The organism is Pseudomonas sp. GQ91 (assembly GCF_059758795.1).
This window is the reverse complement of the sequence record NZ_JCAXED010000005.1, coordinates 113,692-171,362: the sequence shown is the minus strand read 5'-3', so window position 1 is coordinate 171,362 and position 57,671 is coordinate 113,692. Positions and strand designations below refer to the sequence as shown.

At 60.3% G+C, this 57,671-nt stretch carries 49 protein-coding genes, 2 tRNA genes and 1 pseudogene (2 of these 52 only partly in view); 42 read left to right on the top strand and 10 right to left on the bottom strand.

What is annotated here, in order from left to right; translation table 11 throughout:
- Nucleotides 1–496, bottom strand: the start of a protein-coding gene (gene rsgA / locus AC6CIA_RS09360) for a small ribosomal subunit biogenesis GTPase RsgA (RefSeq protein WP_498311629.1). The gene continues 536 nt to the left of window position 1, outside the view; only the first 496 of its 1,032 coding nucleotides appear in the window; the start codon lies at nucleotides 494–496; its stop codon lies off the left edge, out of view.
- 106 nt (nucleotides 497–602) lie between these two features.
- Between rsgA and orn the strand changes: the two genes are divergently transcribed.
- Nucleotides 603–1,145 (top strand): oligoribonuclease, encoded by a 543-nt coding sequence (gene orn / locus AC6CIA_RS09355; protein ID WP_339532268.1) that lies wholly within the window; start codon nucleotides 603–605, stop codon nucleotides 1,143–1,145.
- Nucleotides 1,146–1,326: 181 nt separating this feature from the next.
- Nucleotides 1,327–1,941, top strand: a complete 615-nt coding sequence (locus tag AC6CIA_RS09350) for a trimeric intracellular cation channel family protein (RefSeq protein ID WP_339532290.1) — start codon at nucleotides 1,327–1,329, stop codon at nucleotides 1,939–1,941.
- On the opposite strand, the gene queG is transcribed toward AC6CIA_RS09350, so the two are convergent.
- Nucleotides 1,923–3,002: a tRNA epoxyqueuosine(34) reductase QueG gene (gene queG / locus AC6CIA_RS09345; protein WP_498311628.1), complete on the bottom strand. Its 1,080-nt coding sequence runs from the start codon at nucleotides 3,000–3,002 to the stop codon at nucleotides 1,923–1,925. The genes AC6CIA_RS09350 and queG overlap by 19 nt on opposite strands.
- A 63-nt stretch (nucleotides 3,003–3,065) precedes the next feature.
- On the opposite strand from queG, the gene AC6CIA_RS09340 reads away from it, so the two are divergent.
- The 12 genes from AC6CIA_RS09340 to AC6CIA_RS09285 all read left to right on the top strand — a co-directional run bounded on the left by AC6CIA_RS09340 (nucleotide 3,066) and on the right by AC6CIA_RS09285 (nucleotide 17,416).
- Nucleotides 3,066–3,926, top strand: a complete 861-nt coding sequence (locus AC6CIA_RS09340) for an NAD(P)H-hydrate dehydratase (protein ID WP_498311627.1) — start codon at nucleotides 3,066–3,068, stop codon at nucleotides 3,924–3,926.
- Nucleotides 3,914–4,384 (top strand): tRNA (adenosine(37)-N6)-threonylcarbamoyltransferase complex ATPase subunit type 1 TsaE, encoded by a 471-nt coding sequence (gene tsaE, locus AC6CIA_RS09335; protein ID WP_498311626.1) that lies wholly within the window; start codon nucleotides 3,914–3,916, stop codon nucleotides 4,382–4,384. Before AC6CIA_RS09340 ends, tsaE begins: the two co-directional genes overlap by 13 nt.
- A 15-nt stretch (nucleotides 4,385–4,399) precedes the next feature.
- On the top strand, nucleotides 4,400–5,821 hold the full coding sequence (locus AC6CIA_RS09330) for an N-acetylmuramoyl-L-alanine amidase (RefSeq protein WP_498311625.1): 1,422 nt from the start codon (nucleotides 4,400–4,402) through the stop codon (nucleotides 5,819–5,821).
- Nucleotides 5,821–7,734, top strand: coding sequence for a DNA mismatch repair endonuclease MutL (mutL, locus tag AC6CIA_RS09325; RefSeq protein ID WP_498311624.1), 1,914 nt, complete (start codon nucleotides 5,821–5,823; stop codon nucleotides 7,732–7,734). Before AC6CIA_RS09330 ends, mutL begins: the two co-directional genes overlap by 1 nt.
- Complete coding sequence (gene miaA / locus AC6CIA_RS09320; RefSeq protein WP_498311623.1) at nucleotides 7,734–8,705, top strand: tRNA (adenosine(37)-N6)-dimethylallyltransferase MiaA; 972 nt, start codon at nucleotides 7,734–7,736, stop codon at nucleotides 8,703–8,705. Before mutL ends, miaA begins: the two co-directional genes overlap by 1 nt.
- 96 nt (nucleotides 8,706–8,801) lie before the next feature.
- Complete coding sequence (hfq, locus tag AC6CIA_RS09315) at nucleotides 8,802–9,062, top strand: RNA chaperone Hfq (RefSeq protein ID WP_040063849.1); 261 nt, start codon at nucleotides 8,802–8,804, stop codon at nucleotides 9,060–9,062.
- A gap of 12 nt (nucleotides 9,063–9,074) precedes the next feature.
- Nucleotides 9,075–10,376, top strand: a complete 1,302-nt coding sequence (gene hflX / locus AC6CIA_RS09310; RefSeq protein ID WP_339532274.1) for a ribosome rescue GTPase HflX — start codon at nucleotides 9,075–9,077, stop codon at nucleotides 10,374–10,376.
- Between the two features lie 96 nt (nucleotides 10,377–10,472).
- Nucleotides 10,473–11,648 (top strand): FtsH protease activity modulator HflK, encoded by a 1,176-nt coding sequence (gene hflK, locus AC6CIA_RS09305; RefSeq protein WP_498311622.1) that lies wholly within the window; start codon nucleotides 10,473–10,475, stop codon nucleotides 11,646–11,648.
- Entirely contained in the window at nucleotides 11,648–12,514 is an 867-nt protein-coding gene (gene hflC, locus AC6CIA_RS09300) for a protease modulator HflC (protein WP_498311621.1), read from the top strand. Before hflK ends, hflC begins: the two co-directional genes overlap by 1 nt.
- 296 nt (nucleotides 12,515–12,810) lie before the next feature.
- Nucleotides 12,811–13,998, top strand: coding sequence for an ATP phosphoribosyltransferase regulatory subunit (locus AC6CIA_RS09295; protein WP_498311620.1), 1,188 nt, complete (start codon nucleotides 12,811–12,813; stop codon nucleotides 13,996–13,998).
- 54 nt (nucleotides 13,999–14,052) lie between these two features.
- Nucleotides 14,053–15,342 carry an adenylosuccinate synthase gene (locus tag AC6CIA_RS09290; protein ID WP_498311619.1) on the top strand — a complete coding sequence of 430 codons (1,290 nt, stop codon included), beginning with the start codon at nucleotides 14,053–14,055 and terminating at the stop codon, nucleotides 15,340–15,342.
- A gap of 139 nt (nucleotides 15,343–15,481) precedes the next feature.
- On the top strand, nucleotides 15,482–17,416 hold the full coding sequence (locus tag AC6CIA_RS09285; RefSeq protein WP_498311618.1) for a methyl-accepting chemotaxis protein: 1,935 nt from the start codon (nucleotides 15,482–15,484) through the stop codon (nucleotides 17,414–17,416).
- A 109-nt stretch (nucleotides 17,417–17,525) separates the two neighbouring features.
- Here AC6CIA_RS09285 and AC6CIA_RS09280 read toward each other — a convergent pair whose 3' ends face one another.
- The 4 genes from AC6CIA_RS09280 to AC6CIA_RS09265 all read right to left on the bottom strand — a co-directional run bounded on the left by AC6CIA_RS09280 (nucleotide 17,526) and on the right by AC6CIA_RS09265 (nucleotide 20,661).
- The gene (locus tag AC6CIA_RS09280) at nucleotides 17,526–19,076 is read right to left on the bottom strand and encodes an ABC transporter permease (protein WP_498311781.1); all 1,551 of its coding nucleotides are present in this window, start codon (nucleotides 19,074–19,076) and stop codon (nucleotides 17,526–17,528) included.
- Nucleotides 19,077–19,089: 13 nt separating this feature from the next.
- Complete coding sequence (locus AC6CIA_RS09275) at nucleotides 19,090–20,115, bottom strand: extracellular solute-binding protein (RefSeq protein WP_498311617.1); 1,026 nt, start codon at nucleotides 20,113–20,115, stop codon at nucleotides 19,090–19,092.
- A gap of 194 nt (nucleotides 20,116–20,309) precedes the next feature.
- Nucleotides 20,310–20,396, bottom strand: a tRNA-Leu gene (locus tag AC6CIA_RS09270).
- A 178-nt stretch (nucleotides 20,397–20,574) separates the two neighbouring features.
- Nucleotides 20,575–20,661 (bottom strand) — tRNA-Leu (locus tag AC6CIA_RS09265).
- 224 nt (nucleotides 20,662–20,885) lie between these two features.
- Here AC6CIA_RS09265 and rnr point away from each other — a divergent pair.
- The 18 genes and pseudogenes from rnr to AC6CIA_RS09175 all read left to right on the top strand — a co-directional run bounded on the left by rnr (nucleotide 20,886) and on the right by AC6CIA_RS09175 (nucleotide 42,567).
- The gene (gene rnr / locus AC6CIA_RS09260; protein ID WP_498311616.1) at nucleotides 20,886–23,516 is read left to right on the top strand and encodes a ribonuclease R; all 2,631 of its coding nucleotides are present in this window, start codon (nucleotides 20,886–20,888) and stop codon (nucleotides 23,514–23,516) included.
- Entirely contained in the window at nucleotides 23,513–24,268 is a 756-nt protein-coding gene (gene rlmB / locus AC6CIA_RS09255; RefSeq protein ID WP_084379643.1) for a 23S rRNA (guanosine(2251)-2'-O)-methyltransferase RlmB, read from the top strand. Before rnr ends, rlmB begins: the two co-directional genes overlap by 4 nt.
- Nucleotides 24,269–24,577: 309 nt before the next feature.
- Nucleotides 24,578–25,000 (top strand): 30S ribosomal protein S6, encoded by a 423-nt coding sequence (gene rpsF, locus AC6CIA_RS09250; protein ID WP_003217491.1) that lies wholly within the window; start codon nucleotides 24,578–24,580, stop codon nucleotides 24,998–25,000.
- Nucleotides 25,001–25,028: 28 nt separating this feature from the next.
- Nucleotides 25,029–25,259: a 30S ribosomal protein S18 gene (gene rpsR, locus AC6CIA_RS09245; RefSeq protein ID WP_002551829.1), complete on the top strand. Its 231-nt coding sequence runs from the start codon at nucleotides 25,029–25,031 to the stop codon at nucleotides 25,257–25,259.
- 36 nt (nucleotides 25,260–25,295) lie between these two features.
- On the top strand, nucleotides 25,296–26,189 hold the full coding sequence (locus AC6CIA_RS09240; protein WP_339532284.1) for a YybS family protein: 894 nt from the start codon (nucleotides 25,296–25,298) through the stop codon (nucleotides 26,187–26,189).
- An 18-nt stretch (nucleotides 26,190–26,207) separates the two neighbouring features.
- Nucleotides 26,208–26,654, top strand: coding sequence for a 50S ribosomal protein L9 (rplI, locus tag AC6CIA_RS09235; protein ID WP_003171376.1), 447 nt, complete (start codon nucleotides 26,208–26,210; stop codon nucleotides 26,652–26,654).
- Between the two features lie 109 nt (nucleotides 26,655–26,763).
- Entirely contained in the window at nucleotides 26,764–28,161 is a 1,398-nt protein-coding gene (gene dnaB / locus AC6CIA_RS09230) for a replicative DNA helicase (protein WP_084379641.1), read from the top strand.
- Between the two features lie 96 nt (nucleotides 28,162–28,257).
- Nucleotides 28,258–30,561 (top strand): YgiQ family radical SAM protein, encoded by a 2,304-nt coding sequence (locus AC6CIA_RS09225; RefSeq protein ID WP_339532286.1) that lies wholly within the window; start codon nucleotides 28,258–28,260, stop codon nucleotides 30,559–30,561.
- A gap of 234 nt (nucleotides 30,562–30,795) precedes the next feature.
- Nucleotides 30,796–31,722, top strand: coding sequence for an Ssp4 family T6SS effector (ssp4, locus tag AC6CIA_RS09220; RefSeq protein WP_498311615.1), 927 nt, complete (start codon nucleotides 30,796–30,798; stop codon nucleotides 31,720–31,722).
- Nucleotides 31,722–32,195, top strand: a complete 474-nt coding sequence (locus AC6CIA_RS09215; RefSeq protein ID WP_339532287.1) for a hypothetical protein — start codon at nucleotides 31,722–31,724, stop codon at nucleotides 32,193–32,195. Before ssp4 (AC6CIA_RS09220) ends, AC6CIA_RS09215 begins: the two co-directional genes overlap by 1 nt.
- A 230-nt stretch (nucleotides 32,196–32,425) precedes the next feature.
- Nucleotides 32,426–33,346: pseudogene (gene ssp4 / locus AC6CIA_RS09210) on the top strand (Ssp4 family T6SS effector).
- A complete protein-coding gene (locus AC6CIA_RS09205; RefSeq protein ID WP_498311614.1) occupies nucleotides 33,347–33,808 on the top strand; it encodes a hypothetical protein in 462 nt (153 codons plus the stop codon).
- Between the two features lie 30 nt (nucleotides 33,809–33,838).
- Nucleotides 33,839–34,600: an Ssp4 family T6SS effector gene (gene ssp4, locus AC6CIA_RS09200; protein WP_498311613.1), complete on the top strand. Its 762-nt coding sequence runs from the start codon at nucleotides 33,839–33,841 to the stop codon at nucleotides 34,598–34,600.
- Entirely contained in the window at nucleotides 34,600–35,058 is a 459-nt protein-coding gene (locus tag AC6CIA_RS09195) for a hypothetical protein (protein ID WP_498311612.1), read from the top strand. The genes ssp4 (AC6CIA_RS09200) and AC6CIA_RS09195 overlap by 1 nt, the downstream gene beginning before the upstream one ends.
- 83 nt (nucleotides 35,059–35,141) lie before the next feature.
- Nucleotides 35,142–35,591: a hypothetical protein gene (locus AC6CIA_RS09190; RefSeq protein ID WP_498311611.1), complete on the top strand. Its 450-nt coding sequence runs from the start codon at nucleotides 35,142–35,144 to the stop codon at nucleotides 35,589–35,591.
- Nucleotides 35,592–35,788: 197 nt separating this feature from the next.
- On the top strand, nucleotides 35,789–39,079 hold the full coding sequence (locus tag AC6CIA_RS09185) for a transglutaminase family protein (RefSeq protein ID WP_498311610.1): 3,291 nt from the start codon (nucleotides 35,789–35,791) through the stop codon (nucleotides 39,077–39,079).
- A gap of 111 nt (nucleotides 39,080–39,190) precedes the next feature.
- Nucleotides 39,191–41,677 carry a circularly permuted type 2 ATP-grasp protein gene (locus AC6CIA_RS09180; protein ID WP_498311609.1) on the top strand — a complete coding sequence of 829 codons (2,487 nt, stop codon included), beginning with the start codon at nucleotides 39,191–39,193 and terminating at the stop codon, nucleotides 41,675–41,677.
- Nucleotides 41,677–42,567: a transglutaminase family protein gene (locus tag AC6CIA_RS09175; RefSeq protein WP_498311608.1), complete on the top strand. Its 891-nt coding sequence runs from the start codon at nucleotides 41,677–41,679 to the stop codon at nucleotides 42,565–42,567. Before AC6CIA_RS09180 ends, AC6CIA_RS09175 begins: the two co-directional genes overlap by 1 nt.
- Nucleotides 42,568–42,761: 194 nt before the next feature.
- Here the strand turns inward: AC6CIA_RS09175 and AC6CIA_RS09170 are convergent, their stop codons facing one another.
- Nucleotides 42,762–42,950 carry a hypothetical protein gene (locus AC6CIA_RS09170; protein WP_339531823.1) on the bottom strand — a complete coding sequence of 63 codons (189 nt, stop codon included), beginning with the start codon at nucleotides 42,948–42,950 and terminating at the stop codon, nucleotides 42,762–42,764.
- A gap of 383 nt (nucleotides 42,951–43,333) precedes the next feature.
- Here AC6CIA_RS09170 and azu point away from each other — a divergent pair, with 383 nt between their 5' ends.
- The gene (azu, locus tag AC6CIA_RS09165; RefSeq protein ID WP_339531822.1) at nucleotides 43,334–43,780 is read left to right on the top strand and encodes an azurin; all 447 of its coding nucleotides are present in this window, start codon (nucleotides 43,334–43,336) and stop codon (nucleotides 43,778–43,780) included.
- A gap of 136 nt (nucleotides 43,781–43,916) precedes the next feature.
- On the opposite strand, the gene nadE is transcribed toward azu, so the two are convergent.
- The 3 genes from nadE to AC6CIA_RS09150 form a co-directional block, all read right to left on the bottom strand.
- Nucleotides 43,917–44,744, bottom strand: coding sequence for an NAD(+) synthase (gene nadE / locus AC6CIA_RS09160; RefSeq protein ID WP_498311607.1), 828 nt, complete (start codon nucleotides 44,742–44,744; stop codon nucleotides 43,917–43,919).
- Nucleotides 44,745–44,747: 3 nt separating this feature from the next.
- Nucleotides 44,748–45,962 carry a nicotinate phosphoribosyltransferase gene (gene pncB, locus AC6CIA_RS09155; RefSeq protein WP_498311606.1) on the bottom strand — a complete coding sequence of 405 codons (1,215 nt, stop codon included), beginning with the start codon at nucleotides 45,960–45,962 and terminating at the stop codon, nucleotides 44,748–44,750.
- 153 nt (nucleotides 45,963–46,115) lie between these two features.
- Nucleotides 46,116–47,030: a LysR family transcriptional regulator gene (locus AC6CIA_RS09150; RefSeq protein WP_498311605.1), complete on the bottom strand. Its 915-nt coding sequence runs from the start codon at nucleotides 47,028–47,030 to the stop codon at nucleotides 46,116–46,118.
- Between the two features lie 153 nt (nucleotides 47,031–47,183).
- Here AC6CIA_RS09150 and amaB point away from each other — a divergent pair, with 153 nt between their 5' ends.
- The 9 genes from amaB to AC6CIA_RS09105 all read left to right on the top strand — a co-directional run.
- Nucleotides 47,184–48,674: an L-piperidine-6-carboxylate dehydrogenase gene (gene amaB / locus AC6CIA_RS09145; RefSeq protein WP_498311604.1), complete on the top strand. Its 1,491-nt coding sequence runs from the start codon at nucleotides 47,184–47,186 to the stop codon at nucleotides 48,672–48,674.
- A gap of 171 nt (nucleotides 48,675–48,845) precedes the next feature.
- Complete coding sequence (gene amaA, locus AC6CIA_RS09140; protein ID WP_498311603.1) at nucleotides 48,846–50,129, top strand: L-pipecolate oxidase; 1,284 nt, start codon at nucleotides 48,846–48,848, stop codon at nucleotides 50,127–50,129.
- A 387-nt stretch (nucleotides 50,130–50,516) separates the two neighbouring features.
- On the top strand, nucleotides 50,517–51,653 hold the full coding sequence (locus AC6CIA_RS09135) for a branched-chain amino acid ABC transporter substrate-binding protein (RefSeq protein ID WP_498311602.1): 1,137 nt from the start codon (nucleotides 50,517–50,519) through the stop codon (nucleotides 51,651–51,653).
- 203 nt (nucleotides 51,654–51,856) lie between these two features.
- Nucleotides 51,857–52,771: an ABC transporter permease subunit gene (locus tag AC6CIA_RS09130; RefSeq protein ID WP_339531815.1), complete on the top strand. Its 915-nt coding sequence runs from the start codon at nucleotides 51,857–51,859 to the stop codon at nucleotides 52,769–52,771.
- Nucleotides 52,772–52,773: 2 nt separating this feature from the next.
- Complete coding sequence (livM, locus tag AC6CIA_RS09125) at nucleotides 52,774–54,072, top strand: high-affinity branched-chain amino acid ABC transporter permease LivM (protein ID WP_498311601.1); 1,299 nt, start codon at nucleotides 52,774–52,776, stop codon at nucleotides 54,070–54,072.
- Entirely contained in the window at nucleotides 54,065–54,940 is an 876-nt protein-coding gene (locus tag AC6CIA_RS09120; protein ID WP_339531813.1) for an ABC transporter ATP-binding protein, read from the top strand. Before livM ends, AC6CIA_RS09120 begins: the two co-directional genes overlap by 8 nt.
- Entirely contained in the window at nucleotides 54,937–55,653 is a 717-nt protein-coding gene (locus AC6CIA_RS09115) for an ABC transporter ATP-binding protein (protein ID WP_498311600.1), read from the top strand. The genes AC6CIA_RS09120 and AC6CIA_RS09115 overlap by 4 nt, the downstream gene beginning before the upstream one ends.
- Before the next feature lie 816 nt (nucleotides 55,654–56,469).
- Entirely contained in the window at nucleotides 56,470–57,237 is a 768-nt protein-coding gene (locus tag AC6CIA_RS09110; RefSeq protein WP_339531811.1) for an SDR family oxidoreductase, read from the top strand.
- A 239-nt stretch (nucleotides 57,238–57,476) separates the two neighbouring features.
- Nucleotides 57,477–57,671, top strand: the 5' portion of a protein-coding gene (locus tag AC6CIA_RS09105; RefSeq protein WP_498311599.1) for a cation diffusion facilitator family transporter. It continues 711 nt past the right edge of the window; only the first 195 of its 906 coding nucleotides appear in the window; it begins with the start codon at nucleotides 57,477–57,479; the stop codon falls past the right edge of the window.

Here is a 57,671-nt window from a genome sequence, read left to right as displayed (position 1 = left end):
CGAATTTATTCAGCAGCAGCAGCGGGCGAATACCGGCGTGTTCGGCGGCTACCAGATAGCGGTCGATCAGGTTGGCGTGAGGTTCGGGCAGCGGCGCGAAGACGATGACGATCATGTCGACGTTGGCCGCTACCGGCTTGAGCTGGCCTCGGCTGTCCGGGCGACGCAGTTCAGTGTTGCGCGGCAGTTGCGCGACGATGACGCCGATGCCCTGGTTGCCGGCACGCCAGACCACCCGGTCGCCGGTGACCAGCGCCGGCAGGTTGGCGCGCAGGTGACAACGAAAGACCTGGCCAGCCAGTTCCCCTTCCAGGGCCTCGACCTCGACCTGTACCCCAAAGTGCGCGATGACCAGGCCCGTTTGCTCGGGGCCCAGATCGCCGCCCTCCAGCGCTTCCACGGCGGATGACTCACGTTTGGCGGCGCGGGCGGCGCGCTCGCCCTGGATTTTTTCGATGCGCCAATTTTGGCGGCGATTGAGCTGGCGTTTGGCCATTGGTGTTCCGTGTCGATAATGCAAAGGATAGATGAAACGGTCGCGAGTCTAGCACGCCGCGCCTGCTAAACTGCGCAGCTACGCCAAGGTGCCAAGGAACCACGACATGCAAAACCCACAGAACCTGATTTGGATCGATCTGGAGATGACCGGTCTGAACCCTGACACCGACGTCATCATCGAAATGGCGACCATTGTCACCGACAGCAATCTCAATACCTTGGCCGAAGGTCCGGTAATCGCGATTCACCACAGCGACGCAGTGCTCGCCACGATGGACGAGTGGAATACTCGCACCCACGGCAACTCGGGCCTGACCCAGCGTGTGCGCGACAGTCGCATCAGCATGGCTGAAGCCGAAGCGCAAACGCTGGCCTTCCTGGAGCAGTGGGTGCCCAAGGGCAAATCGCCGATCTGCGGCAACAGCATCTGCCAGGACCGCCGCTTCCTCTATACCCATATGAAGGCGCTGGAAGGTTACTTCCACTACCGTAACCTGGATGTGTCGACGCTCAAGGAGCTGGCCGCGCGCTGGGCGCCGGAAGTCAAGGACAGCTTCCACAAGGGCGGCACGCACCTGGCGCTGGACGATATTCGTGAATCGATTGCCGAGTTGCAGCATTACCGCAAGCATTTCATCAAGGCCTGATTGCGGGGCGCCTGAACGGACGTCATCGAAGGCAAGCCAGCTCCCACATTTGACTGTGTGCGCACATCAACGTGTGGGAGCTGGCTTGCCTGCGATAGGGCCGACGCGGTTTATCTCCGAGCGCCCTCTTTTGGTGCCGTCAGCAAATGATTAGACTGCCGGCCTCTCTGCAAGGATCGCCATCATGCTGCTGATGCTCTACCTCATCGCCATCACCGCCGAAGCCATGACCGGAGCGTTGTCTGCCGGGCGGCGTGGGATGGATTGGTTCGGTGTGGTGCTGATTGCCTGTGTGACCGCGCTGGGTGGCGGCTCGGTGCGCGACGTGCTGCTGGGGCACTACCCGTTGACCTGGGTCAAACACCCGGAATATCTGGTGTTGACGTCGATTGCCGCGCTGGTGACGATTTTCATAGCGCCGTTGATGCGCCACCTGCGTTCGCTGTTCCTGGCGCTGGATGCCGTGGGGTTGGTGGCCTTCACCCTGATCGGTTGCATGACGGCCCTGGAAATGGGGCATGGCATGCTGGTGGCTTCGGTCAGCGGGGTGATCACCGGGGTGTTTGGCGGTATCTTGCGGGACATCTTCTGTAACGACATTCCGCTGATCTTTCGCCGTGAACTGTACGCCAGCGTGTCGTTCCTGGCCGCCTGGTTCTACCTGCTGTGCGTCTATCTGCAATTGCCCAGCGAGCAGGCGATCCTGCTTACGTTGTTCAGCGGTTTTCTACTGCGGTTGCTGGCCATCCGCTTTCACTGGGAAATGCCCAAGTTCGTCTACAACGACGAACATTGACGTTCGGCATGTTGCTTCAGCGCCCATTCCACATGTTCGCGGACCAGTTCGGAAGGGTAATCGCGGCGCGCTTTCAGGGCTTCCAGCACCACAATGCTTGAAGGTGCGTTGCCCAGGCCGACCGCCAGGTTGCGCAGCCAGCGTTCGTAACCGGCGCGGCGCAGCGGCGAGCCTTCGGTGCTGCTCAGAAATTTGTCCTCGTCCCACATAAACAGTTCGGCCAGTTCGGCGTTATCCAGATTGTGCCGGGGCTGGAAATCACCTTCGCCCGAAGGTCGGGCGAAACGATTCCACGGGCAAACGATCTGACAGTCATCACAGCCGAAAACGCGGTTGCCGATCAGTGGGCGCAGGTCCTCGGGAATCGCGCTTTTCAACTCGATGGTCAGGTAGGAAATACAGCGCCGGGCGTCCAGTACGTAAGGCCCGACAAAAGCCTTGGTCGGACAGATATCCAGGCATGCGGTGCAGCGTCCGCAGTGTTCGGAGGTGTGGGGCGGGTCGACGGGGAGCGGCAGGTCGACAAACAGCTCGCTGAGGAAAAAATAACTGCCGGCCTTGCGGTTGAGTACCAAGGTGTTTTTGCCGATCCAGCCGAGGCCGGCCTGCTCGGCAATGGCTTTCTCCAGAACCGGGGCGCTGTCGACAAAAGCGCGATAGCCGAACGGGCCAATGTGTGCCTGGATCCGCTCAGCCAGTTGCTGCACGCGCTTGCGAATCAGCTTGTGGTAGTCGCGGCCCAGGGCGTAGCGCGAGATATAGGCTTTTTCCGGTTGGGCGAGCAATTGCGCCATGTGCGTGTCGCCGGGCAAGTAATCCATGCGCAGGGACACCACGCGCAAGGTGCCGGGCACCAGTTCCTCGGGATGGGAGCGTTTGCTGCCGTGGGCGCCCATGTAGTCCATCTGGCCGTGGTAGCCGGCGTCGAGCCAGCGTTGCAGGTGCTGTTCATGCTCGGCCAGGTCCAGGCCGCTGATGCCGACTTGCTGAAAGCCCAGCTCTCGGCCCCAGTCCTTGATCGATTGGGCGAGGGCGGGCAGATCGGTGGTAATAGCAGGCATGAGACGAGAGAAACCGCAAGTTAGATGCGTATAATTCTGCCAGACATCGGAGCTTGAAGACGTATGCCGCAGACAAAACACGAAATAACCGACGTCCAGCAGTTGTTGCCTGGGCAATTACCGCGACTCGCCGGGCGTTCCCCGGACGCTCACAAGGGCCAGTTTGGCCATGTGCTGGTGATCGGCGGCGACCATGGTTTCGGTGGCGCGGCGTTGTTGAGCGCCGAAAGCGCGCTGCGCGGCGGAGCGGGCATGGTGTCCGTCGCTACCCGCAGTGAACATGTCCCGGCCGCCCTCGCGCGTTTGCCGGAGGCGATGACGCTGGGCGTGTCTTCGGCCAATCAATTGATGGGGCTGCTGGAAAAAGTCTCGGTGATCGTCATGGGGCCGGGACTCGGCGGGGCGGCCTGGGGCAAAAGTCTGCTTTCCGTGGCCGCCAATGCCCGGCAGCCGCAGGTCTGGGACGCCGATGCGCTGAACCTGTTGGCGGCAGGCCATGTGCGTTTGCCGGCCAACTGCGTGATCACTCCACATCCCGCAGAAGCCGCGCGACTGATGGGGATCTCGACAGCCGAGGTTCAGGTTGACCGCCTTAAGGTGGCGCGCGCGCTGAGTCAGAAATTCAATGCGGTGACCATCCTCAAGGGCGCTGGCAGTTTGATCGCCAGCCCCGATGGTCGCGTGTCGCGCTGTGATCAGGGCCACCCGGCCATGGCTGCGGCGGGTCTGGGGGATGTGTTGGCGGGCCTGGTGGGCGCGTTGCTGGCCCAGGGGCTGGCAGCCTTTGAGGCAAGCTGCCTGGCGGTGTGGTTGCACGCTACCGCAGGCGATCGCCAGGGAACGCTTGGGCGTGGCTTGGCCGCCAGCGATCTGATTCCCGCCATTCGTCAATTACTGGAGGAGCAGTCTCCGTGTCTGAAGTAACGGTGTTTCTGGCTGATGAAGAGGCTACGGTCGCCTTCGGTCATCGCGTCGCCCAAGTCACGGCCGGGGCTGGGTTGATCTTTCTTGAAGGTAACCTGGGAGCGGGCAAGACCACGTTGTCCCGGGGCATTATTCGCGGCCTGGGTCATGCAGGTGCGGTGAAAAGCCCGACCTTTACGTTGGTCGAACCCTACGAAATAGGAAGGGTGCGGGCCTTCCATTTCGACCTTTACCGTCTGGTAGACCCTGAGGAACTGGAGTACATGGGGATTCGCGATTACTTCGATGAGGACGTCCTGTGCCTGATCGAGTGGCCGGATAAAGGCACAGGCTTTTTGCCAAAGCCGGACCTGACCATTACCATTACCTCGCATAACAATGGACGTCAGCTGAAATTGTTGCCCCAGAGCGCGCGCGGCCAGTTGTGGTGCGCCACTCTGGCTTTGGAATTCAAATAATTGGTGGGGTTAGGTATGCGCTTTCGCGCGTTGGTTGCTGTCGTAGGGGTGTTGCTTACGGCAATGACTGTCAATGCTCTGGCTGCTTCGCAGGTTCGCAGTGTGCGCCTGTGGCGTGCGCCGGATAACACGCGACTGGTTTTCGACCTGTCTGGTCCGGTCCAGCACAGCGTCTTTACCCTGACGGCGCCTGATCGCCTGGTCATCGACATCAACGGTGCGACCCTGGCCACGCCGCTGAAGGTGTCCACCGCCAATACGCCGATTATCGCCATGCGATCAGCCCAGCGCACGCCGACCGACCTGCGCGTGGTTATCGACCTGAAAAAGGTCGTCACCCCGAAAAGTTTTTCCCTGGCGCCGAACGCCCAGTATGGCAACCGGTTGGTGGTCGATCTGTTCGACAACCCGGCCGACGCCGCCCCGGCGCCCGCCCCGACGCCAAGTGTCGCCACCGTGCCCGCGGTGCCGGTCAACCCTGCACAACCCCGGGTCAAGCTGCCGCCTCCGCCTCCCGCGCCGTCCGGCAAACGCGACATCATCGTGGTAATCGACGCCGGTCACGGGGGTGAAGATCCCGGTGCTTCGGGCTCGCGTGGGCAGCATGAAAAAGACGTGGTGCTGGCCATTGCCCGGGAGCTGCAGCGCCAGATCAACGGCATGAAAGGTTTCCGTGCCGAGTTGACGCGTACCGGCGACTACTTCATCCCGTTGCGCGGGCGTACCGAAATCGCTCGCAAGAAGGGCGCCGACCTGTTCGTTTCGATCCACGCCGACGCCGCGCCATCCAGGGCGGCCTTCGGGGCCTCGGTGTTTGCCCTGTCTGACCGCGGCGCCACGTCCGAAACCGCGCGCTGGCTGGCAGACAGTGAAAACCGTTCCGACTTGATCGGCGGTGCCGGCAATGTCTCCCTCGATGACAAGGACCGCATGCTCGCTGGCGTGTTGCTGGACCTGTCGATGACCGCCTCGCTGACGTCCAGTCTGAATGTCGGCCAAAAGGTCCTCAGCAACATCGGCCGGGTGACGCCACTGCACAAGCGACGGGTGGAACAGGCCGGGTTCATGGTGCTCAAGTCACCGGATATCCCGTCGATCCTGGTGGAGACCGGGTTTATCTCCAACGCCAACGAAGCGTCGAAGCTGGCGACCCGCAGCCACCAGCAGGCGTTGGCGCGCTCCATCAGTGCCGGCGTACGCCAGTTCTTCCAGCAAAACCCTCCGCCGGGGAGCTATATCGCCTGGTTGCGTGATTCCGGGAAAATCGCCCAGGGCCCCCGCGATCACAGGGTTCAGCCTGGCGATACGCTGGCCATGCTGGCAGTACGCTTCCAGGTTTCGACCGCAGCCTTGCGCAGTGCCAACAAGCTCACGAGCGACGAGCTGAAGGTCGGCCAGGTATTGAGTATTCCTGGCACTGAACTGGCGGCGCAGTAATGAGCGAATCGATATTGAATGACACGTCGCGGATCGAGCTGCTCAGTCCGCGCCTGGCCAACCAGATTGCCGCGGGCGAGGTCGTCGAGCGGCCGGCCTCGGTCATCAAGGAGCTGTTGGAAAACAGCCTGGATTCCGGTGCCAAGCGCATTGACGTCGATGTCGAACAGGGTGGCGTCAAGCTGCTGCGGGTGCGTGACGACGGTAGCGGTATTTCCGCCGATGACCTGCCGCTGGCCCTGGCCCGTCACGCGACCAGCAAGATTCGTGACCTGGAAGACCTTGAGCGGGTGATGAGCCTGGGCTTTCGCGGTGAAGCCCTGGCGTCCATCAGCTCCGTGGCGCGCCTGACCCTGACCTCTCGCACCCGCGGGGCCGAACAGGCCTGGCAGGTGGAAACCGAAGGTCGCGACATGGCGCCTCGGGTCCAGCCAGCCGCTCACCCGGTGGGCACCTCGGTCGAAGTGCGCGACCTGTTCTTCAATACCCCGGCGCGGCGCAAGTTCCTCAAGGCCGAAAAAACCGAATTTGATCACCTGCAAGAAGTCATCAAGCGCCTGGCCCTGGCCCGTTTCGACGTGGCCTTCCATCTGCGCCACAACGGCAAGACCATCCTCAGCCTGCACGAAGCCAATGACGACAGCGCCCGCGCACGGCGTGTCGCGGCGGTCTGCGGCTCGGGGTTCCTCGAGCAGGCGCTGCCCATCGAGGTCGAGCGTAACGGTCTGCATCTCTGGGGTTGGGTCGGGTTGCCGACGTTCTCGCGCAGCCAGGCGGACCTGCAGTACTTCTATGTCAACGGGCGCGCGGTGCGCGACAAGCTGGTGGCCCATGCGGTGCGCCAGGCGTATCGAGACGTGCTGTTCAACGGCCGGCACCCGACCTTCGTGCTGTTCTTCGAGGTCGATCCGTCGGTGGTGGACGTTAACGTGCACCCGACCAAGCATGAAGTGCGCTTCCGTGACGGACGCATGGTCCACGACTTCCTCTACGGCACCTTGCACCGCGCCCTCGGCGACGTGCGGCCGGACGATCAGGTGTCGGCGCCGATTGCCACCGCTATTGTCCGTCCAACAGGGCCGGAGGCCGGTGAGTTCGGCCCTCAAGGCGAGATGAGCCTGGCGGCCAACCTGCTGCAGTCGCCCCAGGCCCAGCCGAGTTACCCCGCGCCGGGATCCGGCGCCGGTGCCGGCTACCAGTATCAATACACCCCACGTCCGCAGTCGGCCGTGCCGGTGGCTGAGGCCCAGGCGGCTTACCGTGAGTTTTTCGCGCCGTTGCCGGGCGCCGAATCCAGCGCCGCCGCGTTGCCCGACGGTCAGGGCGATGTGCCGCCGCTGGGGTACGCGCTGGCCCAGCTCAAGGGCATCTACATTCTCGCGGAAAACGCCCATGGCCTGGTGCTGGTGGACATGCACGCGGCCCACGAGCGGATCATGTACGAGCGCCTGAAGATCGCCATGGCCAGTGAAGGCCTGAGCGGCCAGCCGCTGCTGGTGCCCGAGTCCCTGGCGGTCAGCCAGCGTGAGGCCGACTGTGCCGAAGAACACCACGCGGTGTTCCAGAAACTGGGCTTTGAATTGCAGCGCCTGGGCCCGGAAACCCTGGCTATCCGGCAGATTCCCGCACTGCTCAAGCAGGCCGAAGCCAACCGGCTGGTGGCCGATGTGCTGGCTGACCTGATGGAGTACGGCACCAGTGACCGGATCCAGGCGCACATCAATGAGCTGCTCGGCACCATGGCCTGCCACGGCGCGATACGCGCCAATCGCCGCCTGGCCTTGCCGGAAATGAACGGTTTGCTGCGCGACATGGAAAACACCGAGCGCAGCGGCCAGTGCAACCATGGCCGGCCGACCTGGACCCAGATGGGCCTGGATGACCTGGACAAATTGTTCTTGCGCGGTCGTTGATGAGCGTTCTCCCGCCCGCTATTTTCCTGATGGGGCCGACAGCCGCCGGCAAGACCGACCTGGCGATCGAGCTGACCAAGGTCCTGCCTTGCGAGTTGATCAGCGTCGACTCGGCCCTGGTTTATCGGGACATGGACATCGGCACCGCCAAGCCTTCGAAAGAACTGTTGGCGGCGCATCCACATCGGCTGATCGACATTATCGACCCCGCGCAGAGCTATTCGGCGGCGGACTTTCGCACCGATGCCCTCGCCGCCATGGCCGAAATCACTGCGCGGGGCAATATTCCGCTGTTGGTGGGCGGCACGATGCTTTACTACAAGGCGCTGCAGGAAGGTCTGGCGGACATGCCGCCGGCCGACCCCCGGGTGCGCGCCGAATTGGAGGAAGAGGCGGCGCGTCTTGGCTGGCAGGCGTTGCATGATCAGTTGGCAGCGGTTGATCCGGTGTCCGCCGCGCGCATTCACCCCAATGATCCCCAACGGTTGACGCGAGCCCTGGAAGTCTGGCGAGTGAGCGGCCAGACGATGACCGCCCACCGACTGAAACAATCTGCGCAAAGTACTGATGCAGGCGCCTCAAGGCAGGGACAATTGCCCTATACTGTCGCCAATCTGGCCATCGCTCCGGCGAATCGTCAGGTTCTGCATGAGCGAATAGCACAAAGATTCACAATTATGTTGGAACAGGGGTTCGTGGACGAGGTCGTAGCTTTGCGTTCAAGAGGTGACTTGCATCCGGGGTTGCCTTCGATACGTGCTGTAGGCTATCGCCAAGTTTGGGATCATCTGGATGGCAAGCTGACGTCAGCCGAAATGCAGGAGCGCGGCATCATTGCCACGCGCCAGTTGGCAAAACGCCAGTTCACATGGCTACGCAGTTGGACTGACTTGCATTGGCTGGACAGTCTGGATTGCGACAATCTGTCACGCGCCTTGAAATACTTGGGAACGGTCTCCATATTGAGCTGAGTCCTTGCAATTGCCGTCTATCCTTGGGGGTGTGACGGACACAAGCTATCTATTTTTCCGATTTTATTATTATTGATCCTTAAAGGAGTGCGGCACATGTCAAAAGGGCATTCGCTACAAGACCCTTACTTGAATACTTTACGTAAAGAGAAAGTTGGGGTTTCCATCTATCTGGTCAACGGTATCAAGCTGCAAGGTACGATCGAGTCTTTCGACCAGTTCGTCATCCTGCTGAAAAACACCGTCAGCCAGATGGTTTACAAGCACGCTATCTCGACAGTAGTGCCGGTTCGTCCAATTCGTCTGCCTAGCGCAACCGAAACCGAACAGGGTGACGCTGAGCCAGGTAACGCCTGATAGGAGTCTCCTTTGTTCTTTGAGCGCCACGGTGGTGGTGAGCGAGTGATCCTCGTTCACTTGGATGGACAGGACCCTGAGGCGCGCGAAGATCCGCAGGAGTTTCAGGAGCTGGCAAATTCGGCCGGCGCCGAGACCGTTGCGTTTTTTAACGTGCCGCGTCATCGGCCAACCGCCAAATTTCTGATCGGCAGCGGCAAGGTCGAGGAGTTGCGCGATCTGGTCCATGCCGAACACGCAGATCTGGTGATTTTCAATCACACCCTCACGCCCAGTCAGGAACGTAACCTCGAACGTGTTTTCGAGTGTCGCGTGATCGACCGCACGGGCCTGATTCTCGATATTTTCGCCCAGCGCGCGCGTACCCATGAAGGCAAGCTCCAGGTCGAACTGGCCCAGCTTGATCACATGAGTACCCGACTGGTGCGTGGCTGGACTCACCTTGAGCGCCAGGGTGGTGGTATCGGTATGCGAGGTCCGGGTGAGACCCAGCTGGAAACCGACCGGCGCCTGCTGCGGGTCCGCCTGCGCCAGATCAAGGGTCGCCTGGAAAAAGTCCGCAGCCAGCGCGAGCAGTCGCGACGTGGCCGGATGCGTGCGGATATTCCTACCGTGTCCCTGGTCGGCTACACCAACGCCGGCAAATCCACGCTGTTCAACAACGTGACGAAATCTGACGTGTATGCGGCCGACCAATTGTTCGCCACCCTCGATCCGACCTTGCGCCGCCTGGACCTGGACGACCTGGGGCCGATTGTCCTGGCCGACACGGTGGGTTTCATTCGTCATTTGCCGCACAAGCTGGTCGAGGCGTTTCGGTCTACGCTCGAAGAGTCGAGCAATTCCGATCTGTTGTTGCACGTGATCGATGCCGCCGAGCCTGACAGGATGTTGCAGATTGAACAGGTGATGCTGGTGCTGGGCGAGATTGGCGCCCAGGACTTGCCGATCCTCGAGGTCTATAACAAACTCGATCTGCTTGAAGGCGTTGAGCCACAAATTCAGCGCGACGAAAACGGCAAGCCCCAGCGGGTCTGGCTGTCGGCGCGAGATGGCAGTGGCCTGGAGCTGCTGGAGCAAGCCATTGCCGAACTACTCGGCAGCGATTTGTTTGTCGGCACCTTGCGCTTGCCGCAACGTTTTGCTCGACTGCGTGCACAGTTTTTTGAGCTGGGTGCGGTACAGAAAGAAGAACATGACGAAGAAGGTGTCAGCTTGCTGGCTGTTCGATTGCCCCGGACCGAGCTGAATCGGCTGGTCAGTCGAGAGGGCTTGCAGCCTGTGGAGTTCATCGAAGAACACACTTTGCAATAAAAGCCTGAGAAAGCGGTTGTGCCGCTGTGGCAGGCATTCTGTAGCATTGGTCGGCGCGCCGTGGGTGCGTCTTTGCTTTATCAGATGGAGAGCGCTATGGCTTGGAATGAGCCGGGTGGCAACTCGAATAATCAGGATCCTTGGGGTGGTAAGCGCCGCAATAATGGCGACCGCAAGGGGCCACCGGATCTCGACGAGGCCTTCCGAAAGCTGCAGGAAAGCCTGAATGGGTTGTTCGGTGGTGGAAAAAAACGTGGTGGTGACGAGGGCGGTCGCACAAGCAAGGGCGGTGGTTACGGCCTGCTTGGCCTCGCGCTTGTCGCGCTGGCGGCTGTGTGGCTGTACAGCGCGGTCTATGTCGTCGACGAGCAGGAGCAAGCCGTGGTGCTGCGCTTCGGCAAGTACTACGAGACCGTCGGCCCGGGCCTGAATATCTATTTTCCGCCGATCGACAAGAAGTACATGGAGAACGTCACGCGTGAGCGTGCCTACACCAAGCAGGGCCAGATGCTGACCGAAGACGAGAACATCGTCGAAGTGCCGCTGACCGTGCAGTACAAGATCAGCAATCTGCAGGACTTCGTGCTGAACGTCGACCAGCCGGAAATCAGCTTGCAGCATGCGACCGAAAGCGCCCTGCGCCACGTAGTGGGTTCCACCGCGATGGACCAGGTGCTGACTGAAGGTCGTGAACTGATGGCCAGCGAGATCAAGGAGCGTCTGCAACGCTTCCTCGATACTTATCGCACCGGTATCACCGTCACTCAGGTCAACGTACAGAGCGCAGCGGCACCGCGTGAAGTGCAGGACGCCTTCGATGACGTGATCCGTGCCCGTGAAGACGAGCAGCGCTCGCGCAACCAGGCAGAGACCTATGCCAACGGCGTCGTGCCGGAAGCCCGTGGTCAGGCCCAGCGCATTATTGAAGATGCCAACGGCTATCGCGATGAAGTGGTTTCCCGCGCCAAGGGTGAAGCGGATCGCTTTACCAGCCTGGTCGCCGAGTACCGCAAGGCACCGGAAGTCACGCGTGAGCGTCTGTACCTGGACACCATGCAAGAGGTCTTCACTAACACCAGCAAGGTCCTCGTGACCGGCAACAAGGATGGGCAGAACAATCTGCTTTACCTGCCGCTGGACAAGATGATTGACAGTGGTCGTGGGGGCAGCAATCCGCCGTCCAGCAGTTCGACTGCGGCTGCCAATGAAGCGAGCGCCCGTGCGGCGGCCGACTTGCAGCAACAGCAAACACGTACCAGGGAGAGTCGTTGATGAGCAATAAATCGCTGACCGCTCTGATTGTGGGCGTCGTCGTGGTCATCGCTGCCTGGAACTGCTTCTACATCGTTGCTCAGACCGAGCGCGCGGTGTTGCTGCAATTCGGTCGTGTGGTCGAGGCGGATGTCCAGCCGGGCCTGCATGTGAAGATCCCCTACGTCAACAAGGTGCGCAAGTTCGACGGCCGCCTGATGACGCTGGATGCGCCGACACAGCGCTTCCTGACCCTGGAAAAGAAAGCCGTGATGGTTGACGCCTACGCCAAGTGGCGCGTCAAGGACGCCGAGCGCTTCTACACCGCGACCTCTGGCCTCAAGCAGATTGCCGACGAGCGTTTGTCGCGTCGTCTGGAGTCGGGCCTGCGTGACCAGTTCGGCAAGCGCACCCTGCACGAGGTGGTTTCCGGTGAGCGGGATGCCTTGATGGCGGATATCACCGCTTCGCTGAACAAGATGGCTGAAAAAGAGTTGGGCATCGAAGTCGTCGATGTGCGGGTCAAGGCCATCGATTTGCCGAAGGAAGTGAACCGTAGCGTGTTCGAGCGTATGAGCACCGAGCGTGAGCGTGAAGCTCGTGAGCACCGCGCCAAGGGTAACGAACTGGCTGAAGGTATCCGTGCGGATGCCGACCGTCAGCGTCGCGTGTTGTTGGCAGAAGCCTATCGCGAGTCTCAAGAGACGCGTGGTGATGGTGATGCTCAGGCCGCGGCGATCTACGCCAAGGCATACGGTCAGGATCAGGAGTTCTACTCGTTCTATCGTAGCCTGCGTGCCTACCGTGAAAGCTTCGCGAACAAATCCGACGTCATGGTGCTGGACCCAAGCAGCGATTTCTTCCGCTACCTGGAAAAGTCCAAGTAACCTGGTTTTTATCTGAGCTCACTCCGTCGGGCGGCTAAAACGTTCGGCGGGGTGATCCTTTGAGAAAACGGGTGTATGATGCGGCAGCCGGGAAATTCCCGGCTTTTTTGCGTCTGCATGTTTGATTGTCGTTGTGTTCAGCTGGCGCGACAGGTTTTTCGAGGAAAGTGCCCGACGAGGCCGATTACAGGCCGTTCGTCACGTTGTTCTTGCGCGTGGATTAGGCGAGGGCCGGGGATTTTCTGCTTCACTCAAGGCTCGCCCAAGGGCTGGCCGGGTCATAGGGGATTGGCGTAATGGCAACGGTAGACCGCTGGCTGCTGCCAGATGGCATCGAAGAAGTACTGCCACCAGAGGCCGCGCGCATTGAAGTCGCGCGCCGCCAGGTGTTGGATCTGTTCCAGAGCTGGGGTTACGAGTTTGTCGTGACTCCGCATATCGAGTACCTGGAATCCCTGCTGACCGGCGCGGGCCAGGACCTGGATCTGCGCACCTTCAAGGTCATCGACCCTCAGTCGGGTCGGCAAATGGGCTTTCGTGCCGATATCACCCCACAAGTCGCGCGCATCGATGCGCACACCTTGCGCCGTGAAGGCCCGAGCCGCCTGTGCTACGCCGGCAGCGTGCTGCATGCTCAGCCGCGCGCCTTGTCGTCTTCGCGTAGCCCGATCCAGTTGGGTGCCGAGTTGTACGGCGATGCCAGCCCGAGCAGCGATGTGGAAGTCATCAGCTTGATGCTGGCGATGTTGCAACTGGCCGATGTGCCGGATGTCCACATGGATCTGGGGCATGTCGGTATTTATCGTGGCCTGGCCCGCGCCGCCGGTTTGTCCGGTGAAGTGGAGCAGCAATTGTTCGATGCGCTGCAGCGCAAGGCGATCGATGAAGTGATTGCCCTGACCGAAGGTGTGCCCGCGGAACTGGCTGGCATGCTGCGCGCGCTGGTAGACCTGTGTGGTGGGCGTGAGGTCCTGGCCGCCGCCCGGGAACGTCTGGCGAATGCACCTGCGCCGGTGTTGGCGGCGCTGAATGACGTGCTGGCGATTGCCGAGCAGTTGTCGGCCCGCTTCCCGCAGTTGCCGTTGTACTTTGACCTCGGTGAGCTGCGCGGCTACCACTACCATACCGGTGTGGTGTTTGCGGTGTTTGTGCCGGGTGTTGGCCAAGCCATCGCCCAGGGCGGACGGTATGACGACATCGGCGCCGACTTCGGCCGTGCGCGTCCGGCCACCGGTTTTTCCACCGATTTGAAAACCCTGGTGACCCTGGGGCGTGCTGAGGTCGAGTTACCGTCTGGCGGTATCTGGATGCCTGACAGTACGGACGCAGCACTCTGGCAGCAGGTCTGCCAGTTGCGCGGCGAGGGTCAGCGTGTCGTCCAGGCTTTGCCTGGGCAGCCATTGGCCGCCGCCCGTGAAGCGGACTGCGACCGGCAATTGATTTTGCAGAACGGGCTTTGGCAAGTATCGCCACTGGCTTCTTGAGTTTTCCTGTCGGCCGCTGCCGGCACCAAGTTTGCGCGAATGAGGACAAGTGTTATGGGTAAGAATGTCGTAGTCCTGGGCACCCAATGGGGTGATGAGGGCAAAGGCAAGATCGTTGATCTGCTGACCGAACATGCTGCCGCTGTAGTGCGTTACCAAGGTGGCCACAACGCTGGCCACACGCTGGTCATCGATGGCGAAAAAACCGTCTTGCACCTGATCCCGTCGGGCGTGCTGCGCGAAGGCGTACAGTGCCTGATCGGCAACGGCGTGGTGGTTGCACCCGACGCCCTGCTGCGCGAGATCACCAAGCTGGAAGAGAAAGGCGTGCCGGTGCGTGAGCGCCTGCGTATCAGCCCGTCCTGCCCGCTGATCCTGTCCTTCCACGTTGCGCTGGACCAGGCCCGTGAAAAGGCCCGTGGCGAACTGAAGATCGGTACCACCGGTCGCGGCATCGGCCCAGCCTACGAAGACAAGGTTGCGCGTCGGGGCTTGCGTGTGGGTGACCTGCTCAACATGCCGCGCTTTGAAGACAAACTGCGTGAACTGGTGGATTACCACAACTTCATGCTGGTGGGTTACTACAAAGAGCCAGCCATCGAGTTTGAAAAGACCCTGGCCGAGTGCAAGGAATACGCCGAGCTGCTCAAGCCGCTGATGCTGGACGTGACTGCCGAGCTGCACGACCTGCGTCGCGCGGGCAAAGACATCATGTTCGAAGGCGCCCAGGGTTCGTTGCTGGACATCGACCACGGCACCTACCCGTACGTGACCAGCTCCAACACCACCGCTGGCGGCGTGGCCACCGGTTCGGGTGTCGGCCCGATGTTCCTGGACTACATCCTGGGCATCACCAAGGCCTACACCACCCGCGTAGGGTCGGGACCATTCCCGACTGAACTGTTCGACGACGTCGGTGCGCACCTGGCCAAGCAAGGCCACGAGTTCGGCGCGACCACCGGCCGGGCTCGTCGTTGTGGTTGGTTCGACGCGGTTATCCTGCGTCGCGCTATCGATGTAAACAGCATTTCGGGTATCTGCCTGACCAAGCTGGATGTGCTCGACGGTCTGGAAACCATCAACATCTGCGTCGGCTACAAAGATGCAGAAGGTAATGATGCCGCCCCGACTGACGCTGATAGCTACGTGGGCCTGCAGCCTGTGTACGAAGAAGTGCCGGGATGGACCGAATCGACCGTGGGTGCCAAGACCCTGGAAGAACTGCCAGCTAACGCCCGTGCCTACATCAAGCGCGTTGAAGAGCTGGTAGGTGCGCCGATCGACATTATTTCGACGGGCCCGGACCGCAACGAGACCATCGTCCTGCGTCACCCGTTCGCTTAATAAGCTGTTGATGTAAAAAGCAAAGGGTCCCTTCGGGGGCCCTTTGTCGTTTCTGTCTTGCACACGGCACGACCCTTGCTATGTTTCTGTCTTTCGCGCTGCCATCAATTTAATGGCACGTTAGGTGGAGGAGTGCCCAGTGTCTGCCGTTCTCTCATTGTTACAAAGCCGACTGTTGCGGCCGGTGTTCGTTACTCTAGGTATCGCTCTTTTGGTGCAGGTGCTGGTGGCCGTCGCTCTGACGCGGAGCACAGTCACTGCGCTGGAGGCCGATTTGGGCCGCCAGTTGGGCGCGGACAGCCAACAACTCTCTGGCGAGTTGACCCAGGCGGGCCAGGAAGTGACGTCCAGTCTGGAGACGCTTTCAACCAGTACGCGCGAGCGTCTGACCGCGGGCCTTTCGGCGCGCTTGAAACAAGAGCAACAGCACTTGCGTGCAACCCTGGAAAAAGACCTGCAGGACTCCGCCAATGACATGGCGCAGTTGCTGGCGTCGGTTGCTCCCCGGGCGATGTGGGACAATGATGTGCCTGCCTTGTCGGAGTTCGCCCGGCGTGCCCAGCGCAATCCGAACGTATTGTTCGTGGTGTATGACGATCCCGCCGGCCAGCACCTGACTCGCTACCTGAACCGACAAAATCCGATCAACAAGGCGCTGCTGGAAAAGGGCCAGGGTGATCGCGCCCTGGATAAAGTGCTGAATGCTGCCAAAAACGACCCTTCGGTGTATTACCTGGAAGCGTCCATCAGCCCGAATGGCGTGGAAATCGGCAAGGTCATCATGGGGGTGTCCACCGCGTCGGTGGAGGCGGACTTGGCGGCCCTGGATCAGCGTTTTGCGGCGTTGATCGCCAGCAGTGGTCAACTGGTCGGCGACAGTCTCAAGGGGGCGGCCGCTGATAGCGCTGCCGCCATGGGCGCGCGTCTGCAGTCGGCGCAGCTTACTGCAACACAAATGGCGGCCAATACCTCTGGCGCCGTGCAAGAGGCCGCGGGCACGTTACGTTGGCGGATCGGCATGGGCCTGGCGGTGGTCGGTTTTGCGGTGCTGTTGCTGGTGGCCGTGGTGCTTGGGCGGCGGGTGGTCAATCGCCTGAAGCTGCTGATTGCCGCGATGGATGATCTGGCGGCTGGCGAGGGCGACCTGACCAAGCGTGTGCAGATCAGCAGCAAGGATGAAATTGGCGCGATGGCTTCGGCGGTCAATCGTTTTGTGGATAAATTGCAGCCGATTGTGCGTGAGGCGGGTGATGTGGCCCAGCGGACAGGCGTGGAAATCGGCGCGCTGACGCTGCGCAATGCCGGCGCCGATGCTGCCGCGGGCCTGCAGCGCGATGAGGTGGCTGAAAGCCTGCGGGCGTTGTCGCAAATGGCTGATGAGGCCCAGGCGGAAAGTCATGCCATGCAGGCCGCCCTGCAGCAGGTGGTGGATATTCGCCAGGCCACCGATGAAAACTCTCGAACCTCTGCCGAGGTGGGCAGCCTGATCGAAGCGTTGGCAGGGCAGGTGGAAGAGGGGGCGAAAGTGATCGAGCGGCTGGCCCAGCAAAGCGAGCAAATCGAAGTGGTGTTGACGGTGATTCACGGGATTGCCGAGCAGACCAATCTGCTGGCGCTGAACGCCGCGATCGAGGCGGCGCGTGCCGGTGAGACCGGGCGTGGTTTCGCGGTGGTGGCGGACGAGGTGCGTGCGCTGGCGAGCAAAACCCAGAGCTCTACCGGTGATATCCAGGCGCATATCGTTGCCTTGCAGCAAGGCGCGCGTGAGGCGGTTGCCACCATTGGCAAGGCCGGTCGCCAAGCCAATGAAGGCTTGTTGGTATTGCGTGACAGCGTGCGGTTGCAGCAGTCGGTGCAGGCCTCGGTGGAGCAGGTGCATGCGGCGATTGGCCTGGCGACGCGCGCGGCCGAGCATCAAGCGCAAGGCGCGCATGCGGTACGTGGTCGGGTCGAGGTGATTCACGCCCAGGCCGAGCGTGCCGCGCAGGCGGTCGTGGAGACGACGGCCAGCGGCAAGGTGCTGGATGGGCTGGCGGCGCAGTTGAAAGCCAGTCTGGGGCAGTTCAGGGCCTAGCGTTGCCTGATCTGGCGCTTTCGCGAGCAAGCCCGCTCCCACATTCGACCGGGTTCATCCTGAAGGAATGCGATCAAATGTGGACGCGGGCTTGCTCGCGATAGCTGTTTCAGCGGCTCAGATACATCCGTGTGGTCAGCAAATACACCGGCACCCCGGATACCAGAATCAGCAGCGCCGCATAGGGCGCTGCCGCCGCGAATTCCACATTCGAGGTATGCGCCCATACAGCGGTCGCCAATGTGTTGAGTCCTGTGGGGCTAAGCAATAAGGTCGCCGTCAGTTCCTTCATGGCGTCCAAAAACACTAACGCAAACGCCGCACCCAGCGCCGGGAAGATAATCGGCAAGGTTACCCGGCAAAACGCACTGAAAGACGATGCGCCCAGCGTTCGCGCGGCCTCTTCCAACTGCGGTGCCGCCTTGTTCAGCGCGGTACGAATCGGCGCCTGCGCCAGCGGCAGGAACAACAACGCGTAGGCGATCAGCAACAGCGTAGACGTCTGGTACAGCAGTGGCACGTAATGCAGGGCGAAATACACCAGCGTCAGCGCAATCACCAGGCCGGGCAGGGCATGCAGCAGATACGGCAGGCGCTCGGCCCACAGCGCCAGTCGGCCGCTATAGCGCACGACCAGCAGACCCACCGGCACCGCCAGTGCCAGGCACAGCGCAGCGCCGCCCAGCGACAGCGCCAGCGATGACAGCAACGCCTCGCCTATCTCGGCCACCGGAAAGGCTGCTGACGAGCCCACGGCCAGCCAGTAGCCGAGCATTCCGAGCGGAATGCCGCTGCCGATGATCGCCAGCGTCAGGCAATACAGTTGCGCCAGCGGCGTCCAACGGCCCAGACGAACCTGCTCCGCACGTCGCGCCGCGCCCTGGCCGGTACGTACGTGTCGGCCCTTGCCGCGCACCCGCAGTTCCAGCCAGAGCAGGCTCAGGCACATCACCAGCAATACCGCCGACAGCATCGCTGCGTTGGCGTTGCTGAATTCCAGCTCGAACTGTTGGTAGATTGCGGTGGTAAAGGTCTGCAGGCCGATGATCGACAGAGCGCCGAACTCCACCAGCATATGCAGCGCAATCAACAGTGCGCCGGCCAGCAGCGAAGGCCACAGCAGAGGCAAGGTGATGCGGAAAAACACGCCCCAGCGATTCAGTCCCAAGGTGCGCGCCGACTCCTCCAGCGAGGGGTCAAGGTTGCGCAGGGTCGCCGCCACCGGCAGAAACACCAGCGGGTATTTGGACAAGCTCATCACCAGGATGGCGCCGCCCAGCCCTTCGAAGCTGGCACTCAGCGAGACCCAGGTAAAGCTGCTGACGAAAGCCGGAACGGCAAACGGCAGGCACAGGATTACACCCCACAGGCGTCTTCCCGGCAGATTGCTGCGCTCCAGCAGCCAGGCCAGGGACAGGCCAATCACCGCGCAGGCGACGGTCACGCCGAGCATCAGGGCCAAGGTGTTGCGCAGCAGTCCGAAAACATAAGGCCGCCACAACAAATGCACGGCCTCGGCCCAGCCGGCCTGCCAGGCCTTGAGGCCGACATACAGCAGTGGCAACAGGCTCAAGCCCACCAGCAGCAATACGGGCAGCAGCAGCCAGATCGAAGGGCGTTTGCGCCTTCGACTAAACCCCCGCGCAAGGCGGGGGTGGATAGCGATGGGTTCATCAGTTCAAGCCAACTTCACGTTCCAGTTCCAGGGCCTCTTCAGCGTTGCCCAGGTCGGCGGGAGTGACTTTTGGCGGTTGCAGCTCATTGAATGGCTTGAGGCCGCGGCTGGACTCCATGCCCTTGCGCAGCGGGTATTCGGCGGAAGTGTTGGTGATTACCCGCTGGCCCTCTTCGCTGGCCATGAACGCCAGCAGTTGCTGGGCTTCCTTGGGATGTTTGCTGGATTTCAGTGCCGCCGCAGCCGATACGGTAATCAGGCCGCCAGCATCGCCGTCGGTGAAGTAGTGCAGTTGGGAATCCAGGTTGGTTTTTTCCTTTTTCAGGGCAAACCAGTAGTAGTTGTTCACCAGCACAGTAGCGACTTCGCCATTTTCCACGGCTTTCAGGGCCACCATGTTGTTGCTGTAGACCTTGCCGAAGGCGCGCAGGCCGGTGAGCCATTCTTCGGCGGCGTCACGCCCGTGCAGCTTGAGGATTGCCACCGCCTGTTCCTGGAAAGCGCCGCTGGTGGGCACGAAGCCGACCTTGCCTTGCCATTCGGGACCGGCGAAATCCAGCACCGACTTGGGCAGGTCTTTCTCGGCGATCAATTTCGGGTTGAAGGCGACGACGCGGGTACGTGCGGTCACGCCCATCCAGGCGCCATTGCCGGCCACGTATTCCTTGGGCAGTACTTCAAGAGTGCTGGCGTCGATGGTGGCGAGCAGGCCTTGCTCGCCGAGTTTGTTCAGGGGTGGCGATTCTTCGGTGTAGATCACGTCGGCGGGGGAGCGCCGGCCTTCTTCGACGACCTGGCTGGCCAGTTGGTTGCTGCTGCCTTTACGCACGTTGACATGAATGCCGGTCTTGGCTTCAAAGGCCTTGGCCAGTTCGTCACCGACTTCTTTGTGTTGGCCGTTGTACAGGGTCAGTTCAACCTTGTCGGCGCAATAGGCAGCGGGTGACAGCAGGGCCAGGCCGAGCAGAGTGATGGTCAAGCCACGCAGAAGGGAGGTTTTGGGGCGGGTATCGCGGATCAGCATCCGGGGTATTCCTCACTTTAAATTGCAACAAATTGTGAGAATGATAAACGATCGTAGGCGCGGATGTGGGAGCCATCGAATGAAGCCGATTCAGAGCGCGGCGAAATCAGCTTGAAATATCGAGTCCCGGAAACGCAAAAACCCGCTTTCGCGGGTTTCTGTAAGACTCAAGGCCAAAACCTTGAGCTTGAAATTGGTGCCCAGAAGAAGACTCGAACTTCCACGACCTTGCGGTCACCAGCACCTGAAGCTGGCGTGTCTACCAATTTCACCATCTGGGCAGTATCGACAACGTTGCCGCTGTTGATGAAGCGAACTATACGGAGGCCTTTTTGATCTGTAAACCCCTGATTTGATTTTATAAATCAAGTTTTCCGTTAAAAATCAAAAGGCTGAAACGCAAAAACCCGCTTTCGCGGGTTTCTGTGAGACTCAAGGCCAAAACCTCGAGCTTGAAATTGGTGCCCAGAAGAAGACTCGAACTTCCACGACCTTGCGGTCACCAGCACCTGAAGCTGGCGTGTCTACCAATTTCACCATCTGGGCAGTATCTTTGACGTTGCCGTCGTCGATGGCGCGCACTATACGGAGTGACTTTTAAGCTGTAAACCCCCGGCATAAAAAAAGCCTGGAAAATTTCGCCAGCGGTCGCTCAAGGTTGATTCTGGAGGTTGCAAAGGGCTTTTACGGGCCGGTTTTTGCTTGAGATTTCCCGTTTCAATACGCGTATGCCAAACTAACCCGTATATAGACAAGGTGAAAACTCTCTAATGGCCGATTGGCAGTCCCTCGATCCCGAGGCCGCTCGTGAAGCGGAAAAATATGAAAACCCTATTCCTAGCCGCGAACTGATCCTGGCGCACCTCGCCGATCGGGGTTCGCCTGCTAGCCGCGAGCAGTTGGTTGAAGAGTTCGGTCTGACCACCGAAGACCAGCTCGAAGCCCTGCGCCGCCGCCTGCGCGCCATGGAGCGCGATGCGCAGTTGATCTACACCCGTCGCGGCACTTACGCGCCGGTGGACAAGCTCGACTTGATCCTTGGGCGTATTGCGGGTCACCGCGATGGTTTCGGCTTCCTGATCCCCGATGACGGAAGCGACGACCTGTTCATGAGCCCGGCGCAAATGCGCCTGGTGTTCGATGGCGACCGCGCCCTGGCGCGCGTCTCAGGCCTCGATCGACGCGGTCGTCGCGAAGGCGTGATCGTCGAAGTGGTGTCCCGTGGTCACGAAACCATCGTCGGCCGCTACTTCGAAGAAGGCGGTATCGGCTTTGTGGTGCCGGATAACCCGAAGGTGCAGCAGGAAGTGCTGATTACCCCGGGCCGCAACGCGAACGCCAAGGTCGGTCAGTTCGTCGAGGTGAAAATCACCCACTGGCCAACCCCGCGCTTCCAGCCGCAGGGCGATGTGATCGAAGTGGTCGGCAACTACATGGCGCCGGGCATGGAAATCGATGTCGCGCTGCGCACTTACGATATTCCCCACGTTTGGCCGGAAGCGGTGGTCAAGGAAGCGCGCAAGCTCAAGCCGGAAGTCGAGGAAAAGGACAAAGAGAAGCGTATCGACCTGCGTCATTTGCCGTTCGTCACCATCGACGGTGAAGATGCCCGCGACTTCGACGATGCGGTCTACTGCGAAGCCAAACCCGGCAAATTGCGCCTGTTCTCCGGTGGTTGGAAGCTGTACGTCGCGATTGCCGACGTTTCCAGTTACGTGAAGATCGGTTCGGCCCTGGACAATGAAGCCCAGGTGCGCGGCAACTCGGTGTACTTCCCCGAGCGCGTGATCCCGATGCTCCCGGAAGAACTCTCCAACGGCCTGTGCTCGCTGAACCCGAAAGTCGACCGTTTGGCCATGGTGTGCGAGATGACTATCTCGAAAACCGGCGAAATGACCGATTACCAGTTCTACGAAGCGGTGATCCACTCCCAGGCGCGCCTGACCTACAACAAGGTCAGCACTATCCTGGAGCAGCCGAAAACCAGCGAAGCCAAGGCGCTGCGCGGTGAGTACGGTCATGTTGTGCCGCATCTGAAGCAATTGTATGCGTTGTACAAGGTGCTGCTGGGCGCGCGACATGTGCGTGGCGCGATCGATTTTGAAACCCAGGAAACCCGGATTATCTTCGGTTCCGAGCGCAAAATCGCTGAAATCACCCCGACTACGCGTAACGACGCGCACAAGTTGATCGAGGAGTGCATGCTGGCGGCCAACGTGGCCACCGCTGAATTCCTGAAAAAGCATGAAATTCCCGCGCTGTACCGGGTCCATGACGGTCCGCCGCCGGAGCGCCTGGAAAAACTGCGGGCATTCCTCGGCGAGCTAGGCTTGTCCCTGCACAAAGGCAAGGACGGTCCATCGCCGAAGGATTACCAGGCCTTGCTGGCCAGTATCAAGGATCGTCCGGACTTCCACCTGATCCAGACCGTAATGCTGCGTTCCCTGAGCCAGGCGGTGTACAGCGCCGACAATCAGGGCCACTTCGGCTTGAATTACGAGGCGTACACCCACTTCACCTCGCCGATCCGTCGTTACCCGGACCTGCTCACGCACCGGGCGATCCGCAGCGTGATCCACTCCAAGATGAACACCCCGCACGTCAAGCGCGCCGGTGCCATGAGCATTCCGAAGGCGCGGATCTATCCGTACGACGAAGCGACGCTGGAGCAGTTGGGCGAGCAATGCTCGATGAACGAGCGCCGCGCCGACGAGGCCACGCGTGACGTGGTGAACTGGCTCAAGTGCGAGTTCATGAAAGATCGCGTGGGCGAGTCGTTCCCGGGTGTGATCACGGCCGTGACCGGTTTTGGACTGTTCGTCGAGCTGACCGATATCTACGTCGAAGGTCTGGTCCACGTCACCGCCTTGCCGGGTGACTACTACCACTTCGACCCTGTGCATCACCGCTTGGCGGGCGAGCGCAGCGGTCGCAGCTTCCGCCTCGGCGATACCGTGGAAGTACGGGTCATGCGCGTCGACCTCGACGAGCGCAAGATCGACTTCGAGATTTCGGAAAAAGCCATCGACGCGTCGATCGGTCGCAAGAAGCGTGGCGCGGATACCACGGCACCGGCGAAAAAAGGCGCCCCTGCAAAAGCCCCGGCCGCCGAGCCAGCGCCAGCCAAGACGGGTCGTCGTTCGTCGACCAAGGAAAAGGCTGGCGACGCTTACCGACCAAGCGATGCCGCGGCGAAAAACGCCGAATTGCGCAAAAGCCGCGAGTTGAAGCAGCAGTTGCTCAATGAAGCCAAAAGCGGTGGTAAAGCGGCGTCTGGGGGAAAGTCCCAGGGCGCGGACAAGTCCTCGAGCAAACCGAGCAAGCACCGTAAAGGCCCGCCAAAAGCGGGTTCGGCTCCCGCGAAGAGCGGCGGGTCGCGCAAACCTAAGGCCAAGTCATGAGTCTGGAAAAAATCTACGGCGTACACGCCGTGGAAGCCTTGCTGCGTCACCATCCCAAACGCGTCAAGCAGGTGTGGCTGGCCGAAGGTCGCAGCGAACCGCGCGTACAGGCGCTGGTTGAGCTGGCGAATGAAAACCGCGTGGCAATCGGTCAGGCCGAGCGGCGTGAAATGGACGCCTGGGTCGAAGGTGTTCACCAGGGCGTAGTGGCGGATGTCAGTCCGAGCCAGGTCTGGGGCGAGGCAATGCTCGACGAGCTGCTCGACCGTACCGAAGGCGCGCCGCTGTTGCTGGTGTTGGACGGCGTGACCGATCCGCACAACCTGGGTGCTTGCCTGCGGTCGGCGGATGCTGCCGGGGCGTTGGCGGTGATCGTGCCCAAGGACAAGTCGGCGACGTTGACGCCGGTGGTGCGTAAAGTCGCTTGCGGCGCCGCGGAAGTGATTCCGCTGGTGGCCGTGACCAACCTGGCGCGTACCCTGGAAAAGCTCCAGCAGCGTGGCTTGTGGGTCGTCGGCACGGCGGGTGAGGCTGAGGTCAGTATTTATGACCAGGACCTGACCGGCCCGACCATCCTGATCATGGGCGCCGAAGGCAAAGGCATGCGTCGCCTGACCCGTGAACACTGCGATTACCTGGTGCATCTGCCGATGGCCGGTAGCGTCAGCAGCCTTAACGTATCGGTTGCAACCGGTGTGTGCCTGTTCGAAGCCCAGCGCCAGCGCGGCGCCAAGGCCAAGACCAAGAAGTAATCAGGCCTGGCGCAGATCCAAAATGTGGGAGGGGGCTTGCTCCCGATAGCGGCATGCCGGTCAACAAATATGTTGAATGTGCCACTGCTATCGGGAGCACGCCCCCTCCCACATTTGGTTGTGTGGTGATGGGAAGATTGTTCAAATAATCACCAATCACCTTGCGCGCTTTCTTCCCCTTCACTACAATTGCGCCCCTTGCCTTCCCGGCGGGCACCGATGTGCCTATTCGCGGCAAGATCCATAAGTGTCATTCACTCCTTGTCTGACCGTTTTTGAGCGGCAGGCTACAACCCGTAAGGAGCATTCATGCGTCATTACGAAATCATCTTTTTGGTCCACCCGGATCAAAGCGAGCAAGTCGGCGGCATGGTTGAGCGTTACACCAAGCTGATCGAAGAAGACGGCGGCAAAATCCACCGTCTGGAAGATTGGGGCCGTCGTCAACTGGCCTACGCAATCAACAATGTTCACAAGGCTCACTACGTGATGCTGAACGTTGAGTGCACTGGCAAGGCCCTGGCCGAGCTGGAAGACAACTTCCGCTACAACGATGCAGTGATCCGTAACCTGGTCATCCGTCGCGAAGAAGCCGTTACCGGCCAATCCGAGATGCTCAAGGCTGAAGAAAACCGCAGTGAGCGCCGTGAGCGTCGCGACCGTCCTGAGCACGAAGGCGCTGAAAGCGCTGATAGTGATGACAGCGACAACAGCGATAACGCTGACGAGTAATCCACGGACCTTTTAAGGAGCCTATCAAATGGCACGTTTCTTCCGTCGTCGTAAATTCTGCCGCTTCACCGCTGAAGACGTGAAAGAGATCGATTACAAAGATCTCAACACTCTGAAAGCCTACGTATCCGAGACCGGCAAAATCGTTCCAAGCCGTATCACCGGTACCAAAGCACGTTATCAGCGTCAGCTGGCCACCGCTATCAAGCGCGCCCGCTTCCTGGCCCTGCTGGCCTACACCGACAGCCACGGCCGCTGAGACCGGGCAGTCGACAAGTAGTAAGGGATTGAATGCATGCGCGCCTTAGCTGAGTTCATCATGCGCGGTCGTGTGCAGGCCACTCTGGTAGTGGCTGGTTGTGCAGCATTGCCGTTGTTGTATTGGTTGGGTGCTGCCGCGGGATGCCTTGTGCTCTTGCGGCGCGGTTTGAAGGACGCCCTTGGTGTCCTTGCCCTGGGGTTGTTGCCAGCCTTGATCTGGTGGCTGCAATTCGATGATCCGCGAGTACTTCTGGTACTGCTGGGGTCATCGGGCCTTGCGTTGGTGTTGCGCGCAAGTGAGTCCTGGACTCGCACGCTGCTGGTCAGCGTGGCATTGGGGTTGGTGTATTCAGTGGTGCTTGGCGCGGCTTTCCGCCCGCAAATCGAGGCGCTGTCGCAGGAGTTGGTCAAAATCCTGCCGCTGGCTCTCGGGGATCTCTACCAGCAATTGTCGGTAGAAGAGCGAGCGCGCATGGCCACACTGATTGCCCCGGTCCTGTCCGGTCTGATAGCGGCATTGTTGCAAATTGTCAGTGTGCTGAGCCTGATTCTTGGGCGTTACTGGCAGGCGGTGTTGTATAACCCAGGTGGTTTTGGTCGCGAGTTTCGCAGTATCAGAATCCCCGCAGGACCGGCGATGTTGCTGCTGGCGTGCATGCTTGTAGGACCGAACTTCGGTCCGCAAATGGCCATGTTGACGCCGTTGTGCAGCGTACCGCTGGTGATTGCCGGGCTGGCCCTGATGCATGGGCTGGTGGCGCGCAAGCGCCTGGCCAAGTTCTGGCTGGTGGGGTTGTACGTGACGCTGTTGCTGTTCATGCAACTGATCTATCCGTTACTCGTGGTTTTGGCCATTGTCGACGGCCTGATTGATTTTCGCGGACGTTCTGCGCCGAAAGACGCCGATAACGCGAACGGTGAAGGTTAAAAGTTAGAGGATTTTCACATGCAACTGATCCTTCTGGAAAAAGTCGCCAACCTGGGCAACCTGGGCGATAAAGTAAACGTTAAGGCCGGCTACGGTCGTAACTACCTGCTGCCATACGGCAAAGCCACCGCTGCAACCGCTGCCAACCTGGCTGCGTTTGAAGAGCGTCGCGCTGAGCTGGAAAAAGCCGCAGCAGACAAAAAAGCGTCGGCCGAAACTCGCGCTGCCCAACTGGCTGAGCTGGAAGTGACTATCACTGCCACCGCCGGTGACGAAGGCAAGCTGTTCGGTTCGATCGGTACTCACGACATCGCTGATGCACTGACCGCCTCCGGCGTTGAAGTGCAGAAGAGCGAAGTTCGTCTGCCGAACGGCACCATCCGCAACGTAGGTGAATTCGACGTAGCCGTGCACCTGCACGCTGAAGTCGAAGCCACCGTACGCGTTGTCGTGGTAGCAGCTTAAGAAGCACCTAACTGGCTGGCACCTCGCGTGTCAGGCGGTTAACATCGGGCACGATCCTGTTTACAGGTCGTGCCTTTTGTTTTTCTAAACCCCCCAATTTCAAGTGGCCATGAACGATATCTCCGCTCCTGAGCAATACGATCTGCAAACCGCTGCCCTGAAGGTGCCGCCGCATTCCATCGAGGCCGAACAGGCCGTGCTCGGTGGTTTGATGCTGGACAACAACGCCTGGGAACGCGTGCTCGATCAAGTCTCGGACGGCGACTTCTATCGGCATGACCACCGTCTGATCTTCCGCGCCATTGCCAAGTTGGCCGACCAGAACTCACCGATCGACGTGGTGACCCTGGCCGAGCAATTGGACAAGGAAGGCCAGACCTCCCAGGTCGGTGGCCTCGGCTACCTTGGCGAGCTGGCGAAAAACACGCCGTCCGTCGCCAACATCAAGGCCTATGCGCAGATCGTTCGTGAGCGGGCGACCCTGCGTCAGTTGATCGGCATCAGCACCGAAATCGCCGACAGCGCCTTCAACCCCGAAGGCCGTACCGCTGCCGAGATTCTCGACGAAGCTGAGCGCCAGATCTTCCAGATCGCCGAAGCCCGCCCGAAAACCGGCGGTCCGGTGAGCGTCAACGACCTGTTGACCAAGGCCATCGACCGTATCGATACCTTGTTCAATACGGACAACGCCATCACCGGTATTTCCACCGGCTACACCGACCTCGACGAGAAGACCAGCGGCCTGCAGCCGTCCGACCTGATCATCGTGGCCGGCCGTCCGTCCATGGGTAAGACCACCTTCGCGATGAACCTGGTGGAAAACGCCGTATTGCGCAGTGACAAGGCGGTGTTGGTGTACTCGCTGGAGATGCCAGGTGAATCGCTGATCATGCGTATGCTCTCGTCCCTGGGGCGTATCGACCAGACCAAGGTGCGTGCCGGTCGCCTCGAAGATGACGACTGGCCGCGCCTGACCTCGGCGGTCAACCTGCTCAACGACCGCAAGCTGTTCATCGATGACACCGCCGGTATCAGCCCGTCGGAGATGCGTGCGCGCACCCGGCGCCTGGTGCGTGAACACGGTGACATTGCGCTGATCATGATCGACTACCTGCAACTGATGCAGATCCCCGGTTCCAGCGGCGACAACCGGACCAACGAGATTTCCGAGATATCCCGGTCGCTGAAAGCCCTGGCCAAGGAATTCAATTGCCCGGTGGTGGCGCTGTCCCAGCTCAACCGTTCCCTGGAACAACGTCCCAACAAGCGCCCGGTGAACTCTGACTTGCGTGAATCCGGAGCGATCGAGCAGGATGCCGACGTGATCATGTTCGTCTACCGTGACGAGGTGTATCACCCGGAAACCGAGCACAAGGGCATTGCCGAAATCATCATCGGCAAGCAGCGGAACGGGCCGATCGGCTTTGTGCGCCTGGCGTTCATCGGCAAATACACGCGTTTCGAAAACCTCGCGCCGGGCAGCTATAACTTCGACGACGACGAATAATCCTTCTGCGCAATTCCGACCATCATCGTCGGAATTGGTCAAATTTTGTGCTATATTCCGCGCCCGCGATTTTTCATCTCAACACCGGTCATCGTCATGCAAACAGCCAAGCCGTTATTTGACTATCCCAAGTACTGGGCCGAATGTTTCGGCCCAGCGCCATTCCTGCCCATGAGCAGGGAGGAGATGGATCAGCTTGGCTGGGATTCCTGCGACATCATCATCGTCACCGGGGATGCCTACGTGGATCACCCGTCGTTTGGCATGGCGATCATCGGCCGGCTGCTGGAGTCCCAGGGCTTTCGCGTGGGGATCATTGCCCAGCCCAACTGGCAGTCCAAAGACGATTTCATGAAGCTCGGCGAGCCGAACCTGTTCTTCGGCGTCGCGGCCGGCAACATGGATTCGATGATCAACCGCTACACCGCCGACAAGAAAATCCGCTCCGACGACGCCTACACTCCCGGTGGCATGGCCGGCAAACGCCCGGACCGCGCGAGCCTGGTGTACAGCCAGCGTTGCAAGGAAGCCTACAAGCATGTGCCGATCGTGCTCGGTGGCATCGAAGCTTCCCTGCGCCGTATCGCTCACTATGATTACTGGCAAGATCGCGTGCGCAACTCGATCCTGATCGACGCGGCCGCCGATATCCTGCTGTACGGCAACGCCGAGCGGGCGATCGTCGAGGTTGCCCAGCGCCTGTCGTGGGGCCACAAGATCGAAGACATCACCGACGTGCGCGGCACCGCGTTCATTCGCCGCGACACGCCGCAGGGCTGGTACGAAGTCGACTCCACGCGTATCGACCGCCCAGGCAAGATCGACAAGATCATCAACCCCTACGTGAACACCCAGGACACCCAGGCCTGCGCCATCGAGCAGGAAAAAGGGCCGGTTGACGATCCGGATGAAGCCAAGGTCGTACAGATCCTGGCCAGCCCGCGCATGACCCGCGACAAAACCGTTATCCGTCTGCCGTCGGTGGAAAAGGTGCGCGGCGACGCGGTGCTCTACGCCCACGCCAACCGCGTGTTGCACCTGGAAACCAACCCAGGCAACGCCCGCGCCCTGGTGCAGAAACATGGCGAAGTGGACGTGTGGTTCAATCCACCACCGATTCCGATGACCACCGAAGAAATGGACTACGTGTTCGGCATGCCTTACGCACGTATTCCGCACCCGGCGTACGGCAAGGAAAAGATCCCGGCCTACGACATGATCCGCTTCTCGGTGAACATCATGCGTGGCTGCTTCGGTGGCTGCACCTTCTGCTCGATCACCGAGCACGAAGGCCGCATCATCCAGAACCGCTCCGAAGAATCGATCATTCGCGAAATCGAAGAAATTCGCGACAAGGTGCCGGGCTTTACCGGCGTGATCTCCGACCTCGGCGGCCCGACCGCGAACATGTACCGCATCGCCTGCAAGAGCCCGGAAATCGAATCCGCGTGCCGCAAGCCGTCCTGCGTGTTCCCCGGCATCTGCCCCAACTTGAATACCGACCATTCCTCCTTGATCCAGTTGTACCGCAGCGCCCGCGCGTTGCCGGGGGTGAAGAAGATCCTGATCGCATCCGGCCTGCGCTACGACCTCGCGGTGGAATCGCCGGAATACGTCAAGGAGCTGGTGACCCACCACGTCGGTGGCTACCTGAAGATCGCCCCGGAACACACCGAGGAAGGTCCGCTCAACCAGATGATGAAACCGGGCATCGGCAGCTATGACAAGTTCAAGCGCATGTTCGAGAAGTACACCAAGGAGGCGGGCAAGGAGCAGTACCTGATCCCGTACTTTATCGCCGCTCACCCGGGCACCACCGACGAAGACATGATGAACCTGGCCCTGTGGCTCAAGGGCAACGGTTTTCGCGCCGACCAGGTGCAGGCGTTCTACCCGTCGCCGATGGCCACCGCCACCGCGATGTACCATTCGGGCAAGAACCCGTTGCGCAAGGTCACCTACAAGAGTGACGGCGTGACCATCGTCAAGAGCGAGGAACAGCGCCGGCTGCACAAGGCGTTCTTGCGCTACCACGACCCGAAGGGCTGGCCGATGCTGCGCGAAGCCTTGACCCGCATGGGCCGCGCCGACCTGATCGGACCGGGCAAGGACCAGTTGATCCCGCTGCACCAGCCAGCTACCGACAGCTACCAGAGCGCCCGTCGCAAAAACTCGACGCCGGCCGGCAGCCACAAGGTCGCCAAGGAAACCACTACCAAGATCCTCACCCAGCACACCGGCCTGCCGCCCCGTGGCAGCGACGGCAGCAACCCATGGGACAAGCGCGAACAAGCCAAGGCCGCGGCCATGGCCCGCAACAAGCAGGCCGCCAAGGAGCGCACCGACGCAGCCAAGGGCAAAGGCAAAAAGCCTGCCCGCAAACCGGTCGTGCCGCGTTGATCGTCGCCTGAAACCACAAAACGCCAGCCTCCGTGCTGGCGTTTTGCTTTCTAGCGAGCCGACCCTCCCGTTTGTTAAGGTGACGCCCATTCGACCCCCTCTCCTTGTAGGCGCGAGCTAGCTTGCGAAAAACTCAAAGGCGCCGCATGCCCCCAGGATGCACGCGTCAGCGTTGAAGATTTTCGCGAGCAAGCTCGCTCCTACAGAGGGGCCTCATTTCAAGGAAGAGTAAACATGAGCAGCCTCCAGCTCGGTATCGGCATGGACTTCAATCGCTCCCAGTTCATGGCCCGCCAACGCATCGAAAGTGAGCTCAATCTGCCCCGGATATTTGCCGCGATCGACGCCGACCCCAGCATTGTCGGCGCAGGCGTTGTGTATATCGACGCTGACTTCAACGTGGTGACCCTGCGCGAGTTCAAGCCGATCTGCAGCATCCAGCCCAAACGCATCATCGTGCGTGAAGCGCAGAAATACGTCGCGCCGGCCCAGTTCGCTGACCAGGTTATGAACAACCCGCGAGAGTCGCGGCTGATCAGCGAAGCTTTTAACACTACATTGTCCTGTGGCGGCGCGGTCCTGGGTTGGTTGGTGATGTTAAGTGGCACCATCGCGGTGCCGTTTACCGCTGGGGTCAGTTCGGTCATCACGGTTATTGGCTACACCAGCGCTACAGCCAGTACGGCGTCCTGCCTGATGGGCGCGTTTCGCACCCGCAATGAAATCGTCAATCCTGGCATGAATGACTATCTGGATAATGAAGAGTGGTACCAGACCGCTACCAAGATTATGGATGGCGCTGCCTTGGTTGGCGTGGGCGCGTCTGCGCTGACCACGGTCAAATTGGTCAACGTCGCCCGCGCATCCACCGGCAAATCCCTACGTCAGGTGCTTAAAGGCCTCAACGGCCAGGAGCGAGAAAAACTGACCAAAGAGCTGCTGAAAATTGCCGACCCGCAGATGTCGATCAAGATGCGCAAGCTGCTGCAACTACGCGGTGACTTGCCCAAGCGTTTCACTCATGCCCAACTCAAGCATGCCACCATCGTCCAACTGGGCGATGCCTTCAGCGCGGGGCTGAGTGTCTGGGGCCTGGCGCGTTCAGATAACCCAAAACAGCTGAAGACCCTGGCGATCGGCTTGTACGAGGAACTCGAGTGATGAGTGGTGTCCCGTCGTTGAAACCGTTTTTGCTGGAACATTTCCCCTCATTCATCGGCGTGATTCTCGCTGGCTGCCTCGGCGGTTCCGGCGCAATTTCCTTGGCGGCCAGCACCTATTTCGCCGACGTGCCCATGGCCACTAACGCTACGGTTTCCTGGTTCGTGGTGATATTCGCTGCATTGTTCGTGGTCAACAGCAACTTCCTGGTCGTGCGCGGGTACGCCTGGGCGGTATGGGGGATGGTAGGTTTTTTCGTGGTGTGCCTGCTGGTGGTATTGCCGACGGTGCAATACCGCCCGCATTGGTTTATCTACAGTGAATGCCTGTTCTGGCCACTGCTGGGTTTGCTGCTGATCAATAGCAAAGGTTATCGATCGATGGTGAGGAAGCTGGTCGACGTGCGTCGGTTGCGTGAGGCAGCCAAAGGCAAAGGTAAGAAGCCTGCCAGCAAGCCGATTGTGCCGCGTTGATCACCGCCAGAAAGCAAAGCGCAGCCTCCGCGCTGCGTTTTGCTTTCTGGCGAGCCGACCCTCCCGTTTGTTAAGGTAACGCCCATTCGGCCCCCTCTCCTTGTAGGCGCGAGCTCGCTCGCGAAAAACTCAAAGGCGCCGCACTCCCCCAGGATGCACGCGTCAGCGTTGAAGATTTTCGCGAGCAAGCTCGCTCCTACAGAGGGGCCTCATTTCAAGGAAGAGTAAACATGAGCAGCCTCCAGCTCGGTATCGGCATAGACTCCAGCCCCTCCCAGTTCCTGGCCCGCCAGCGCATCGAAAGCCAGATCAACCTGCCACGCCTGTTCGCCGCCATCGACGCCGACCCCGGAATCGTCGGCGCTGGCGTGGTGTACATCGATGCCGACTTCAACGTCGTGACCCTGCGCGAGTTCAAGCCGATTTGCAGTATCAAGCCCAAGCGGATCATCTTGCACGAGGCGCAGAAATACATCGCTCCGGCGCAATTTGCCCAGCAGGTGCAGGGCAATCCCCGGTAGTCACGACTGGTCGGAGAGGCAATCAATACCACCTTATCCTGTGCCGGAGCGGTATTGGGCTGGATTGTCGTGCTCAGTGGGTCGGTTGCGATTCCCTTCAGTGCCGGGACCAGCGCGGTGGTTGTGGCTCTGGGTTATACCGCTGCGGCCGCCAGTTCGGTGCAGTGTCTTGCCGGTAGCATCCGCACGGTCGTTGAAGTGGTCAATCCGCAATTCAACGACAAGCTGGACAGTGAGGAGTGGTATCAATACGCTTCGATTGGTCTAGATGCGGCCTCTTTACTAGGCGTGGGGGCTTCCACTTTGACCACCATAAAACTTGTGAGGGTCGCCAAGGCCGCTACCGGTAAAAGCCTGCGTGAAGTCTTACGCGGGCTGACTCGCCAGGAAAGGTCGAAGTTGACCAAAGAGTTACTGAGCATTAACGACCCGAGGCTGACGCCGAAAATGCTCAAGCTCAAGCAACTGGCCGGGGAAATGCCCAAGCGCTTCACTCCGACTCAGCTCAAGCACGCTACGGTTACCCAGATCAAAGACTCCCTGGGCGCGGCAATTGGTTTCACCGGCAGCAGCTTGTCGGGGAATGTCAAAACCGTTGCCGTCGGCTTGTATGAAGAGTTGGAGGAGTAGATGGACGATCTCAGTCTTCCGCGTTTTCTGGCGCGCTACTTCCCGACATTCATGGGTGGGATTTTCGCGGCGCTGTTTTCGTTGGCCTGTGCTATCCCCTTGGTGTCTGCGTCCTATTTCGCCGGGGCTTCACTTGACGAGCAAGTGACTTGGTCGATGCTGGGGGGCGCGGCGGCCACCATGGTCGTGGTGCACTGCAATTTCATGGTGGTGCGTGGTCGGCCGCAGTGGGTTTGGGGGGTGACGGTGGTGCTGGTTGTATGCTTGCTGGGCGTATTGCCCACCATCGAGGATCGTCCGCATAAAGTCATCTATGCATTGGCTGTGTTGTTTCCGCTAGTGGGCCTTCTGTTACTCAATAGCAAGCGCCATCGCGAAATGCGCAGCAAACTCGTCGAGATTCGTCAGCAGCGCGAGTCGCTGAAGAAAGGCTCGGGGAAGGTCCCGAGAAAACGACGCTGAAGGCCTCACGTATAGGTGTCGTGTAGATCAATGCCGAACGGGCTGCCCCTGCGGGAGTTCAAGCCGATTTGCAGTATCAAGCCCAAGCGGATCATTCTGCGCGAGGCGCAGAAGTACATTTCGCCTGCGCAGTTTGCCAATCAGGTGACTGGCAACCCGCGGGAGTCCCGGTTAGTGGGGGAAGCGGTCAATACGACCTTGTCTTGTACGGGCGCAATCCTTGGTTGGATTGTGGTGTTCAGCGGTACAGTCGCCGTGCCTTTCACGGGTGGCGCGAGCCTGGTGGTGACGGGCATCGGCGCGACAGCTGCAGCGGCCAGTACTGTGCAATGTGTAGTCGGGGGCATGAGAGCTTTCAACGAACTCAATGATCCGGCGGCCAACGACGATATGGATAGCGAGGACTGGTATCGCTATGCAATGCCGGTATTGGACGCCGCTTCACTGCTGGGTGCCGGCGCCTCTACTCTAACGACTCTGCGGCTGCTGCAGGCTCGAAAGGTGACCACTGGCAGAAGTTGGTACGAGTTGTCCAAGGGGTTGACCCGTCAGCAACGCAAGGCGCTCACCAAGGAACTGCTAAGCCTGAAAGATCCAAGCCTGAGCAATAAACTCTTGAAACTGCGCCAGCGCTCCGGTGAGTTGGTCAAGCGTTATTCGGCAACCGAGCTCAAACACGCGACTGTGACGCAGATCAGAGACTCCCTCGGGGCTGCCATTGGTTTTACTGGGAGCGCCCTATCAGGCAACATTCGAACGATTGCAGTTGGCCTGTATGAGGAGCTTGAGTGATGGATCGCCAAGGTTCATTGAAAGCGTTTTTAGCCCAGTATTTTCCAGCATTCATATGTGCATTTTTCCTTGCCTGCTTCTCTCTCTCCGCCGCTATTTCATTGGCATCAAGTACATTCTTTCGCAGTGATCCAGAGCGGGCGCGTTATTCTTTTCTGGTGGCTGTTTTCTTAGGCTTACTCTTGGCGTTCAGTCATTTCGTCATGATTAGAGGGCGAGTGTGGGGCGTTTGGGCCATCGCTGCTTTCTACGTTGTATGTTTTCTGGTCGTGTTGCCGACCTATAGCTATCGGCCACATATGGCTGCGTATGTAATAGGGTTGCTGTTCCCATTGCTGGGGCTGCTGTTGCTCAATAGCAAGCGCCATCGCGAAATGCGCAGCAAACTCGTCGAGATTCGTCAGCAGCGCGAGTCGCTGAAGAAAGGCTCGGGGAAGGTCCCGAGAAAACGACGCTGAAGGCCTCGTGTAGATCGATGTCGAATTCAACGGGCGGCCTCTCTGGTGGGCATTGCTGTCGGTTTGTACGAGGAGCAGACGGAATGAATGGATTCCCTGATATGGGTAGTTTTCTCGCCCGTTATTTCCCAGTGTTCATGGGCACGATCTTCATGGCGATTTTTTCCGGCTCCGTCGCCGTTTCCTTGGCGAACGTGACTTATTTGCGTGGTGTTGACCCTTCGCTCAGGACCAACTACTCCGGGTTGGCGACTCTGGTGCTGGTAGCGGTGCTGGTATTTGGCAACGTGATGATCGCGCGCGGACGCCCGTGGGCAGCCGGGTTGGTGGCGGGATATCTGGGGTGCTGCCTGTTATTTGTGGTGCCGATGATTCAGTACCAACCTCACTTGTGGGTCTATTGCTCGGCTGTGCTCTTTCCGTTGTCAGGTTTGCTATTGCTCAACAGCAAGCGCCACCGCGAAATGCGCGCAAGACTGCTGGAAATTCGCCACCTGCGCCAAGCGCTAATGGCTAAACACACGTCTCGATAGATCGACAGGGTTGGGTAGATTCACCACCTACCCGCGGATGCCCGCCACAAATATGGGCAACCGTCGCACCACAAGGTCTGCCGTCGCGCTGTTTTGGTGCTGTACTGCGCGCAAGCCGACGATAAAGCACAGCAGCTGCCGCTCTGGCATAAGTCTTGCGCGCTTTGCTTGCATGCCCTGGCTCGCAGGAGGCCGCCGTGTCGATTCATGTCGCGTTGCACCATGTTACGCATTACCGCTACGACCGCGCGGTGGAGCTCGGCCCGCAGATTGTGCGCTTGCGCCCGGCGGCCCATAGCCGCACGCGGATCTTGTCTTATGCGCTGAAGGTGCTGCCCCGGCAGCATTTCATCAATTGGCAGCAGGACCCGCAGGGCAATTACCTGGCGCGGTTGGTGTTTCCGGAAAAGACCGATGAACTGCGTATCGAAGTCGATCTGGTCGCCGAGCTGGCAGTGTTCAATCCGTTCGATTTTTTCCTCGAACCCTACGCCGAGACAATCCCTTTCAATTACGCCGCCGATGAACAGCGCGAGCTGGCGCCGTATCTGGAAACCTTGCCGCTGACGCCGAAATTCGCCGCCTACCTGGCGGGTATTGACCGCGCGCCATTGCCGGCGGTGGACTTCCTGGTCGGCCTCAATCAACGTCTGGCCGCCGATATCGGTTACCTGATCCGCATGGAACCGGGCGTGCAAACCCCGGAAGTCACCTTGGAGAACGCCTCCGGCTCCTGCCGTGATTCGGCTTGGTTGCTGGTGCAACTGCTGCGTCACCTGGGACTGGCGGCACGGTTTGTCTCCGGCTACCTGATCCAGCTGACGGCCGATGTCAAAGCGCTCGACGGCCCTTCCGGCACCGACGTGGACTTCACCGACCTGCACGCCTGGTGTGAGGTGTATCTCCCCGGCGCCGGCTGGATTGGTCTGGATGCCACCTCCGGTCTCTTCGCTGGTGAAGGACATATCCCGTTGGCCTGTAGCCCCGATCCTTCCTCGGCAGCCCCGATCAGCGGTTTGGTGGAGCCTTGCGACTGTGAGTTCGTCCATGAAATGTCGGTGGAACGGATTTGGGAGGCGCCACGTGTCACCAAGCCTTATACCGAGGAACAATGGCTCGCGATCCAGGCTCTGGGTCGGCAGATCGATGGCGACCTGCTCAAGCATGACGTCCGCCTGACCATGGGCGGCGAGCCGACCTTTGTCTCGATCGACGACCCCGATGGCGCCGAGTGGAATACCGCCGCGCTGGGCCCGGACAAGCGTCGCCTGTCGGCCGAGCTGTTCCAGCGTATGCGCAAACACTACGCGCCGCAGGGCCTGGTGCATTTCGGCCAGGGCAAGTGGTACCCCGGCGAGCAACTGCCGCGCTGGTCTCTCAATTGCTACTGGCGCCGCGACGGTGTGCCGATCTGGCACAACAGTGCGCTGATCGCCGATGAGCAGCAGGACTACGGTGCCGACGGCGTGTTGGCCGGCCGCTTCCTGACCAGCCTCGCCGAACGCCTGAAGCTGCCGGCGCGGTTTGTGTTTCCGGCCTTCGAGGACAACTTCTACTACCTGTGGCGCGAAGGCGCATTGCCACAAAATGTCACCGCCGAGGATCCGCGACTGAGCGACGATCTGGAGCGCGAACGCTTGCGCAAGGTGTTCAGTCAGGGCCTGGATAAAATCATCGGTCAGGTGCTGCCGCTGGCGCGCACGGCGGCCAATGATCGCTGGCAGAGTGGGCGCTGGTACCTGCGCGACAGTCACTGCCGGCTGGTGCCAGGGGATTCGCCGTTGGGCTACCGCTTGCCGCTGGCATCGCAACCGTGGGTGACGGCGGCGGAGTATCCCTTTGTCCACCCGACGGAGCCGAATCAGGACCATCCGCAATTGCCGTCCACCGCGCAACTGCAAAGCCACGGCGAACCGGCACTGAGCGAAGATCGCGTGCCGAAAGTCGACGAGTCCGCCGATTGGCTGACGCGCACCGCGCTCTGCGCCGAAGCCCGGGAAGGGCGCCTGTACCTGTTTATGCCGCCTCTGGAGCGTGTCGAGGATTACCTGGAGTTGGTCGCGGCCATTGAAGCCACCGCCGAAGAACTGCGTTGCCCGGTACTGCTGGAAGGCTATGAGCCACCGGCCGACACGCGCCTGAGCAACTTCCGGGTGACGCCTGACCCGGGCGTGATCGAGGTCAATGTACAGCCGTCCGCCACCTGGGACGAGTTGGTGGAGCGCACCGAGTTTCTCTACGAAGAGGCCCGGCAGACCCGCCTCACCAGCGAAAAATTCATGATCGACGGCCGCCACACGGGGACCGGTGGCGGTAACCACTTTGTGTTGGGCGGCGCGACACCCAAGGACTCCCCGTTTCTGCGTCGCCCTGACCTGCTGCGCAGTCTGATCAGCTATTGGCATAACCATCCGTCCTTGTCGTACCTGTTTTCCGGCCTGTTTATCGGCCCCACCTCCCAAGCTCCGCGGGTCGACGAAGCCCGTAATGATGCGCTGTATGAGCTGGAAATCGCGTTTGCACAAATGCCCGCGCCGGGCGAAGAGTGCCCGCCGTGGCTCGTCGACCGGCTGCTGCGAAACCTGTTGATCGACGTCACGGGTAACACCCACCGCGCCGAGTTCTGTATCGACAAGCTGTATTCGCCGGATGGCGCCAGCGGACGCTTGGGCCTGCTGGAACTGCGTGCCTTTGAGATGCCGCCCCACGCCCGTATGAGTCTGGCGCAACAGCTGCTGCTGCGGGCGCTGGTGGCGCGGTTCTGGCGGGAGCCCTATACGCCGCCGAAACTGGCACGCTGGGGCACCGAGCTGCACGATCGCTTCCTGTTGCCGCACTTTATCGAGCAGGACTTCGCTGACGTGATCGTCGAACTGAACGCCGCGGGGTACCCGTTGCGGGCCGAATGGTTTGCCGCGCACCTGGAGTTCCGTTTTCCCAAGGTCGGCGACTATGCCGTCAGCGGTATCGAACTTGAGCTGCGCCAGGCCCTGGAACCCTGGCATGTGTTGGGGGAAGAGGGCGCGGTCGGCGGCACGGTGCGCTATGTGGATTCATCCCTGGAACGTTTGCAGGTGAAGTTGAGCGGACTGCCGCCGCACCGCTATCTGCTGACCTGCAATGGCATTCCTGTGCCGCTGCAGCCAACCGGGCGAGTCGGCGAGTTTGTCGCCGGTGTGCGTTATCGCGCCTGGCAGCCGGCCAACTGCCTGCAACCGACCATTGCGGTGCACGCGCCATTGGTATTTGACCTGTTGGATACTTGGATGCAGCGTTCGTTGGGTGGTTGCCAATATCATGTCGCCCATCCAGGCGGGCGCAACTATGACAGCTTGCCGGTGAACGCCAACGAAGCTGAAAGTCGGCGCTTGGCGCGGTTTTTCCGTTTGGGACACAGCCCTGGAACATTGGCGGTGCCGACGCTGGTGATCAACGATGAGTTACCGATGACCCTGGATTTACGGCGTTTCCCCAATAAAAAAGACTAACCGGGGGAGCAGGCTTTTGTGGCGGGCGGGCTCGCCACAGTTGCGTAGTGCCGATTAGATTTGCAGTGTTTGTAGGTTAATCTGAGCCCCCTTGCCTCTGCCGAGCGTTCCATGTCCGACTTGCTCGACCGTTACCCGCTGACCGCGGGCACCTATCACGAACTGCTGGATGAGCACGGCGCGGTCCGTGCCCATTGGCAGCGCTTGCTCGATCATCTGCAACGCAGCACATCCGCGCAGCTGGCCCAGCGCCAGGCGCTGCTGAGCCGGCAGATCCAGGAAAATGGCGTGACCTACAACGTCTACGCCGATCCCAAGGGCGCTGACCGCCCGTGGGAGCTGGACCTGTTACCTCACGTGCTGGCTGCGGATGAGTGGCGGCACTTGTCGGCCGGCATCGCCCAGCGCGCGCGCCTGCTGAATGCGCTGCTGGCCGATCTCTATGGCCCGCAACGCTTGATCGCCGAGGGATTGCTGCCGGCGGAGCTGGTGTTCGGGCATAACAATTTCCTGTGGCCATGCCAGGGCATCGCGCCGCCCGCGAGTACGTTCATGCACCTGTACGCGGTGGATCTGGCGCGTACGCCGGATGGCCGCTGGTGGGTCACGGCGGATCGTACCCAGGCGCCGTCCGGCGCCGGTTATGCACTGGAAAACCGCACGATTGTGTCCCGTGCGTTTCCTGATCTGTACCGCGACTTGCAGGTGCAGCACCTCACCGGGTTCTTTCGCACGCTCCAGGAAACCCTGGCCCGCCAGGCGCCCAGCGACAACCAGCCGCCGCTGATCGTGCTGTTGACCCCGGGCCGCTTTAACGAAAGCTACTTCGAGCACCTGTATCTCGCTCGCCAGCTCGGTTACCCGCTGGTGGAAGGCGGCGACCTCACCGTGCGCGATGCCACGGTGTACCTGAAGACCCTCAGCGGCCTGCGCCGGGTGCACGCGATCATGCGACGCCTGGACGACGACTTCTGCGACCCTCTGGAACTGCGCACCGACTCGGCGCTTGGCGTGCCGGGTCTGCTGGACGCCGTGCGGCAGGGCAATGTGCTGGTGGCAAATGCCCTGGGCAGTGGCGTGCTGGAGTCGCCTGGCCTGTTGGGGTTCTTGCCGAAGATCAACGAGTTTTTGTTTGGCGAGGCATTGATCCTGCCGTCCATCGCCACCTGGTGGTGCGGCGAAGCGCCAGTGCTCGCCGAAGCCCTGGAGAAACTGCCGCAGTTGTTGATCAAGCCGGCGTTCCCTTCGCAGAGCTTCAGCCCGGTGTTTGGGCGCGACTTGAATCAGGCACAGCGTGAGGCTTTGGCTGAGCGTATGCGCGCACGACCGTATGCGTATGTCGCCCAGGAACTGGCGCAGTTGTCCCAGGCGCCGGTCTGGCAGACCGCCGAAGCTCAGTTGCAACATCGTGCCATCGGCATGCGTATGTATGCCGTTGCCAGTGGCGACGGATATCGCGTGCTGCCAGGCGGCCTGACGCGGGTGGCCGCCGAGGCCGATGCCGAAGTGGTGGCGATGCAGCGCGGTGGCGCCAGCAAGGACACCTGGGTGCTTGGCGAGCGTGCCGCCAGTGGCGAACATTGGCGCGCACAGCGCACGATTGGTACCCATGACCTGGTGCGGCGCGATCCATATCTGCCGTCGCGGGTGGTGGAAAACCTGTTCTGGTTCGGTCGTTATTGCGAGCGCTGCGATAACAGTGCGCGCTGGCTGCGAATCGTCCTGGCCCGTTATGTCGACGGTGACGATCCGCAAGCGCTGCAAGCGGCGGTGGAGCTGGGTGAAAGTTTGCGTCTGTTGCCGGAGGAGGGCACGTTGCCCGAGCGGCTACAGGCGGCCTTGCTCGGTGATGACTGGCCGTCGAGCCTGCGGGCCAATCTGCAGCGTCTGCAATGGGCGGCTTCCCAGGTGCGGGGCAAGTTGTCGCGGGAAAACTGGCAGGCCCTGGTGGAGCTTCAGCGTGAAGCCCTGGAGCTGGAAAACCAGGCGCCGGACTTCGGCGAGTTGCTGGATTTTCTTAATCGGCTGGTGATGTCACTCGCGGCGCTGTCCGGGTTTGCCCTGGATGATATGACCCGTGATGAAGGCTGGCGCTTTTTGATGATGGGGCGGCGTATCGAGCGCCTGCAATTTCTCAGCAGCAGCCTCGCGGCCTTTCTGCGCGGGGTCACGGTGTTCGATCAAGCGGGGTTGGAGTGGTTGCTGGAGCTGGGTAACAGCAGCATCACCTACCGTTCCCGCTACCTTGCGGTGCCGCAATTGATACCGGTGCTGGACTTGTTGCTGCTGGATGAGCAGAACCCTCATGCCGTGTTGTTCCAACTGAAACTGGTGAGCCGTACCTTGCGTCGCCTCAATGATGACTTCGGCGTGCCACGGGAGACCGGGCTGGCGCCATTGGTCGAACGCCTGGCGCGTTTTGACCTGAGTTGCCTGGAAAACCCGTTGTTCGGTGAAGGCAGCGTGCGGGCGGCCCTGGATGGTCTGGCGCAGCTGCTGCAAGCCGTCGCTGATGAGAGCGGGCAGGTCTCGGACCGCCTGGCCTTGCGCCATTTTGCCCATGTGGATGATGTCAGCCAGCAAACGGTGTCGGTGTGATGAGCGCTCGCTACCAGATTTTTCACGACACTCACTACCATTACGACAGCCCTGTATCGCTGGCCCAGCAGCTGGCGCATTTATGGCCGCGCCCGTGTGTCTGGCAACGTTGCAGTTCCCGGCAACTGCAGATCAGTCCGGAGCCGACGGCGCGTCGGGATGAGTTGGATGTGTTCGGCAACCCGATCACCCGGCTGGCGTTCGAGCGGCCCCATGATGAACTGCTGGTCAATGCCGGACTGACCGTGGAAGTGCTGGCGCGGCCGGTGCTGGATTTTTCCCAGTCGCCTGCCTGGGATCAGACCCGCGAGCGCCTGACCTACAGCAGTCAGCCGTTGTCGGTGCAGGTCATCGAAGCGTGCCGCTATCGCTTTGAATCGCCCTACGTGCACCTGAAGAAAAACTTCATCGAGTTTTCCGCAAGCTGTTTTCCGCCGGGGCGACCGCTGTTGCGGGGCGTGCAGGCGCTGATGGAAAAGATTTTCAACGAGTTCACCTTCGATGCCGACGCCACGCAGGTTGCCACGCCGCTGGTGGAAGTACTGGAGCGGCGGCGCGGCGTATGCCAGGACTTCGCCCACCTGATGCTCGCGTGCGTGCGCTCACGGGGTCTGGCGGCGCGCTATGTCAGCGGTTATCTGCTGACCCAGCCCCCGCCCGGCCAACCTCGGCTGATTGGCGCCGATGCGTCCCATGCCTGGGTCTCGGTGTTTTGTCCGGTGCTGGGTTGGGTGGATTTTGATCCGACCAACAATGTGCAGCCGGCACTCGAGCACATCACCCTGGCGTGGGGCCGGGATTTTTCCGATGTGTCGCCGTTGCGTGGAGTGATTCTGGGAGGCGGGAACCACGACCCGGAAGTCCGGGTGACAGTGATGCCGCTGGAGTGAGGGGCACGGAACGCCTGGAAGACTGCGTTCCGTAGATACCGCCTTGAACGTGGCCGGGCAAGCTCACAGGGTGCTCCCGTAGCCGCTGTCGTGCGTTTGCGACGTACCTGACACACCGTTCTATCCGGTTTTGCGACGGCTTCGCAGCCGTACGCGGCCTCGCCGGGGCTCGACCGCTGCTACGTAATATCGGTTCAGGCTTCGGAGGCCGGGTCTTTCGGTGTCTCGGCGTCGTCAGTCGCCACTTCACCTTCAGCATCCGGGTTCGATGCAGCCGCTTCTTCATCTGCAGCCGCTTTCTTGCGTTGCAGCTTTTCCTCTTTCTTCTGTTCCTTGGCCAAGTCTCTCTGACGTTTGGCGAAGGAGTAATTAGGTTTTGCCATGGGCGATCCTCTGGGGTCGAAGGTGAGGTTGAGCGGTGGGTATTCTGCCTTTAAACGCGCCCGAAGGGTTAATCGGGTTTTCAAAGTTTCGCCCCATGGATTAAACGTTAGTCGACATGGAACGTTTCGTAAGTACCGCTCGCACCACAGGCGTAGGCGGCAAGCAAGCTGCGGAACAGGCTATTGAGGTGCATGGCTCGAACTCCGGAGGGGGGAATGAGTCGATCCTAAACGGGTGATGGCATTTTGGCTGGTTGATTCTATCGATCAGTCTGATAGCCTAAAGTTGTATACAATCTGTTGATTCAGGTCATGGAACCATCGGCCTGCCTCAGGCACCCTTGTCGCACTATGCGTTTTCTAACACTGCCTTGGAGATCCACATGTTTGCCAAAATCGTTGCTGTTTCCCTGCTGACATTGGCCAGCGGCCAGTTGCTCGCTGCAGAGTGCAAGGTCACCGTCGACTCCACTGATCAGATGTCCTTCAACACCAAGGCCATTGAAATCGACAAGAGCTGCAAGACGTTCACCGTTGAGCTGACTCACTCCGGCAACCTGCCGAAAAACGTCATGGGCCATAACTGGGTGCTGAGCAAAGAAGCCGACATGCAGCCGATCGCGACGGATGGCATGGCCGCCGGCATCGACAAGGATTATCTGAAAGAAGGTGATGCCCGCATCATCGCCCATACCAAGCTTATCGGTGCGAAGGAAAAAGACTCGGTCACCTTCGACGTGTCGAAACTCTCGGCTGACGAGAAATACGGCTTTTTCTGCTCGTTCCCGGGCCACATCTCGATGATGAAAGGCACTGTGACCCTGAAGTAAGACCGCGTTAGCGTTCTTCGCGAGCAAGCCCGCTCCCACACTTGACCGAGTTCCAACATGAGAATGCGGTCGAATGTGGGAGCGGGCTTGCTCGCGAAAGCGGTCTGGCAATCAACACCAAACTACCGGTCCCGCCTCACGGGGCAAACGGCATTACCCGCTTGTGCTCGGTCTTGCGGTAAGTCTCGCAGATGATCTTGAACGCCTCCTCAGGCACGGTCTCGCCGTGCAGGAACGCATCGATCTCGGCATAGGTCACGCCATGGGAAGCCTCGTCCGGCTTGCCCGGCGACAGGTCTTCCAGGTCGGCCGTCGGGACTTTCTCCACCAGCGATTCCGGCGCGCCAAAATGTCGCGCAATCGCCCGCACCTGGTGTTTCACCAGCCCGCTCAGCGGTGCCAGGTCACATGCACCATCACCGAACTTGGTGAAAAAGCCCATCACCGCTTCCGCCGCATGGTCGGTACCGATCACCAGGCCGCCGGTTGCACCGGCGATGGTGTACTGCGCCACCATGCGCATCCGCGCCTTGGTATTGCCCAGTACGAAATCCCGGGAGACGGCGTGCTTGCCCTCGAACGCGACGACTTCAGCGGCCAGGGCCTTGACCGCCGGGGCGATGTTCACCGTGTGGCGCTCGTCGGGCGCGATAAGGTCTACCGAAGCCTGGGCGTCATGTTCGTCGAACTGGGTGTCGTAAGGCAGCCGCACGGCAATAAAACGGTACGCCTGGTCGCCGGTTTTCGCGCGTAGTTCTTTCATCGCGCGCTGGGCCAGCAGACCGGCCGTCAGGGAGTCGACGCCACCGCTGATGCCCAGTACCAAGGTCTTGAGCCCTGAGTTGAGCAGGCAGTCCTGGATAAAGGTAATCCGCCGGGCAACTTCCGCCTCAAGGGCGGCAGGGTCTTTGAACGGCGGCTGGACCTTGAGCTGTTCAGCAATTTCACGCTGTACGGCTTGCATGATTCACTCCTCGCTGGAAATGGCAGGGACTTTAAAAACGTGGCGCAGATAGGCGACGAAGTTGGGATCCGTGCAATGGGTCTTACCCGCTTCATCGGAAATCTTCGCCACGGGCTGGCCATTGCAGGCCGTCATTTTAAGCACGATGCTCATCGGTTCCACACCTGGAATATCACAGGTCAGGTTGGTGCCGATGCCAAAGCTGACATTAATCCGACCGCGCAGCGCCCGGAAAATCTCCAGCGACTTGGGCAGCGTCAGGCTGTCGGAGAACACCAGGGTCTTGCTCATCGGCTCGATCCCCAGCTTGTGATAGTGGGCAATGGCCTTCTCGGCCCACTGCACCGGATCACCGGAATCGTGGCGCAGGCCGTCGAACAGCTTGGCGAAATACAGATCGAAATCGCCGAGGAACGCGTCGGTGGTGATGCAATCAGTCAAGGCAATCCCCAACAGACCCCGGTATTCGCGGACCCAGCAGTCGAGGGCGGCGATCTGGCTGTCAATCAGGCGGGGCCCCAGTTGCTGATGCGCCATGATCCATTCGTGGGCCATGGTGCCCAGTGGCTTCATGTCCAGCTCGCGGGCCAGATGCACGTTGCTGGTGCCGACAAAACGGCCGGGGAAGTCGTGCTTGAGGACATTCACCACTTCCTCCTGCACGCGGTAAGAGAAGCGCCGCCGAGTGCCAAAGTCCGCCACCTGCAACTCCGACAATTCATCACGGCTGGCGTTGGCGGTCAGCCAGTCGAACTTGCGATAAAGCTGTTCGCGGGCCTGTTCAAGGATGATGGTCTGGTAGCGATAGCGGTTGCGCACTTCGCTGACGATGGCCAGCAACGGCACTTCAAACAAAATCACATGCAGCCACGGCCCGCGCAGGCGGATAAACAACTCGCCGTTTTCGATGCCGGTCTGCACATAGCGCAAGTTGAAACGAAACAGGCCGAGGAAGCGCAAGAAGTCCGGTTTCATGAAGCTGATGCGCTCCAGGAACCCCAGTTGATCGGGGCTCAGGCTCAACTCGGCGAGGCGCTCGATCTGGTAACGAATCTCCGCCAGGTAAGGCCGCAGATCTTCGCTGTTACGGCAGCGGAACTCCCATTCAACTTCCACGTTGGGGTAGTTGTGCAGCACCGCCTGCATCATGGTCAACTTGTAGAAGTCGGTGTCGAGCAGGTTCTGCACGATGCGATCGGCAAACACACTCTCGCTCATAGCGGGAATCTCCAGACGGGTCGGCGAAGGGCGCCGGCCTTGTACGGGCAATTGAAGGATGGTGCTAGTGGCGCATAGACAAGTGCCGTTAGGCCAGCGATTTTTTGGCTATGCGCTTCGCGGTGTTCTCGTGGTGTGGGTATGGGCGTGGTTTTAGGGGTTGGGTTTTACTCCAGATCCCTGGACCTGCTCCAGCATCCAGCGCACAAAGTCCCGCACCTTGGGCACTTCCGCCGAATGCTCGGGATACGCCAGGTAATAGGCATCCTGGCTGGGCATGGCATGCTGCCAGGGGATGACCAGCTTGCCATCGGCCAATTCCTCTTCCACCAGGAACCTGGGCAACAGCGCCACGCCACAGCCCACCTGGGCAGCACGGATGCACATGTAAAAGGTGTCGAAACGCGGCCCGTGGTAGCTGTGTTCGGTCTGGTAACCCTGGCTGGCGAACCAGTCGTGCCAGCCCTGGGGGCGCGAGGCATTTTGCAGCAGTACCAGATCGCTCAATTGCGTGGGATCGCTGAAGGGGATGGCCGGCAGGCTGTCGGGCGCGCAGACCGGTATCAGCTCTTCGCTGAACAACTCGAGACTTTCGGTGCCAGGGCGTGAACCGGCACCGAAGTAAAACGCCAGGTCGGCCTTGCCTTGCAGCAGTTCGTCGGGCGCCTGTTCGTTACACAGGTCCAGGTGAATCTGCGGGTGTCGCAGGCGCCAACCCTTGAGCCGTGGCACCAGCCAGCGCGCGCCGAAGGTATAGGGCGTGGATACCCGCAGTACTTCGGTCTCGCCACCGTAAGAACGCAGGTAGTGGGTCGACATCTCCACTTGCGTGAGGATTTTGCGCACTTCCACCAAATACAGATCGCCCGCCGGCGTCATCTGCAGGCGACGCCGCACCCGACGGAACAGCAGGTGTTGCAGCAGTTCTTCCAGCTGCGCGACCTGTTTGCTGACCGCGCTTTGGGTGAGGTTCAACTCTTCGGCGGCCCGGGTGAAGCTCAGGTGACGGGTCACGGCCTCGAAACATTGCAGGGCGGTGATCGAGGGCAAATGTCTTTTATTCAGCACGGCACGTCTCTTTTTGTTCTTTGCATGAATAAACGGAATGATATCTCGCCTAATCGTCGTTTGTTGACAAGTCTTGGGCCAGCTACAAATAAGCGCTGGATAGCCGCGCTGGTTGGCGGCGCAATTATTTGTTGCAGATTGAAGGAGTGACCCATGGTTGCCGCATTGCTTGATCGTCTTGGTGTAGAGCCAGCCCTGTATCAGTCGGGTAAGCAGCCCGTGCATTCGCCCATTGACGGCAGTCGGATTGCCAGCGTGCACTGGGAAGGCGCGGCCGAGGTCGAGCAGCAGGTCAGTCGCGCAGAGCATGCTTTCGAGGCCTGGCGCAACGTGCCGGCGCCGCGTCGCGGTGAGCTGGTGCGTCAGTTCGGCGACCTGTTGCGTGAGTACAAGGCGGACCTGGGCGAGCTGGTTTCGTGGGAAGCCGGCAAGATCACCCAGGAAGGCCTGGGTGAAGTGCAGGAAATGATCGACATCTGCGACTTTGCCGTGGGCCTGTCGCGTCAGTTGTACGGCTTGACCATCGCCTCCGAGCGGCCCGGCCATCACATGCGGGAGACCTGGCACCCGCTGGGCGTGGTCGGCGTGATCAGTGCCTTCAACTTTCCGGTGGCTGTGTGGGCGTGGAACACCGCGCTGGCGCTGGTGTGTGGCAATGCGGTGATCTGGAAACCCTCCGAAAAGACCCCGCTGACCGCCCTGGCCTGCCAGGCGCTGTTCGAGCGGGCGTTGAAAGGTTTCAGTGATGCCCCGCAGTACTTGAGCCAAGTGATTATCGGCGGCCGCGATGCCGGCGCCGCCCTGGTGGATGATCCGCGTGTGGCGCTGATCAGCGCCACCGGCAGTACCCGCATGGGCCGCGAAGTGGCGCCGAAGGTGGCCGCGCGTTTTGCCCGCAGCATTCTGGAACTGGGTGGCAACAACGCGATGATCCTGGGCCCGAGCGCCGACCTGGACATGGCTGTGCGCGCCATTCTGTTCAGCGCTGTCGGTACCGCCGGCCAGCGTTGTACCACCTTGCGCCGGCTGATCGCCCATGAATCGGTAAAAGAAGAGATCGTCACCCGCCTCAAGGCTGCATATTCCAAGGTGCGTATTGGTCATCCGCTGGAAGGCAACCTGGTCGGTCCGCTGATCGACAAACACAGTTTCGACAACATGCAGGATGCATTGGAACAAGCCTTGAGCGAAGGCGGCAAGGTGTTTGGCGGCACGCGCCAGTTGCAGGATAAATTCCCCGACGCCTACTACGTCGCGCCGGCGATTGTGGAAATGCCTGAGCAAAGTGAAGTGGTGCGCAGCGAAACCTTCGCGCCGATCCTGTATGTGATCGGCTACAGCGATTTTGCCGAAGCCCTGCGCCTGAATAACGCGGTGCCCCAGGGGCTGTCCTCCTGCATTTTCACCACCGACGTGCGCGAAGCCGAGCAATTCATGTCCGCGGTGGGCAGTGACTGCGGGATCGCCAACGTCAACATCGGCCCGAGCGGCGCCGAAATTGGCGGTGCGTTTGGCGGCGAGAAAGAAACCGGTGGCGGTCGTGAGTCGGGTTCGGATGCCTGGCGCGGCTACATGCGCCGGCAGACCAATACGGTGAACTACTCGCTGGAGTTGCCGCTGGCTCAGGGCATCACTTTCGACTGAATACCTGTCCAAATGCGCTCAAAAATGTGGGAGCGGGCTTGCTCGCGAAAGCGGTGTGTCAGTCAACGGATATACAACTGATCCACCGCATTCGCGAGCAAGCCCGCTCCCCCACTTGATTGCATTTGCACAGCAAAATTGTTGTTTGTTAGGTCTCATCGGAGTCTGGCAATGGCACTGCGCGAAGCGTGTTTATGGGAACAACTGACCCCCGGCCGGCCGGATCACGCCGCGCTCAAGGGCGAGGTCAAGGTGGATGTCTGCGTGATCGGCGCCGGTATCACCGGGTTGTCGGCGGCCATCCATTTGCTGGAGCAAGGTAAGAGTGTCGCCGTGCTGGAGGCCCATCGCACCGGGCACGGCGGCTCGGGGCGCAATGTCGGGTTGGTCAACGCCGGGATGTGGATCCCACCGGACGAGATCGAGGCCGGTTTTGGCGAAGCGGTGGGCAGTCAACTCAATCGCATGCTCGGCGCTGCACCTTCTCTGGTATTCAGCCTGATCGACAAATACCACATCGACTGCCAACTGCGGCGCGAGGGCACTTTGCACATGGCGCACAACGCCCGTGGCGAAGCGGACCTGCGCAGTCGCGAAGAACAATGGAAACGGCGGGGCGCACCGGTGGAGCTATTGACCGGCTCGGCCTGCGAGCAGGCCACCGGCACCAAAAAGATCGCCGCCGCCCTGCTGGATCGGCGCGCCGGTACCCTTAACCCGATGGCCTACACCAGCGGTCTGGCGAGTGCGGCCATCGGCCTTGGAGGGCAGTTGTTCGAGCGTTCCCCCGTGGTTCGGCTGGAGCGCCAGGGTTCGCGCTGGTCGGTGCAGACTGCCCAGGGCGCGGTGCATGCCGGGCAAGTGGTGATTGCTTCCAACGCCTACACCGAGGGCGAGTGGACAGCGCTGCGCCGCAACTTTTTTCCCGGGTATTACTATCAAGTGGCATCCACGCCGCTCACCGATGACGCTGCGCAACAGATTCTGCCGGGCGGGCAGGGTTCATGGGATACGCGACAGGTACTCAGCAGTATTCGCCGCGATGCGGATGGCAGGTTGTTACTCGGCAGCCTGGGCAACGGCAACCAGAAGCCGGCCTGGTTCCTCAAGGCCTGGGCCGACCGGGTGCAGCAGCACTATTTCCCGTTTCTGAAAGCGGTGGACTGGGAATGCACCTGGACGGGCTGTATCGCATTCACGCCGGACCATCTGATGCGGCTTTTCGAGCCGGCGCCCGGCCTGGTGGCCGTCACGGGGTACAACGGGCGCGGCGTGACCACCGGCAGTGTGGTGGGCAAGGCCTTCGCCGACTATTTGTGTCACCAGAATCCCCAGGCTTTGCCGATTCCTTTCGCGCCGATGCAACCGTTGGCTGGCGCGGGCTTGCGCAGCTGTTTGTATGAGGCGGGTTTTTCGCTGTATCACGCGGGCCAATGCCTGCGAATTGTCATCTGATCAACGCAATAGCAGGCAGAAGCCGGCAGTTTCTTAGCCGGCTATTCATCTGTATTGGTGCGAGTCGTAGCAACGCCGCACTGTAAATGTGCAGTTCCGTTACGCGCGTTGTTACATAAGCTTGGCCAGTCGATTGATGGCTGCCTGATATCGATCATCGGCCAGGTGCTACTTTTTTTGCTGGAGGGTTGCACCTTTACGAGATAGACGGTTGCACGACCCGCGAAAAGGCGCCGAAACCCCTGTAATAACAATGACACCGTGTCTTTTTCAATAATAAAAACCCACTGGCACGCCCCTTGCTCTCAGCTTTTACGTGAAGGTTTCAAGTGAAAGTTTGAAGTGAAATTGCAGTGCCCATAAACAAAAAACTCGGAGCACCACCTCATGTCCCAGACGTTTTACAAGAAAGGCTTCCTGGCCCTCGCAGTGGCAGCTGCACTGGGTGTGTCTACGTTTGTTCAAGCTGATGTGAAGATTGGCGTAGCGGGGCCGATGACCGGCGCCAACGCGGCATTTGGTGATCAGTACATGAAAGGTGCCCAAGCGGCGGCCGATGCGATTAACAAGGCGGGCGGGATCAACGGTGAGAAGATTGCACTGGTGGCCGGCGACGATGCGTGCGAGCCCAAACAGGCGGTGGCCGTCGCCAACCGCCTGGTCGACCAGGAAAAGGTGATCGGCGTGGTCGGGCATTTCTGCTCGTCAAATACCATTCCTGCCTCCGAGATCTACGACGACGCGGGCATCATCGCTATCACTCCCGGCTCTACCAACCCGCAAGTGACCGAGCGCGGCATGGGCGCCATGTTCCGTATGTGCGGACGTGATGACCAGCAAGGCATTGTCGCCGGTGACTACATCGTCGATGTGCTCAAAGGCAAGAAAGTCGCGGTCATCAACGACAAGGACACCTACGGCAAGGGGCTGGCGGATGCCACCACTGCCCAGTTGATCAAACGCGGCGTGAAACCGGTGCTGGAGGAAGGCCTGACCCGGGGCGAAAAAGACTTCAGCGCACTGGTCACCAAGATCCGCTCCCTGGGGGCCGACGTCGTGTACTTCGGTGGCCTGCACCCGGAAGCCGGTCCTCTGGTTCGCCAACTGCGTGAAGCAGGCCTCAAGGACGTCAAGTTCATGTCCGATGACGGCATCGTGACCGACGAACTGGTGACTACCGCCGGTGGGGCGCAATACGTCGATGGTGTCTACATGACCTTCGGCGCCGACCCGCGCAAGCTGCCCGACAGCAAGGCGGTGGTGGACGAATTCCGCAAATCCGGCTACGAGCCCGAGGGCTACACCCTGTACGCCTACGCCTCGCTCCAGGCCCTGGCCGCCGGCTTCAATGGGGCCAAATCCAACAAGGGCGAAGATGCAGCCGAGTGGCTGAAGGCCAACCCGGTGCAAACCGTGATGGGCGAGAAGACCTGGGACGCCAAGGGCGACCTGAAAGTCTCCGACTATGTGGTTTACCAGTGGGACAAGGACGGCAAATACCACCAGTTGGAAAAGCAGAAGTAAGGCTGAGCGCCACAGACCCAATGTGGGAGCGGGCTTGCTCGCGATGGCGGTACATCAGTCAACACATGTATTGGCTGACACGCTGCCATCGCGAGCAAGCCCGCACCCACCGGGGGATGGTGTTGTGATGAATATCTGTTTTTTCCTCCCAGAAGAGTCGCGCGCCGTCAGGCGTGCAGGCTCTCACCGCGTGAGATTGCGTTATGGATGGTATTTTCCTGCAGCAACTGGTCAACGGGCTGACCCTCGGGTCGGTCTATGGCCTGATCGCCATCGGCTACACAATGGTCTATGGCATCATTGGCATGATCAACTTCGCCCACGGCGAGGTTTATATGATTTCCGCCTACCTCGCGGCGATCAGTCTGGCATTGCTGGCTTACTTCGGCCTCGAATCCTTCCCGCTGCTCATTCTCGGCACCTTGATATTCACCGTTGTCGTCACGGGCGTTTACGGGTGGGTCATTGAACGTGTCGCCTATAAACCGCTGCGTAACTCCACGCGGCTGGCGCCGTTGATCAGCGCCATCGGCATCTCGCTGATCCTGCAGAACTACGCACAGATCGCCCAGGGCGCCAAGCAGCAAGGCATCCCGACCTTGTTGGCGGGGGGCTGGCGCGTGGATATTGGTACCGGCTTCGTGCAGTTGACCTACACCAAGGTATTTATCCTGATCGCGGCATTTGCCGGCATGGCGCTGCTGACCTACATCATCAAGTACACCAAGCTCGGCCGCATGTGCCGTGCGACCCAGCAAGATCGCAAGATGGCTTCGATCCTCGGGATCAATACCGACCGGGTGATTTCCTATGTGTTTGTCATCGGTGCGGCCATGGCGGCCCTGGCTGGTGTGTTGATCACCCTGAACTACGGCACGTTCGATTTCTACGCCGGCTTCATCATCGGCATCAAGGCGTTTACCGCAGCGGTACTCGGCGGCATCGGTTCCCTGCCTGGGGCGATGCTGGGCGGGATCATCCTCGGAATCTCTGAGTCGCTGTTCGCAGGGTTGATCAACTCTGACTACAAAGACGTGTTCAGTTTCTCCCTGCTGGTGGTGATTCTGATTTTCCGTCCCCAGGGCCTGCTTGGTCGCCCGCTCGTGGCGAAGGTGTAAACATGTCTGCTGCCAAATCTATCGATATCAAGAAAAGTGTGGTTGATGCGGTCCTGGCCGGGCTGATTTCACTGATCGTGTTCGGTCCCATCGTCGGCGTGGTGCTCGACGGCTACAGCTTCAACCTGGAGCCGTCCCGCGTGGCCTTGCTGGTGGCCATTGTCATGGCGGGGCGGCTGGCCATGAGCCTGTTCCTGCAAACCCCCAAGGGCATACGCGTGCTCCAGGGCTTCGAAAGCTCAAGCTCCGGCGTACATGTGCAGGCACCGGACTACAAATCACGGTTGCGCTGGATCATCCCGGCATTGATCGTGATCGCCATCGTGTTTCCGTTCTTCGCCAACAAGTACCTGCTGACCGTGGTGATTCTCGGCCTGATCTACGTATTGCTTGGCCTGGGCCTGAACATCGTGGTGGGGCTGGCCGGGTTGCTCGATCTGGGTTACGTGGCGTTCTATGCCATCGGCGCTTATGGCCTGGCGCTGGGTTATGAATACCTGGGCCTGGGCTTCTGGACAGTGCTGCCATTGGCGGCCATCGCAGCGGCGCTGGCGGGATGCATACTCGGGTTTCCGGTGTTGCGAATGCACGGCGACTACCTGGCGATCGTGACCCTGGGCTTTGGTGAAATCATCCGCCTGGTGCTCAATAACTGGTTGTCGTTTACCGGGGGGCCGAATGGCATGCCGGTGCCGGCGCCGACCTTTCTCGGCCTGGAGTTCGGGCGCAGGGCCAAGGATGGCGGGGTGCCGTTCCATGAGTTTTTCGGGATTGCCTATAACCCCAATGTGAAGTTCCTGTTTATCTACATCGTCTTGTTCCTCGTCGTGCTGCTGGTGCTGTACATCAAGCATCGCCTGACACGAATGCCGGTGGGTCGCGCCTGGGAAGCCTTGCGTGAGGATGAAATCGCCTGCCGTTCCATGGGCCTTAACCATGTACTGGTGAAACTCTCGGCATTCACGATCGGCGCCTCGACAGCCGGTCTGGCTGGGGTGTTTTTTGCCAGTTACCAAGGTTTCGTCAATCCGTCCTCGTTCACCTTCTTCGAGTCGGCGCTGATCCTTGCCATTGTCGTGTTAGGGGGCATGGGCTCGACCGTCGGCGTGGTGATTGCCGCTTTCGTGCTGACCGTGGCCCCGGAGCTGCTGCGCAGTTTCTCTGAGTACCGGGTGTTGCTGTTTGGGGTGTTGATGGTGGTGATGATGATCTGGCGACCGCGCGGCCTGATCCGCGTCAGCCGTACCGGGGTGACGCCACGCAAGGGTGTCTTTGTGAAAGGAGAGCCACGCCATGAGTAAGGACGTCGTGCTGCGCGTGGAGAAACTGATGATGCACTTCGGTGGCATCAAGGCCCTGAGCGACGTGAGCCTCAAGGTCGAACGCAACTCGATCTTTGCCCTGATCGGCCCCAACGGTGCAGGCAAGACCACCGTGTTCAACTGCCTGACCGGCTTCTACAAAGCCACTGGCGGCAAGATCGAACTGAATGTGCGGGGCAAGCAGACCAACGTCATTCAGTTGCTGGGCGAGCCGTTCAAGGCCACTGACTTTGTTTCGCCGAAAAGCTTTGTCAGCCGGGTGTTCTACAAGATGTTCGGCGGTACCCATCTGGTGAACCGTGCCGGGCTGGCGCGGACCTTCCAGAACATTCGCCTGTTCAAGGAAATGTCGGTGCTGGAAAACCTGCTGGTGGCCCAGCATATGTGGGTCAACCGCAGCCTGCTGGCGGGCATCCTCAACACCAAGGGCTACCAGAAAGCCGAAAGCGATGCCCTGGACCATGCCTTCTACTGGCTGGAAGTGGTGGACCTGGTGGACTGTGCCAATCGCTTGGCCGGTGAGTTGTCCTACGGCCAGCAACGGCGCCTGGAGATTGCCCGCGCCATGTGTACGCGACCGCAGATCATCTGCCTCGACGAACCGGCCGCCGGCCTCAACCCCCAGGAAACCGAAGCCCTCAGCGCGATGATTCGCCTGCTGCGCGACGAACACGACCTGACAGTGGTGCTGATCGAACACGACATGGGAATGGTGATGAGTATTTCCGATCACATCGTGGTGCTCGACCACGGCAACGTCATCGCCGAGGGTGGCCCGGAGGCAATCCGTAACGATCCGAAAGTGATCGCGGCATACCTGGGTGCTGATGAAGAGGAGTTGGCATGAGTAAACCTATCCTCGAAATCAAGGATCTGGACGTGTTCTACGGTCCGATCCAGGCCCTGAAAAAGGTCTCGCTGTACATCAATGAAGGGGAAACCGTCAGCCTGATCGGCTCCAACGGCGCGGGCAAATCCACCTTGCTGATGTCGATCTTCGGCCAGCCCCGGGCCGAGTCCGGGCAGATCATTTACAACGGCGTCGACATTACCCACAAGTCATCGCATTACATCGCCTCCCACGGCATCGCCCAATCCCCGGAGGGGCGCCGGGTATTCCCCGACATGACCGTCGAGGAAAACCTGCTGATGGGCACCATCCCCATTGGTGACCAGCACGCCAGCGAGGATATGCAGCGCATGTTCGAGCTGTTCCCGCGGCTCAAGGAGCGGCGTAACCAGCGGGCCATGACCATGTCCGGCGGCGAGCAGCAAATGCTTGCCATCGCCCGTGCGTTGATGAGTCGGCCCAAGCTGTTGCTGCTGGACGAGCCCAGCCTGGGCCTGGCCCCGATTGTGGTGAAGCAGATTTTCGCCACCTTGCGCGAGCTGGCCGCCACCGGGATGACCATCTTCCTGGTGGAACAGAACGCCAACCATGCGTTACGCCTGTCCGACCGGGCGTATGTGATGGTCAACGGCGATATTCGCCTGACGGGCACCGGCAAGGAACTGCTGGTGAATGAAGAGGTGCGTAACGCCTATCTCGGCGGGCACTGAATCATAATTCCAAGCGGCACGCTGGATCCATGTGGGAGCGGGCTTGCTCGCGATAGCGCTGTGTCAGTCGACCTCTTGATTGACTGATCCGGCGCTATCGCGAGCAAGCCCGCTCCCACATTATTTGGGGTCTCCACAAGTACGTCGGCAAATTGTGGAAAACAAATCCGCGCACCTGCCAAAGCGCGACATATAGCCGCCGCAAATCCCTGTTTTGTCACACAAATGACTTGTCCCCATCGGCTGTGGAACCGGCTGTGGGTAACGTGGGAGTATCTGGCTGCAGCCCAATGAAATCGCGGCCTGCAGTTTGATGGGTGTTTTTTGATCAGGGCTTTTTTGGTGACCGCCGCAAGGTTTTGTCAACCTGTTCATAGACACAGGTATATGACCGAAACATGTCTGCAAGGCCTGTGGATAAGTCTGTGACTAAACTCTGGAAAGACTTCCACAGAGGCCGGAATTAGTGGCTTGGCGAGAGGTTCCTGGTGCCTCGATGCGCCGTGGGGCTACATACGGCCAGGCCAAGGTCAAGCAAAAAACTTTTTGAATCGCGCTGAAAGCCTTGTACACAGCGGCCTTGAGGGTTTTGTACTTGCCCCCAAAGACTGTGGACGGGGCTGTGGATAACGTGCGCGCACAACGCTGCAAGGCCCGGTTTGTATGGGGTAGGCACGTTTGGTTAAAAAATGCACAGTACGCGTCTGGATCAGCTTCAAGGGGTGTGCGTATCAGTTGCCGCCGGCCCGGCGGCGGGGCATGCTGCTGGCTGTTTTTATCTCATCGGCTGTTTGAAGCCCCCGCAAGGAGAACACCATGTCCAATACGTTGTTTATCACCGGCGCGACCTCCGGTTTTGGCGAAGCCTGTGCCCGGCGTTTTGCCGAGGCCGGCTGGAAACTGGTGCTCACCGGCCGTCGCGAAGAACGTTTGAACGCCTTGTGCGCCGAGCTTTCGAAACAGACCGAGGTGCATGGGCTGGTGGTGGATGTGCGTGATCGCAAAGGCATGGAAGACGCCATTGCCAGCTTGCCAGCGTCCTTCAGCACGTTGCGCGGGCTGATCAACAACGCGGGCCTGGCGGTGGGCACCGATCCCGCGCCCAAGTGCAACCTCGATGATTGGGAAACCATGGTCGATACCAATATCAAAGGCTTGCTTACCACCACCCACCTGCTGCTGCCGCGCTTGATCGCGCATGGCCGTGGCGCCGGGATCATCAACCTGGGCTCGATCGCCGGCAACTATCCGTATCCGGGCAGCCACGTGTATGGCGGCTCCAAGGCCTTCGTCAAACAGTTCTCGCTGAACCTGCGCTGTGATCTGCAAGGCACCGGCGTGCGGGTGACCAACATCGAGCCGGGCCTGTGTGAAAGCGAGTTCTCGCTGGTGCGCTTCGGCGGTGATCAGGCGCGTTACGACGCCACTTATGCCGGCGCCGAGCCGATCCAGCCACAGGACATCGCCGACACCATCTTCTGGGTGCTGAACACCCCGGCGCATGTGAACATCAACCGCTTGGAACTGATGCCGGTGAGCCAGACCTGGGCCGGTTTTGCGATTGAGCGCGGCGCGAAAGCCTAGCGTCAGCCTCCTTTACCCTGTAGGGGCGAGCTCGCTCGCGAAAAACGCAAGGACGCCGCGTTCATCCAGGATGTCCGCGTTATCGTTGATGTTTTTCGCGAGCAAGCTTGCTCCTACCGTAAACAGTAATAAGTGACCAAGGTCATAGGCGGCAAATCGGCCAAAACACGACATAAGGTACACTGCGCTCCTGAAAACCCGCCGCACTCTGCGGTTTCAAGGTTTTGACAGGAGGATTTGTGAGTAACCGAGGTGAGCAGTCGCTGCTCAAACAATCGACCATCCTGATGTTCGCGGTCGCGATCGCCGGGATTGTCACGGGTGTGGTGTCTGGCGCCCAATCCATTTTATTCGATGGCTTTTTCTCGTTGATCGCAACCGCCATCAAGGTGCTGATGCTGATCACGGCCAAGCTGATTGCCAAGCAAAGCAAC

Coding starts and splice junctions, on each gene's coding strand:
- orn (WP_339532268.1), top strand. CDS start 603: ATGCAAAACCCACAGAACCTGATTTGGATCGATCTGGAGATGACCGGT.
- queG (WP_498311628.1), bottom strand. CDS start 3,002: ATGCCTGCTATTACCACCGATCTGCCCGCCCTCGCCCAATCGATCAAG.
- AC6CIA_RS09340 (WP_498311627.1), top strand. CDS start 3,066: ATGCCGCAGACAAAACACGAAATAACCGACGTCCAGCAGTTGTTGCCT.
- AC6CIA_RS09330 (WP_498311625.1), top strand. CDS start 4,400: ATGCGCTTTCGCGCGTTGGTTGCTGTCGTAGGGGTGTTGCTTACGGCA.
- mutL (WP_498311624.1), top strand. CDS start 5,821: ATGAGCGAATCGATATTGAATGACACGTCGCGGATCGAGCTGCTCAGT.
- miaA (WP_498311623.1), top strand. CDS start 7,734: ATGAGCGTTCTCCCGCCCGCTATTTTCCTGATGGGGCCGACAGCCGCC.
- hfq (WP_040063849.1), top strand. CDS start 8,802: ATGTCAAAAGGGCATTCGCTACAAGACCCTTACTTGAATACTTTACGT.
- hflK (WP_498311622.1), top strand. CDS start 10,473: ATGGCTTGGAATGAGCCGGGTGGCAACTCGAATAATCAGGATCCTTGG.
- hflC (WP_498311621.1), top strand. CDS start 11,648: ATGAGCAATAAATCGCTGACCGCTCTGATTGTGGGCGTCGTCGTGGTC.
- AC6CIA_RS09295 (WP_498311620.1), top strand. CDS start 12,811: ATGGCAACGGTAGACCGCTGGCTGCTGCCAGATGGCATCGAAGAAGTA.
- AC6CIA_RS09290 (WP_498311619.1), top strand. CDS start 14,053: ATGGGTAAGAATGTCGTAGTCCTGGGCACCCAATGGGGTGATGAGGGC.
- AC6CIA_RS09275 (WP_498311617.1), bottom strand. CDS start 20,115: ATGCTGATCCGCGATACCCGCCCCAAAACCTCCCTTCTGCGTGGCTTG.
- rnr (WP_498311616.1), top strand. CDS start 20,886: ATGGCCGATTGGCAGTCCCTCGATCCCGAGGCCGCTCGTGAAGCGGAA.
- rlmB (WP_084379643.1), top strand. CDS start 23,513: ATGAGTCTGGAAAAAATCTACGGCGTACACGCCGTGGAAGCCTTGCTG.
- rpsF (WP_003217491.1), top strand. CDS start 24,578: ATGCGTCATTACGAAATCATCTTTTTGGTCCACCCGGATCAAAGCGAG.
- rpsR (WP_002551829.1), top strand. CDS start 25,029: ATGGCACGTTTCTTCCGTCGTCGTAAATTCTGCCGCTTCACCGCTGAA.
- AC6CIA_RS09240 (WP_339532284.1), top strand. CDS start 25,296: ATGCGCGCCTTAGCTGAGTTCATCATGCGCGGTCGTGTGCAGGCCACT.
- rplI (WP_003171376.1), top strand. CDS start 26,208: ATGCAACTGATCCTTCTGGAAAAAGTCGCCAACCTGGGCAACCTGGGC.
- dnaB (WP_084379641.1), top strand. CDS start 26,764: ATGAACGATATCTCCGCTCCTGAGCAATACGATCTGCAAACCGCTGCC.
- AC6CIA_RS09225 (WP_339532286.1), top strand. CDS start 28,258: ATGCAAACAGCCAAGCCGTTATTTGACTATCCCAAGTACTGGGCCGAA.
- ssp4 (WP_498311615.1), top strand. CDS start 30,796: ATGAGCAGCCTCCAGCTCGGTATCGGCATGGACTTCAATCGCTCCCAG.
- AC6CIA_RS09215 (WP_339532287.1), top strand. CDS start 31,722: ATGAGTGGTGTCCCGTCGTTGAAACCGTTTTTGCTGGAACATTTCCCC.
- AC6CIA_RS09205 (WP_498311614.1), top strand. CDS start 33,347: ATGGACGATCTCAGTCTTCCGCGTTTTCTGGCGCGCTACTTCCCGACA.
- ssp4 (WP_498311613.1), top strand. CDS start 33,839: ATGCCGAACGGGCTGCCCCTGCGGGAGTTCAAGCCGATTTGCAGTATC.
- AC6CIA_RS09195 (WP_498311612.1), top strand. CDS start 34,600: ATGGATCGCCAAGGTTCATTGAAAGCGTTTTTAGCCCAGTATTTTCCA.
- AC6CIA_RS09190 (WP_498311611.1), top strand. CDS start 35,142: ATGAATGGATTCCCTGATATGGGTAGTTTTCTCGCCCGTTATTTCCCA.
- AC6CIA_RS09180 (WP_498311609.1), top strand. CDS start 39,191: ATGTCCGACTTGCTCGACCGTTACCCGCTGACCGCGGGCACCTATCAC.
- AC6CIA_RS09175 (WP_498311608.1), top strand. CDS start 41,677: ATGAGCGCTCGCTACCAGATTTTTCACGACACTCACTACCATTACGAC.
- AC6CIA_RS09170 (WP_339531823.1), bottom strand. CDS start 42,950: ATGGCAAAACCTAATTACTCCTTCGCCAAACGTCAGAGAGACTTGGCC.
- azu (WP_339531822.1), top strand. CDS start 43,334: ATGTTTGCCAAAATCGTTGCTGTTTCCCTGCTGACATTGGCCAGCGGC.
- nadE (WP_498311607.1), bottom strand. CDS start 44,744: ATGCAAGCCGTACAGCGTGAAATTGCTGAACAGCTCAAGGTCCAGCCG.
- pncB (WP_498311606.1), bottom strand. CDS start 45,962: ATGAGCGAGAGTGTGTTTGCCGATCGCATCGTGCAGAACCTGCTCGAC.
- amaB (WP_498311604.1), top strand. CDS start 47,184: ATGGTTGCCGCATTGCTTGATCGTCTTGGTGTAGAGCCAGCCCTGTAT.
- amaA (WP_498311603.1), top strand. CDS start 48,846: ATGGCACTGCGCGAAGCGTGTTTATGGGAACAACTGACCCCCGGCCGG.
- AC6CIA_RS09135 (WP_498311602.1), top strand. CDS start 50,517: ATGTCCCAGACGTTTTACAAGAAAGGCTTCCTGGCCCTCGCAGTGGCA.
- AC6CIA_RS09130 (WP_339531815.1), top strand. CDS start 51,857: ATGGATGGTATTTTCCTGCAGCAACTGGTCAACGGGCTGACCCTCGGG.
- livM (WP_498311601.1), top strand. CDS start 52,774: ATGTCTGCTGCCAAATCTATCGATATCAAGAAAAGTGTGGTTGATGCG.
- AC6CIA_RS09120 (WP_339531813.1), top strand. CDS start 54,065: ATGAGTAAGGACGTCGTGCTGCGCGTGGAGAAACTGATGATGCACTTC.
- AC6CIA_RS09115 (WP_498311600.1), top strand. CDS start 54,937: ATGAGTAAACCTATCCTCGAAATCAAGGATCTGGACGTGTTCTACGGT.
- AC6CIA_RS09110 (WP_339531811.1), top strand. CDS start 56,470: ATGTCCAATACGTTGTTTATCACCGGCGCGACCTCCGGTTTTGGCGAA.